Genomic DNA, 54,654 nt, shown 5'->3' with positions numbered 1-54,654 from the left:
AGGCCTTCATGACCCGTTGGGGAAGAAAGCCTTTGGACGCGCAAATGGAGCTGACCATCGAGTGCCAGACGCTCGAGCTGCGACGCGGGCCCAGGCCGCGCGCCGAGTCCAAACAAGAGTTTCTCTCCGCCAGCGACATGCAAGGGCTGGCCCTTATGCCGTTCGCGGTGACGCTTCCGTTCATGAACAGCTCGCGCGCGCGCCACCAGCGCGCGGGCGCGGCGCTTTATCAGCAACTCGCACCGGGTTACCGCGCGCCCGGCGGCCTCAAGGCCTTCCTGCGGGGGCGCTCGGGGGTGGATGTCATCAAGGGGACCTCGCCGGGCTATGTCGTGCTGAGGATAAACATGGGCGGGGGCCCGACGCGAAACCTCTCGAACTTCGAGGACTTTGCGATGGTCGGCGTCAGGAACGACCTCGTGGAATGGAGGTCGCTGGAGTACGGATCGGCGGCGCCACGCTTGCCCGTGAAGGCGCGTCAATAACACGCTTGATGGAGCCGCGGCGCGTCGCGCTCCCGCCGGCGGTCACGCCTGCTGACATATTTTGGACGGCCGGCCGTCATCAGTGGATCTTGGGACTACAAAGCTCCTCTCAAACGGACGACCGCCATGCTGACCCTTTTCCACGCCCCTCGTTCGCGTTCGACGCGGTTCATCTGGCTGCTGGAGGAGCTCGGCGCGCCCTACGAGATCCGCAAGGTCGACATCTTTCGCAGCGTCAGCAACACCGGCGCGCGCGATCCGGCCAATCCTCACCCTCACGGGCAGGTGCCGGCCCTGCTGGATGACGGCGTGCTGGTCACGGAATCCGCGGCGATCGCCCTCTACCTGACCGACAAGTTCCCCACCGCCGGGCTCGGACCGCTGGTCGGCGATCCGCTTCGGGGTCCTTACCTCTCCTGGCTGGCCTACTATGCCGGCGTGCTGGAGCCGTGCGTGACCAATCTCTGGAAGCAGCGCCAGGACGACCAGGACAAGACACAGTACCAGGCCATGGACGACCGGCTGCGCACCACGCTGGAGGTTTCGCCCTGGCTGTTGGGCGACAACTTCTCCGCCGCCGACATCATGTTCGTCAGCCTGCTGCAGTTCGCGCGCCAGATGCTGCCGCCGCACAAGGTCTATGACGACTGGCTGGCGCGGGCCAACGCCCGCCCGGCCCTCGCCCGCGCCCTGGCCAAGGACGACGCCTGAGCTCAGGTCCGGGGCTTGCTTCGTCGGCCCGTTCGGTGGATGACCGTCGAAGCACGAGAAGCTTCGAGGCAACCGCCGCCATGGCCGACGTCGTCAATCTGAACCAGGCCCGCAAGGCCAAGGCCAAGGCCGATGACAAGGCTCGCGCCGCCGAGAACCGGGCGCGCTTCGGCCGCACCAAGGCCGAGAAGACCCTCGAGGCCGCTCGCGCCGAGAAGCTCCGGCGCGAACTGGACGGCGCCAAGCGCGAGGACTGAGCGATTGGCGGGATTGAAAAAGCGCTCGGTGAATCTGGCCGGCCACGCGACGTCGCTGGCCTTGGAGCCAGAGTTCTGGGCGGTGTTGGAGCGGGCGGCCGCCAAGGATGGGGGCAGCTTGGCGGCGCTGATCCAGCGCATCGATAACGCTAGAGGCGATCGCGCCCTCGCCTCCGCATGCCGGGTGTTCGCGCTAAACGAGGCGGCCAGCCTCGCGGGTTAGCGCCGCAAGGCTGGCTCCACCGCTGGTCGCCGTTGCGTCGGCAAAGGCGGCGGCTTAGGCATCGGCGTCTTGCGCAGAGCTTCGGGTACGGCCGGCAACGCCTGACGCCAGGAAACGCCCTCGCCCGCCATCACGCCCAACCGCCAGGCGCCCCAGACGGCGCCGGCCAGAAGCGCCAGAACCAAGAGGGCCGCCCAGAGCCCGCCGCTGTCGCGACGGGCTTCGGAGCGACGATCATCACGCGCCATGGCGGTCATGAAGGGCCTCAGCCTCCAGGCGCCTTGGGCGCGGGCGCGTCAGGCAACTTGGGCGCCGAGGCCGAGATGTTCACGTCGACCTGCTTTTTGTGACCGACGCCGCCCGACCACATGAAGAAGGCGAGCACGGCGACAATCACCACTAGGCCGCCCACGATAAAGGCCAGGACGCTGTTGCCGCCGCCGCTGTTGCTGGTCTCTTCCGACATTCGAAATCTCCCCGCCGTTTGGCGATTTCCATTGTCGGATCAACGACACGACGCGGGCGGAGTTCCCCTTTAGGCGGGTTTGGGCTTAAGCCGCGCGTTCCGTGTGCTACATATGTTCCCATGCATTCCGACGCCGACTCGCCAGAATTCCAGGACGAATTCCCAGGCGACCTCCCCGCTCCGCGTATTTCCGATCTCGCCCGGGCCCGCCCGCCCGCGGGGGCCGCGCCCGGCTATCTGGACGGCCTGAATCCCGAGCAGCGCGAGGCGGTCGAGACCACCGAGGGTCCCTTGCTCGTCCTAGCCGGCGCGGGCACTGGCAAAACCCGCGTGCTGACCACGCGCCTGGCCCACATCCTCGCCACCGGCCGCGCCAAGCCGTGGGAGCTGCTGGCGGTCACCTTCACCAACAAGGCCGCGCGCGAGATGCGCGAGCGGATCACCCATATCATCGGCCCGGAAGCCGAGGGCCTGCGGTGGCTGGGCACCTTCCACTCGGTGGCCGCCCAGATCCTGCGCCGCCACGCCGAGCTGATCGGGCTCAAGTCCAATTACACGATCATCGACACCGACGATCAGGAGCGGCTGCTCAAACAGCTGATCGAGGCCGAGAACATCGACGCCAAGCGATGGACCCCGCGGATCCTGTCGCAGATCATCGACGGCTGGAAGAACCGCGGCTGGACGCCCGACCGCGTCCCGACCAGCGAAGCCGGCGAGTTCGCCAACGGCAAGGGCGTCACCCTCTACCGTCAGTACCAGGAGCGCCTGCGCATCCTGAACGCCTGCGACTTCGGCGACCTGCTGCTGCACAATATCAGCCTGTTCACCGGCCATCCCGACGTGCTGGACGAGTTCCAGCGCCGCTTCAAATACGTGATGGTCGACGAGTACCAGGACACCAACGTCGCCCAGTACCTGTGGCTGCGCCTGCTGGCCCAGGGTCGGCAGAACGTCTGCTGCGTCGGCGACGACGACCAGTCGATCTACGGCTGGCGCGGGGCCGAGGTCGACAACATTCTGCGCTTCGAACGCGACTTCCCGGGCGCCAAGGTCGTGCGGCTGGAGTGCAACTACCGCTCGACCGAACACATCCTGGCCGCCGCCTCGGGCCTGATCACCGCCAACAAGGGCCGTCTGGGCAAGACCCTGTGGACCCCATCCAAGGGCGGCGAGAAGGTCAAGGTGTCAGGCGTCTGGGATGGCGAGGCGGAGAGCCGTCTGATCGCCGACGAGATCGAGCGCGCCAGGAAGGCCGGCCGCAAGTACAGCCAGATGGCCATCCTGGTCCGCGCCAGCTTCCAGATGCGCGCGTTCGAAGAGCGCTTCGTGCTGCTGCAGATCCCCTACAAGGTGGTCGGCGGCCCGCGCTTCTTCGAGCGCGCCGAGATCCGCGACGCCCACGCCTATCTGCGCCTGATCCAGTCACCCGACGACGACCTGGCCTTCGAGCGGATCGTCAACACGCCCAAGCGCGGCATCGGCGACACCTCGGTGCAGAAGCTGCTGCAGATCGCCCGCCTGGGCGGAATCTCGACCACCGAGGCGGCCCGGCAGATCATCACCAGCGACGAGCTTCCGGCCCGCACGCGCACGGCGCTCAGCAACTTCATCCGCGACCTCGACCGCTGGCGCTCGATGGTCGGCTCTGTCCACCACCAGCGCCTGTTGGAGACGGTGCTGGAGGAGAGCGGCTATACCGACGCCCTGCGCCTCGACAAGGGTCCGACCAGCCAGACCCGGCTGGAGAACCTGAAGGAACTGGTCCAGTCGATGGGCGCGTTCGATACGCTCGAAGCCTATCTGGAGCACGTGTCGCTGGTCATGGACCTGGACCGCGAGGCCACCGGCGACGCCGTCTGGATCATGACACTGCACTCGGCCAAAGGGCTGGAGTTCCCGCTGGTCTTCCTGCCCGGCTGGGAGGAAGGCGTCTTCCCCAGCCAGCGCAGCATGGACGACAAGGGCGAGAAGGGTCTCGAGGAAGAGCGGCGCCTGGCCTATGTCGGCATTACCCGCGCCCGCGAGGAGGCCCGGATCAGCTTCGTCGCCAACCGGCAGGTCTATGGCCGCTGGACGTCGCAACTGCCCAGCCGCTTCGTCGACGAGCTGCCCATCGCCCACGTCGATGCGGCGTCCGAGACCGGCTATTACGGCGGCGGCCCCGGCATGCAGTCGACGGCCGCCTCGCGCTGGGACGATCCGGGTACGTCCGCCTTCCAGGCCGGCAGCTACGACAGCCCGGGCTGGAAACGGGCCCAGGAGCGGACCTCGGGCTTCGCCGAGCGCGGCGGATCGTGGCGCTCGGGCGGCGTGCGCGCCGGCTCGTCCGCCCGCTCGGCCCCGATCGAGGGCGAAGGCCGGCTGGTCGCCGTCTCGGCGCCGACCAACAGCGCCTATGCGCGCGGCGACCGGGTGTTCCACGTCAAGTTCGGCTACGGCAAGGTCACCGGCGTCGAGGGCAACAAGCTGACCGTCGCCTTCGACAAGGCCGGCGAGAAGAAGGTGATCGACAGCTTCGTCGAGAAGGCCTGATCAGCCTTTCTCCGGCTTCAGCCCGGGCTTGACGCCGTCATGCTCGGGCGGCTTCTCGGCCGGGCGCGGCGTCAGGCTCTCCCACGCGCCGACCGCCGCTAGGACCAGGGTCGACAGGGCCGACAGCGCCAGAGGGCTCAGGCTTAGCGACACGGGGACCAGCGCGACCAAGGCGACAAGACCGGTGATCCGCGCCCGCGACCAGCGACGGAACACCGCCAGCTTGAACAGCAGCGTTCCCAGTAGGAACAGGAACGGCCCGCCGATCACGGCCGCTGCGATCTTGAAATCGGCGTGGCCCAGCGGATGGTGGATCACCCACTCGTCGCCGACCGCCGCCACGATGATCCCGGCGACTGGCAAGAGGTGCGTATAGGTGTAGGCCACGCGGGCGATGGCGCCGGGATCCCTCGCCTCCTCGATCGCCTTGCTGGCGGCCTCGGCGGTCGATGAGAAATAGATCCACCACATCGCCAGGCTGCACAGAAAGGCGCTGGTGAACGCCGCCATCACCGGCGGGTCCCACGGCATGCCCATCACCGTGCTGCCGCTGACGATGATCGACTCGCCCAGGGCGATGATCGTGAACAGGGCGCAGCGCTCGGCCATGTGGCCGCCCTCGACCTTCCACTCCTGGCTCTTGGTGCGTCCGAGGCCCGGGGTCCAGAAGCCGACAGCCGGCGACAGGTACTCGATGCCCAGCGCCAGGCCCCAGACGGCCAGGCGAGCCTCGCCCTGCACGAACGCGCCGGCGATCCAGAAGACGGCGGCGAAGACCAGCCAGGCCAGAATGCGGGCGAAGTTGGCGCGGTGCTGCGGCGCGCGCCAGGCGCTCCACAGGAAGAAGGCCGTGCGGCCAACTTGGATGATCACGTGCCCGGCCGCGAAAGCCAGGCCCCGCTCGCCGAAGGCGTCGGGGATGGCCGCGGCCAGCACCAGGGCCGCGGCCATCATCACGAACAGCATAAGCCGGACCGGACCGCGCTCGGGGTCCAGCCAGTTGGTGGCCCAGGCCGTGTAGATCCACGACCACCACACCGCCAGCAGCAGCAGGGTCGCGTGGATCAGGCCGGGACCATCGGGATGGCGCAGCACCGCGTGCGACAGCTGGGTGACCGCGAACACGAACACCAGGTCGAAGAACAGCTCCGCATAGGTCACGCGGGCGTGTTCGGCGGCGTTGCGTTCCCGCAGGAGCGGCGTCTTGGTGTCGGCCATGTCTCTCTTGACCACAGTCAAGACGCCGAAACTAGCCTCGCAAGGGTCGCTCCCGAAACCAACAGCCGGTTCGCGCGCTCTAGCGACATGGAACGCCTGGACCTGATCCTCGATCGCCTGAAGGCCTTCGCCCTCACCCGCCCCGTGGCCTATGGCGCGCCGTCGTTCGCGGCCGCCGGCCTGCTGGCGGGTCTCTTCATGCAGACGGGCCCACAGGACGGACCCTACGTCCCCGAGATGGAGCGCGTCGAACGCCCCGTGATGGCCGAGGCCGAGCCGATCGCCTGGCCGACCGGCAAGGTCCCGGACTACGTGATCGGCACGGACTCGCTGAAGCCAGCCCGCGCCCCGCAGCCAGCGGTCCAGTACGCGGACTACGAGCCGCCGCCCGCGCCGGAGCCGCCGCCCTATGTCCCGGTCGAGCACGGCCCCGCAGCCCCGCCGCCTTCGGCCGACGAGACGCGCTGGGCCTCGGCGCAGGGCGATATTCTGGATGTCTCCCTGCCCGAGGACGCGCCCCGCGCGCCGACCCCGACGGTCCTCGCCGGCATTAATCCGTAGCGCTGAAGGCTCGCTTTTCGGCGGCTTTGCCGCTAACGGAGCGGCATGACCGACTATACGCCCCAGCAGATCGTCGCCCGCGGCGCGCGCGCCGACGCCGAGACCGCCGCCGACGCCATCGACAACCATCCCGGCCTGGAAGGCGCGACCTACTCGATCCTGGAAGAGGACGAGGACAAGAACGTCTGGCGCATCGACGCCTTCCCCACCACCCAGGAGGAAGACGATGGCCTGATGGCGCTGCTGGCCGACTACGACCTGAAGGTCACGCGCGACACCTTGGCCGACGCCGATTGGCTGGCCATGGCGCTGTCGGGCCTGCCGCCGGTGCGCGCCGGCCGCTTCTTCGTCTACGGCATGCACGACCGCGGCCGCTTGCCGGCCAGCACGGTCAACCTGCGCATCGAGGCCGGCGCGGCCTTCGGCACCGGCCATCACGGCACCACCGTCGGCTGCCTGCAGGCCTATGACCGCCTGATCAAGGCGCGCAAGTTCAACAAGGTGCTGGACGTCGGCGCCGGCACGGGCCTCCTGGCCATCGCCGCCGCGCGCACGGGCACGAAGCTCGCCGTCGGCACCGACATCGACAAGCCGTCCGTGCGCATCGCCAAGGAAAACGCCCAGGTGAACCGCGCCAACGCGCGCTTCGTCCACGCCTCGGGCCTGGGTCACCGCCTTGTCGCCGAGAACGCGCCCTACGACCTGGTCTTCGCCAACATCCTGGCCCGCCCGCTGATCAGCCTGGCCCAGGACATCAAGCGCGCCCTGGTCCCCGGCGGCACGGTCATCCTGTCGGGCCTGCTGCGCACCCAGGAACGGATGGTCAAGGCCGCCTACCTGTCGCGCGGCTTCAAGGTGAAGAGCCGCATCCACCGCGACGCCTGGGCGACGCTGGTGTTGCAGCGGCCGTAAGAGCGGAGCCCCAGCGCCGCTCTACGCAATGGGGTCAGGCGATGTCCTGCACCTTGCCGTCGAGGGACATCAGGCCCAGCTCCACCTCGAGATGCTCATGCCGACGCTTGATTTCCGCGCGCAGGGCCTGGAGCTGCTGGGTATGGGCCGCCAGTTCCTTGTCGGGCGTATCGACCGCCTCCGGGCCGAGGATCACCTTGTAGGCCCCGCAGTCGCGGTGATCGAGCACCATGACCTTGTGGATCGAATGCAGGGTGATGGCGACGTCCAGATGGCTCCAGAAGGTCGGGCCCCAGCTGGGATACCGGTCGGTCAGGGCCCCCAGCGAGGCGCCGGCCAGGACGACATGGTCGTATTTGTCGCGCAGCCCGCGCCCATCCATGTAGGCGACCGTATCGTCGGTCAGACGATAGTCCATGCAGGTCAGCAGCAGCATGTCGGTATGACCGCGCGCTCGGGCCACGCCCGGCGCCAGGGTCGACAGCAGGCTGACGCCGCCGCCCAGGGCGATCAGACCGAACGCTTCCCGGCGCGACAGGCCGGTGATCTTGGGAGAACAGCAGGTCTTCATCGTGGTCCCTCCGCGAGCTAGGCCGGCACAGTTTCACTCCCCCGCAAGCGTGACCATGTGACGTCGAGCCGCACGAAACCCCACGAACCCTCATCCTGGTCGAGCGACGACTTGGCGTTTGGGCGGCCAGACTCTAAATCCGTGGGATGCGCCAGACCTTCGACGAATCCACCGATCCCTCCTTCGGCCCCAAGCACGTCCCGCTGATCCGCCAGGCCATGGCGGCCCAGGGGCTGGACGGCTTCCTCGTGCCGCACGAGGACGAGCACCAGAACGAATACCTGCCCGCCGCCAACGACCGCCTGGCCTGGGCCAGCGGCTTCACGGGCTCGGCAGGGGCCGGCGTGATCCTGAAAGATCGCGCCGCCGTGTTCGTCGACGGCCGCTACACCTTGCAAGTCCGCGAACAGGTCGATCAGGGCGTGTTCGAGATCTGCGACCTCGTCGAGGGCGGCGTGCCCGCCTATCTCGAAACCGTCTCTAAGGGCGCGGTGATCGGCTACGACGCCCGCCTGCACAGCCCGGCCGCGCTGGAAACCCTGAAGGCCGCCGCCGCCCGCGCCGGCGCGACGCTGAAGCCCGTCGCCGCCAACCCGCTCGACCAGGCCTGGGGCGAGGCGCGTCCCGCCCAGCCGATGGCCCCGATCGTTCCGCAGCCGATCGAGTACGCCGGCGAGGAGTCCAACGCCAAGCGCGCCCGCGTCGGCGCCTCGGTGGCCGCCCTGGGCGCCGAGGCGGCGGTGATCACCGCGCCGGCCTCGATCGCCTGGCTGTTCAACGTGCGCGGCGGCGACGTCATCCGCTCGCCCCTTCCCCTGTCGCAGGCTATCCTGAACGCCGACGGCACGGCGCGCCTGTTCATCGAGCCGGCCAAGGTCACGCCCGACCTGCCCGCGTGGCTGGGCAATCAGGTCTCGCTGGAAACGCCGGACCGCCTGGCCGAGGCGCTGGGCGATCTGTCCGGCAAGAGCGTGGTCGTCGATCCGGCCCAGTCCTCGGCCTGGTATTTCGACACCCTGGCCGCCGCCGGCGCCAAGATTGTCCGGGCCATGGATCCCTGCACCCTGCCCCGCGCCTGCAAGAACGCGGTCGAGCTGGATGGCGCGCGCGAGGCGCACCGCCGCGACGGCGCGGCCCTGACGCGGTTCCTGCACTGGCTGGCGACCGAGGGCCAGGTCAATCCGCCCGACGAAAAGGAAGCGGTCGCCAAGCTGGAAGCCTTCCGCGAGGCCACGGGCGTGCTGAAGGACCTTTCGTTCGACACCATCGGCGCGGCCAACGGCCATGGCGCCCTGCCCCACTACCGTCCGACCGAGCGGTCCAACGAGCGCGCCAAGATGGGCTCGCTGCTGCTGGTCGACAGCGGCGGCCAGTACCTGGACGGCACCACCGACGTGACCCGCACCGTGGCGATCGGCGAGCCGTCGGCCGAGATGGTCCAGCGCAACACGCTCGTCCTGAAGGGGCACCTGGCCATCGCCCGCCTGCGCTTCCCGGCCGGCACCACCGGCTCGGCGATCGACGCCTTCGCCCGCGCGGCGCTGTGGGCCCACGGCCTGGACTACGACCACGGCACCGGCCACGGCGTCGGCGTCTATCTGGGCGTCCACGAGGGCCCGCAGCGAATCTCCAAGGCGCCCAACACCATCGCCCTGCAGCCCGGCATGATCGTCTCGAACGAGCCCGGCTACTACAAGGACGGCGAATACGGCATCCGCATCGAGAACCTGGAGGTCGTCATGCCGGCCGAGGACGTGCCGGGCGGCGAGCGGCCCATGCACCGCTTCGAGGCCCTGACCCTGGCGCCGATCGACCGCCGCCTGATCGACAAGTCGCTGCTGACGCCCGAGGAGATCGCCCAGTTCGACGCCTATCATGCGCGCGTGCTGCGCGAGATCGGGCCTCGGGTGGAGCCGGAGGTTCGGGCCTGGATGGAACAGGCCTGCGCGCCGCTCTAGGCGTCGAAAATCCTCTCCCTAGCGGGAGAGGTGTCGGCCCAAAGGGACGACGGAGAGGGAAGCGTCGAGCTCGGCGGCGCTTCCCCATCCGGTCCTTCGGACCACCTCCCCCGCTAGGGGGAGGATTTTGACGATCCTTACTTCAACCGCGTCCAGACCTGGGTCTTGCAGAAGGGCGCGACGATGCAGCCCTTCAGCTTCAGCTGGTTCTCGCCGATCAGCTCGATGGTCCCCGAATAGGTGCCGCCGTCGTCGGGGTTATAGACCTTGCCGTCCGTCCACTTCGTCGGACCGCCCGTGAAGTCGTACAGCATCTGCAGGTTCTTCAGCGTGCGAACCCGCTGGGACTGATCCTTGTTCTTGACGTCCTTCAGGGCGGGATTCTCGCGGATGTGGTTGGAGTTCACCAGCTTGCCGCACAGGCTGTTGCCGCAGTGGGAAATCTCGACCTGACCGCCATTGGTCGGGGTCTGCCAGAGGCCGACGACGTCGGCGGCGAAAGCCGGAGTCGCCAACAAGCCGAGGGCGGCGGCGGCGATCATCGTGGTGCGGAACATCAATTACTCCCTGGGTCGCGCTTCAAATGCGCGTTTGATCGCTTGGTTGCGCGATCTCGTCCCTCGGGACAAGGGCTGACACGAAAAGGAGGCAGGATTTCGAAAATCCGATCAGCTTCCGACCAGGGCCAGCCACTCGTCTTCGGTCATGACCTGGATGCCCAGCTCGGACGCCGTCTTCAGCTTGGAGCCCGCGCCAGGCCCGGCGACGACCAGATCGGTCTTCTTCGACACCGATGAGGCGACCTTGGCGCCCAGTCCCTCGGCCTGGGCCTTGGCCTCGTCGCGGGTCATCTTCTCCAGCGTGCCGGTGAAGACGATGGTCTTGCCGGCCACGGCGGTGTCGGTCTTCGGCTTCTCGACCGGCTGGATATCCAGCTCGGCGACCAGGTTGGCGACCTTTTGACGATTGTGGTCTTCGGCGAAGAAGCGCGCCAGCGACTGCGCCGCGACGGGGCCGACACCGTCGATGGCGGCCAGATTCAAATAGTCGTCGCCTGGAGCCCCGGCGGCGGCGGCGGCCAGGCCCTCGGCGAAGGCGTCCCAGGTCCCGTAGCGTTGGGCCAGAGCCGCGCGGGCGGGCTTGGTCAGTTTGGGGACGGCGTGGCCGATCTTGATTTCGAGGTCGTCGGTCTGCGGCCAAGGATCGGCTTTCAGGCCGCCTCGCCCCGCCTCGACCAGCGTATCCAGCGCCTTAGGTCCGACGCCGGGCGCGGTGGAGAGCTCCAGATAGGTCTCGCCCGGCAGGCCTCCGGCCGCCTTCTCCGCCGCGTGCCGCAGGTCCTCGAACCGATCGAAGTTGCGCGCCAGCACCATCGAGGTGGTCTCGCCGATGTCGCGCGCGCCCAGGCCGTAGATCATCCGATCCATGCTGATCGTGCGCCGAGCCTCGATGCCGCGCACGAGATTGGCGACCGAAGTCTCGCCATAGCCCTCCCGCTCGCGCAGGGCGGCCAGCTTTTCCTCGTCACGCGCCAGCTTGAAGATGTCGGCCGGCTCGGTGATCCAGCCCTCGTCGAAGAAGGCCTGCAGCTGCTTCTCGCCCAGGCCCTCGATGTCGAAGGCCCGGCGTGACACGAAGTGGCGCAGGTGCTCGACGCGCTGGAACGGACAGGCGAACTCGCCCGTGCAGCGGCGCACCACTGATTCCTGGCCCGAGGCGTTGACCTCGCGCGCCAACGGCGTCTCCAGCGGACACGGGCAGACATGCGGAAAGACATAGGGCGCCGGCGCGGGATCGGGCCGCGCGTCCAACGCCACCTCGACGATCTGCGGGATCACGTCGCCGGCGCGCTGCACAACGACCGTGTCGCCGATCCGCGCGTCGAGGCGCTCGATCTCATCGCCATTGTGCAGGGTGGCGTTGGTCACCACCACGCCGCCGACGGTCACCGGTTTCAGCCGCGCCACCGGCGTGATGGCGCCGGTGCGGCCGACCTGCAGGTCGATGGCCTCGAGCACCGTGCGGGCCTTCTGGGCGGGGAACTTGCGGGCGATCGCCCAGCGGGGCGAGCGCGAGACGAAGCCCAGGCGGCGCTGAAGCTCCAGATCGTCGACCTTGTAGACGACGCCGTCGATGTCGAAGTTCAGGGTCGGCCGCAGCGCCTCAAACTCGGCGTAAACGTCGAGCAGGCCTTGGGCGTTCTCGACGCGACGCGCGGGCGGCGCCGTGGTCACGAAGCCCCACGACCGCAGGGTCTCCAGCGCCTCCCACTGGCCGTCCGCGAACGGCTCCGACACCAGGCCCCAGGCATAGCCGAAGAACCGCAGCGGCCGCTGGGCGCTGATGGTCGGATCGATCTGGCGCAGCGAGCCGGCCGCGAAGTTGCGCGGATTGGCGTAGGTCCGCTGCCCGGAGGCCTCGGCGGCGGCGTTGAAGGCGGCGAAGGCCTCCAGCTCGACATAGACCTCGCCGCGCACCTCGATGACGTCCGGCCAGCCCGAGCCCTTCAGGCGGTGCGGGATGTCGGCGATGGTGCGGAGATTGGCGGTGACGTCCTCGCCGGTCTGGCCGTCGCCCCGCGTCGCGCCCCGGACCAGCACGCCTTTCTCGTAGCGCAGCGAGGCCGACAGGCCGTCGATCTTGGGCTCGGCCGTGTAGGCCAGGGTCTCGCTGGGCGACAGGCGCAGGAAGCGGCGGACGCGGGCGTCGAATTCCTCGGCTTCCTCGTTGGAGAAGGCGTTGTCGAGGCTGAGCATCGGCACGCCGTGGCGCACCGGCGCGAACTGCTCGGCCCGCGCCGCGCCGACGCGCATGGACGGGGAATTTTCGCGCACCAGATGCGGGAAGCGAGTCTCGATATCCAGGTTCCGCCGCTTCAGCGCGTCGTACTCGGCGTCGCTGATTATCGGGTTGTCCTGCTGGTGATAGGCGATGTCGTGGGCGGCCAGCGTGTCGGCCAGACGCTCCAGTTCCTCGACGGCCTGGGCTTCGGTGAGGTCGGCGACAGGGATCAGGGACACGGCGGCGAATCCGGAAGGACGGGAACGAGGCGGGACGTTAGCAACCTCCCCCTGACGGTGGGAGTCAGCGATCGGCCTAAGCCATCAACGCTCGAGCCGCCGCCCGCGCCGCCTCGGTGACCTCGGCGCCCGACAGCATGCGGGCGATCTCTTCCTCGCGCTGGGTGGGCGTCAGGGGTTCGACCTTGGTGCGGGTCGAGGTCTCGTCGCCGGACTTGGAGATCCGCCAGTGGGCGTCGGCGCGGGCCGCGACCTGGGCCGAGTGGGTGACGACCAGCACCTGGGCGTTCTGGGCCAGGCGCTTCAGGCGCAGCCCCACCGCGTCGGCCACGGCCCCGCCGACGCCCTGGTCGACCTCGTCGAAGATCATCAGCGGCTGCGGACCGCCGCCGCGTCCGGCCAACGCCGCCTTCAGCGCCAAAGCAAAGCGCGCCAGCTCGCCGCCCGAGGCGATCGCCTCCATCGGACCGAACGGCGCGCCGGGATTGGTCGAGATCTCGAAGGCGACCCGATCGAGGCCCGTGGGGCCGGCGCGGTCCTCCGCCAGCGGCTCCAGCGCCACGCGGAACTTGGCCTTCTCCAGCTTCAGCGGCGCCAGCTCGGCCTCGACCGCAACGGCAAGGGCGTCGCCGGCGGCGCGGCGCTCGGCCGACAGCGCTTCGGCGGCGTAGAGATAGGCCTCGCGGGCCTCGGCGGCCTCCTTGTCGGCGGCCTTCAGGGCGTCCTCGGAGGTCTCGATCGCCTGCAGGCGGGCCGCGAATTCGGCGCGCTTGGCTGGCAAGTCCTCGACGAGGACGTTCAGCTTGCGGGCCATGCCGCGCAGGGCGAACAGCCGCTCCTCGGCCTTTTCCAAGCGATCGGGTTCGAACTCGAAAGATTCAGCGACCGCATCGATGGCGGCGCTGGCCTCTTGCGCCTCGACGATGGCGCGATCGACGGCCTCGCAAGCGGCCGAGAGCCGGGTCATGGCGACGCCATCGGCGGGGGCGCCAGCCTGCAGAGCCCGATCGCGGGCGCGTTCGAGCGCGCGATAGGCCTGGGCCAGCTTGCCCGACAGGCTATCGCCGCCGAGGGCGTCCTGAGCGGCGGCGATGTCGGTGATGGCCTTTTCAGCCGAGCTCAGCAGCGCCCGCTCTTCCGCCAACGCCGTCTCCTCGCCCTCGCGCGGGTCAAGGCGATCCAGCTCGGACAGGCGAAGCGTCAGTTCCTCGGTCTCGGCGGCGGCGCGGCCGGCGAGGTCTCGCAAGGCCTCGGCCTTGTCCCGCGCCGCGCGCCAGGCGCTCCAGGCCGAGGCGACCGCCGAGGCGGACACCCCGCCAAACGCGTCGAGCAGACCGCGGTGGGTCTTGGGATCCAGCAGGCCCACCGTCTCGTGCTGGCCGTGGACCTCCAGCAGAAGGCCGCCCAGATCCTTGAGCACGCCGACGCTGGTGGCCTGGTCGTTGACGAAGGCGCGCGAGCGGCCGTCGGGCGACAGCTGGCGGCGCAGGACCAGGTCCTCGTCGCGGGCGTAGTCCAGGCCCTTGTCGTCGAGATAGGCGAAGGCGGGATGGTCGGCCGGCAGGGCGAAGATGGCGGTGGCCGAGGCGTGGCCGGCGGCCCCTCGCCTGACCAGGCCCGCGTCGGCGCGCGCGCCGGTCGCCAATCCGAGGGCGTCCAGAATGATCGACTTGCCCGCGCCGGTTTCACCGGTCAGCGCGGTCAGGCCCTCGCCGATGGCGAGGTCCAGGCTCTCGATGAGCACGACGTCACGGATGGATAGGCCGATCAGCATGACGCGCAGGATCGCCGGGAATCAGAGTTTTTCAAAGCGCCAAGGCGGAACGAAACGGGATCGGGCTCCGATCCCGTCGCGATCACATGCCGAGCACGCCCATCAGGCCGCCCTTCTTGGACTTCTTCGCGCCTGGCGGGGCCAGGGTCGCGTCCTTGTCCTTGGACAGCAGGCGCTCGAGCGCGTTGCGCTTGGCGCCGGCCTTCAGCGGCTCGACAGCGGGCTTCAGGCCATTGTCGTTCAGCAGCTTGTAGGCGTCGGCGTACCAGCGGTCGCCCGGGAAGTTGTAGCCGAGAACCGCGCCGTTGCGCTTGGCTTCGTCCATCAGGCCCAGGGTCAGATAGGCTTCGACCAGGCGATACAGCGCCTCGGGCGTGTGCGAGGTGGTCTGGTGGCGCTCGATCACGGTCTTGAAGCGGCCAATGGCGGCCAGGGTCTGGCCGTTCTTCAGGTAATAGCGACCGATCGCCATTTCCTTGCCGGCCAGCTGGTCGTTGACCATGTCGATCTTCAGGCGCGCGTCGGTCGCGTACTCGCTGTTCGGATAGCGCTGAACGACGTCGCGCAGCGCGGCGAGCGCCTGTTCCGTGGCGGCCTGGTCGCGGTTCACGTCGACGATCTGCTCGAAGTAGCAGATGGACTTCAGATAGTAGGCGTAGCTGGCCGACGGATTGCCCGGATACAGCGAGATGAACCGGTCGGCGTCGCCGATGGCGTCATTGTAGTTGTTGCCCATGTAGTGGGCGTAGCCGGTCATCAGAATCGAACGGCGCGACCATTCCGAATAGGGGTGCTGGCGCTCGACTTCGCGGAAATAGTCGACGGCCTCGTTCCAATTGCCGCGGTCCAGGCGGTTCGCGCCGGTGGCGTACAGCAGTTCGACGGGGCGCTCTTCGTAGGCGAGGGTCGGCTTCTTGGACTTGCCGGCGCAGCCCGCCACCGACACGGCGACGAGAACAGCGGCGATAGTGACGGCCGAACGTCCCGAGAAATTACGAAGCACGGAGTCTCTCACCCTCGAAGCAAACGTGCGCCCCTGCGCCGTGCAAGGCTTCTACACCACGCCACGGAAGGCGCAAATGCGAAGGCCGAGCCCCGACTTCCCGAGACGCTCTTAAACCGCCTGAGCCAGTTCCGACGCGAGGGCGCGCAGGCGCCAGGCGCGCGGCTGGGACAGCAACGCCCGAACCACGGCGTTATTGAGGCCATGACCGGCCAGAACGCCTTCGAAACGGCCGAGGATCGGCTTGCCCAGCACATAAAGGTCGCCGATGGCGTCCAGCGCCTTGTGGCGAACGAACTCATCCTTGCGGCGGAGGCCTTCGGGATTGAGCACGCGGTCGCCGTCAATCACGACGGCGTTTTCCATCGAGCCGCCGCGGGCCAGACCGATCGCGCGCAGGGCTTCGACGTCGCGCACGAAGCCGAAGGTGCGGCAGTTCGACAGTTCCGAGCGGAACGATTCTTCGTCGATCGCTAGGTCAACGGCCTGGCGGCCAATGGCCTTGCTGCCGAAGGCGATCTCGAACGCGACCTCGAATCGGTCGGCGGGCAGCAGCGCGGCGCGCTTGTCGCCCTCCTCGACCAGAATCGGCGCGAGAATCTCGATGTACTGGCGGACGGCTTCCTGCTTGCGGCGGCCGGCGCGGTCCAGGATCTGGACGAAGGGCTCGGACGAGCCGTCCATGATCGGCACTTCCGGGCCGTCCAGCTCGACGACGCAGTTGTCGATCGACAGGGCCGCCAGGGCCGCCATCAGGTGCTCGATGGTCGAGACGCGGACGTCGTCGGCGTTGCCGATCACCGTGCCCAGTTGCGTCTGGCACACCGCGTCGGCGGTGGCGGGGACGCGGTTGTCGCGGTCATGCACATCGGTCCGCACAAAGACGATCCCCGCGTCGGGAGCCGCCGGACGCACCACGACGCGCACGTGCGCGCCCGTGTGCAGGCCGATCCCCGCGAAGATCACCGGTCCCGCGACCGTGTGCTGAAAATAACCCGAAGCCGACACTAGAGACCCTTATTGCTAGACGGACGAACCAAGGTTCGCCGTTTTCGCCCCGGATTAGCATGTAGGAGTGATGCTGCGTCGCGGCAAAGCAAGTCCTGTTTCGGATTGTTACGCCCTAAACCTATGACTTTATTTCACTTTTATTACGAAGGCGCACGCAGCGAAACAGAACGTCGCTCGACGATCTGTGGGCGGCGATCTCTGGCCGGTACGGCCTAGCGGGACGCGAAATGCAGGACTAGGCTCCGCCGCCAAAGGCATAACCGTTTCCAGGGTTTTCGGTTTCATGATCAAGAGCTTGCGCTTCGCGGCCTCGGCCGCCGTCCTCTCCCTCGCCCTGGTCGGAACGGCCCATGCGCAGACGCCGCCCCCGAAGCCCCACGTCTTCACGGCCAAGGACATGGCCAGCCTGGATCGCCTCAGCGATCCCCGCGTGTCGCCGGACGGCCGCTACGTGCTCTATTCGGTGCGGACCATGGACTATCCGGCCAACAAGGCCGCGATGTCGCTGTGGATCGCCGATCTGAAGACCAAGACGGCGCCGCGCCGACTGAAGATCTCGGATGGTGGCGCCAGCAGCGGCCGCTGGAGCGCCGACGGCAAGTCGATCTACTTCGTCTCCGGCCGCGCGGGCGGGACCGACCAGGTGTTCCGGACGGACGCGGCCGGCGAGACCGCGACCCAGATCACGAGCACGCCTTTCGACGTCCAGGCTTTCAAGGTCGCGCCGGACGGCAAGACGATCGTCGTCGCGATGGCCGTGTTCCCCGACTGCGCCGACCTCGCCTGCACCGAGGCGCGCCTCGTCGCCAAGACGGCGACCAAGGCCACGGGCGTGGTCTATGACCGCCTGTTCGTCCGTCACTGGGACACCTGGGCCGACGGCACGCGCAACCACCTGTTCGCCTATGCCCTGGACGCCAGCGGCGCGGCGACGGGGCAGCCGATCGACCTGATGAAGGGCTTCGACGGCGACACGCCGACCAAGCCCTATGGCGGCGACGAGGACTTCACGATCAGCTTCGACAGCAAGACCGTGGTCTTCTCGGCCAAGGTCGCCGGCAAGGACGAGGCCTGGACGACCAACTATGACATGTGGGGCGTCCCGCTGGACGGCTCGGCCAAGCCGGTCAACTACACCGCCGACAACAAGGCCTGGGACACCACCGGGATCGCTTCGCCGGACGGCAAGCTGATCGCCTATCGGGCCATGAAACGCCCAGGATTCGAGGCCGACCGCTTCGCGATCATGATCTATGACGAAACGACCCAGAAGGTGCGCGAGCTGGCGCCCGCTTGGGACCGCTCGGCCGACGCGATCGCCTGGAGCCGCGACGGCAAGACGATCTACGCCACGGCGCTCGACGTCGGCCAAGGCAAGCTGTTCGCCATCGACGTGAAGACCAGCAAGGTCACAGCCCTGACCGGCGAAGGCCACGTCAGCGCCTTCGACGTCGGGCCGAACGGCATCGTCTACGCCTCCGACTCGCTGAAGAGCCCGTCGGAACTGTTCGTGCTGCCGGCCAAAGGCCCGGCGACGAAGGTCGCCAGCGTCTCGGCCGAGGCGCTCAAGGAGGTGGCCTGGGGCGAGCCCGAGCAGTTCAACTTCAAGGGCTGGAACGACGAGACCGTGCACGGCTTCGTCCTGAAGCCCGCCAACTTCGATCCGGCCAAGAAGTATCCGGTCGCCTTCCTGATCCACGGCGGCCCGCAAGGCTCGTTCAGCAACAGCTGGTCCTACCGCTGGAACCCGCAGGTCTACGCCAACGCCGGCTACGCCGTGGTGATGGTCGATTTCCACGGCTCGACCGGCTACGGCCAGGCCTTCACCGACGCGATCAGCCAGCATTGGGGCGATCGTCCGCTGGAAGACCTGCAGAAGGGCTGGGCCTTCGCGACCCAGAAGTATTCGTTCCTGGACGCCGACCGCGCCTGCGCCCTGGGCGCCTCGTACGGCGGCTACATGATCAACTGGATCGCCGGCAACTGGAACGCGCCGTGGAAGTGCCTGGTCGACCACGACGGGGTGTTCGACACTCGCGCCATGGGCTTCGCCACCGAAGAGCTGTGGTTCACCGAGTGGGAGAACGGCGGTACGCCCTGGCAGCCGAACACGACCTACGAGACCTTCAACCCGGCTCTGCACGTCGACAAGTGGGTCAAGCCGCAGCTCGTCGTCCAAGGCCAGCTGGACTACCGCATCCCGGTCGAGCAGGGCCTGGCGACCTTCACCGCCCTGCAGCGCAAGGGCGTGCCCAGCAAGCTTCTGTACTTCCCGAACGAGAATCACTGGGTGCTGAAGGCCCAGAACTCGGTGCAGTGGCACAAGGAGGTGCTGGACTGGCTGGATCAGTGGACGGGGAATACGCGGCCGGGGAAGTGATCACTGGCCAGCGCCCCTCCACCGCTTCGCGGTCCCCCTCCCCCGTTTTACGGGGGAGGATGGCGCTTCCTCCTCACCCGCATCGCGGGGGAGGTGGCGCTCTACAGCCGCCCCGTCGCCACCGCGAAGGTTAGGCGCGCCTTCTTCTCCAGCTCGCCCATCTCGCGGCCGGAAACATAGGCCCGCGCCAAGGCCGCCGGCGCCACGGCCGGGAACGCCGCGACGGGCAGCCCCCTCACCTCGCCGCGCGCGGCCTTCAGCTGAACCTCGACCCGCGACTTCACCTCGGCTTGCGTCCAGCTTTCCGGCAGGCGCGAGCGTCCCGCCAGCTTCAGCCGCCACAAGCCCGCCAGTCCCCAGGCCCGCGCCGCGCCCTTGACCGCGTGCGGGTCGGCCGTCGGATCCAGACGTCGAGCGGCCAGGACCGCCAGCGCCCCGGCCGTGCCGTCGACATAGGCCAGCACCGCCGCCTCGTCCTTCAGAGGTCTCTCGTCCAGATCGGTGAAGCGCGCGTCGGACAGGGCCGCCAGGGCGTTGGGATCGAAGCCCGACGCGGCCAGCGCCTCGACATTGGGATGCTTGCGCGGCGCCTTCCCGGCCGCGATCTCTTCCATCGCCTCGCGCCACCAGGTGATGCGGATCTCGCCCATCAAGGCGTTGGAAACCCCGCCGGCCACTCGGGCCAGCTCGTAGTTCAGACCGTACAGCGCGATGACGTCGGCGCGCGCCGCTGGGTCGGCGATGAAGCGGGTCGTCAGCCAGCGGTCCGGATCGACGCGGCGGACGAGATCGTCGAGGGTTTCGGTGTCGGCCATGAGCTCAAAAGAAAAGGGCCCGTCAAAAGAACGGGCCCTCCCCTTACAGCGTGTCGCCGTCGGCGTCAGCCGAACAGCGTCTGGTTCATCGCCATGGTCGCCAGCATCGGGATGCTGAGCAGGGTGTTGGTGCGCGAGAACAGCATGGCCGTCTTGGCCGCCTTGGCCTTGGCGTCCGCGTCGGCCTCGACCATGCCCAGGGCGATCTTCTGGTTTGGCCAGATGAAGACCCAGACGTTGAAGAACATCACCGTGGCCAGCCACATGCCGGTGCCGATGAAGGTGAAGCCCATGTCGGCGCCGGGGGTGTAGCCGCCGGCCAGGCCCAGGCTGAAAGCTTCCAGCAGATAGCCGCGGCTATAGGCCAGGATGACGCCCATGACCCAGGTCGCCAGAGCCGCCCAGCGGAACCAGAACAGCGCCTCGGGCGCGATGTACTTGCTGACCGCCGGCTTCAGCTCGGCCGGGATCTGCGGCATCACGCGGATCTGCACGAAGTTGAAATAGTACAGCAGCCCGATCCACAGGATGCCGAACAGCACGTGCAGCCAGCGGAAGATGGCCTGGAAGTAGACGAGGCCATGGCCCTGCGGGCTGTGGCCGTAGCCAATGACGATCACCAGCGCCAGCACGAAGCTGACGATGATGGTGTTGCGGAAGTTGGAAAGCAGTCCAGACATCGGTTTCCCCCTAGGATCCCTTTTGCTTGGAGGGACCATAGGGATGTTTTCGGAGTCGGGCAAAGTTTTGGGCGAACGCGGTTCTCAGGGACTCTTTCCCCGCCTCCCTAGGCCTTGTGCCTAGGGCCAGCGTTCGGCCGGCGCTGCGCTGGACGGCGGCGCGACCACGCTGGCGAATAACTCTGACTGACGCGGAGCCAAGCCGAACCCTGGGTCCTCGCCACAAGGGCGAGGAAGGCTGGGAGATTTGCTATTTAGAGAGGGTTCAGACCGCGATCAGCGCCGCGGCAAGCCGCCGGCCCTCGCTGACCAGCACGTTGTAGGTGCGGGCCGCGGCCTCGGTGCTCATGAATTCCAGGCCGATCCCCGCGGCCTTCAGGGCGTCGCGCACAGGGCGCGGCGGCAGGGCGTTCGCCAAGCCGACGCCCAGCAACACGAACTCGACCGACCCGCCAGCGGCGAAAACCTCGGCGAACGACTCCGGGGTCAGGTCCGCCAGGGCGGTCGCGGCCCAGTCGCGCGGCTGGTCGTCGAGGATCAGCAGCGAGCCAGGCCGCCAGACGCCGGCGACCCGAAAGCCGCCGCCGCCCCAGGCGTCGATGGACGGCGGTTGACGCATCAGGGCCGCGAGGCCGCGCCGAGCTTGATCGGCGTGGCGTCTTCGTCATTGCGCTTCACGCCCCAGACCAGGATCAGCGGCAGGGCGATGTAGATCGACGAATAGGTGCCGATGATGATGCCGAACACCATGGTGAAGACCAGCGGGAACAGCACCGGACCGCCGAACGCCATCGTACCGCCCAGGGCCAGCAGGGCCGTGGTGCCGGTGATGATCGTCCGCGACAGACGCTCGTTCTCGGACAGGTCGATGATGTCGCGCAGCGGGGTCGTCTTGTACTTGCGCAGGTTCTCTTTCAGACGGTCGAAGGTGATGACCTTCTCGTTCATCGAGTAGCCGATGACCGTCAACAGGGCCGCGATCTCGGTCATCGAGAACTCGATGTGGACGACCGACAGCAGGCCCAGGGTCAGGACGATGTCGTGGATCACGGCCACGACCGCGCCCGTGCCGTACGACAGGCCAAAGCGGAACCAGATGTAGCCCAGGGTCAGCAGCAGGGCGACGCCCAGCGCCTTGAAGCCGGACATCAAGAGCTCGCCAGAGACCTTGGCGCCCACTTCCGAGCGGCTGGTCACCTTCAGGTCGGGGAAGCGCTTGGTGAGCTCACGCTCGACATTGGCCGAGGCGGCGCTGGGGGCCTCGCCCTTGGCCGGCAGGAACTTGACCATGGCCGAGTTCGGCTGGCTGGCGAAGCCCTGGACCTGGGCGTCATGCGCGCCGATCTGGTTCATGGCCGCCCGGAGGTCAGCCAGGGGCACGGGCCGCGACATGGCGACTTCCAGAGCGTTGCCGCCCTTGAAGTCGATGCCCAGGTTCAGGCCTTGCAGGAACAGCGAGGCGATCGCCCCGACGATCAGGATCGCCGAGAAGACGGCCGCGACGGGCGCCCAACGCACGAAGCGGAAATGGGTCGAACGCGGGATGTAGCGAATGAGGGGCCAACGCATGGTCGGATCTCCTATGCGATCGGCAGCTTCTTCGGCTTGGTGGCCTTGAACCACCAGCCGATGAGCACTTGGGTGATGAAGATAGCGGTGAACAGCGAGGTGAACACGCCGATCACCAGGGTCCAGGCGAAGCCCTTCACCGGGCCCGAGCCGAAGCTGAACATGATCAGACCCGAGATCAGGCTGGTGATGTTGGCGTCCAGGATCGAGGTCAGGGCCAGCTTGTAGCCGTGGTCGGCCGCGGCCATGGGCGTGCGCCCGGCGTTGGCCTCGTCGCGCATGCGCTCGTAGATCAGCACGTTGGCGTCGACGGCGACGGCCAGGGTCAGGATCAGGCCGGCGATGCCCGGGAAGGTCAGGGTCGCCTGGGTCATCGACATGATGCCGACGATCAAGAGAACGTTGACCACCAGGGCGATGGCCGCGAAGCCGCCGAACAGGCCGTAGGCCAGGATCACGAAGACGAACATCGACAGCGCGCCGATCGCCAGCGAGATCGAGCCGGCCTTGACGGCGTCGGCGCCGAGCTCGGCGGTCACGGTGCGCTGGTCCTCGACGTTCAGCGGCGCGGGCAGAGCCCCCGAGCGCAGCAGCAGCGACAGCTCGTTGGCGCTTTGGACGGTGAAGTTGCCGGTGATGATGCCGCTGCCGCCGGTGATCGCGCCGTTGATCACGGGCGCGGAGATCACCTTCTTGTCGAGAACGATGGCGAAACGCTTGCCGACATTACGGGCCGTGGCGTCGCCGAACTTTCGGGCGCCGGCGCCGTTGAAGGCGAACTGGACGACCGGATTGCCACTCTGGGGATCAAAGCCTTGCGAGGCGTTGGTCAGTTCCTCGCCCGAGACCAGCGCGCGCTTCTTGACCACGTAATAGGGCGCGATGTTGTCACCCGGCAGCACTTCCGAGCCCGGCGGGATGCGGCCGGCCTGGACGTCCTCGGGCGTCACCGTCTCGTCGACCATCTGGAAGGTCAGCTTGGCGGTCTGGCCGATGATGGCCCGCAGTTTCTCGGGATCGCTCTCGCCCGGGGCCTGGATCATGATCCGGTTTTCGCCCTGGCGGTTGATCGAGGGCTCCTTGGTGCCCAGGCTGTCGATCCGGCGACGGATCGTCTCGATCGACTGGTCCACGGCCTTGACGGCGTCGGCCTTGGCGGCTTCCGGCACGAAGCGGACTTCGATGCGGTTGTCGCCCTTGCCCGAGACCGAGACGTCCTTGCCGCCGATCACGCCGGCCAGCGGCGCGCCGAGGTTCTTGCGCAGCAGGTTCAGCGCGTCGTTGTAGCGAGCCGCGTCGCCGATGCGGACGCTGATGATCTCGCCCTGCTGGTTCAGCTCGCCGAACGGGATCTGCTCGCTCCGCAGCTGGGTGCGGACGTCTTCCGTCAGGTTCGACAGCCGCTCGCGGTGCAACGCGTCGGTGTCGACCTCATACAGCAGGTACGAGCCGCCTTGCAGGTCGAGGCCGAGGTTCAGCTTCTTGTGCGGCAGCCAAGCCGGGATGGCGTCCAACGTCTTCTGCGGAAGCACATTGGGCAGGGAGAACAGAATCCCGAAGATCACCGACAGGGTGACGGCGATGATCTTCCAGCGGGAGAGGGTCAGCATGGATCAGCAGCTTTCAGGCGACGTCGCGGGCGACGCCTCGAGACAGGGTTCGGGTTCGCCTTAGTTCTTGGCGTCGTTGGCGGCGGCCGGCTCGCCCTTGGCGCGGACTTCCGTGATCATGCCCTTGACGACCTTCACGGTCACGCCCTGGGCGATCTCGACGCCCACTTCCTTGTCTTCGACGCGCACGATCTTGCCCAGCACGCCCGACGAGAGAACGACGCTGTCGCCGCGCTTCAGGTTGGCGAGCATGTTTTGATGCTCCTTGGCGCGCTTCTGCTGGGGACGGATCAGCATGAAGTAGAACAGCACCACCATCAGAAGGATGGGGGCGAGCTGCAGGATCTGGGCGTTCAGGCTGTTCATGGAGACTCCAAAAAATCCGATGCGGCGCGCCGCCTTGCATAGGGTCGCGCCAAGTCGGCGGAAGCTATGCGTTCGCCTCCCCTTTTGCAATGCGAGCGAGCGAGGGTATGGAACGGGCCATGACCGACGCGACCGTTCCCCTGCTCGCCCCCCTGCTGACGCGCATCGCCGACGCCCTGGAGCGCCTGGTGCCGCCGCCGCCCGCGTCGCCGGACTTCTCGGCCGCGCGGCTGTTCCGGCATGAGCCCGCGACGGGCGCCTTCGCCCCCGCGCCAGACTATCCGCTGTCGCTGGACCTCTTGGTCGGCATCGACCGGCAGAAGGCGCGGTTCGTCGAGAATCTGCGCCGCTTCGCCGTGGGCCTGCCCTGCAACCACGTGCTGCTGTGGGGCGTGCGCGGCACGGGCAAGAGCTCGGTGACCAAGGCCGCCTTCGTGGCCCTGGCCGACGCCTATCCGGATCTCAAGTTGATCGAGGTGGATCGCGACGAGGTCGCCGCCCTGCCCCCGCTCTTTGATCTGCTGCGCGCCCGCGCCGAGCGCTTCGTCGTCCTGTGCGACGACCTATCGTTCGAGGACGGCGCGGCCGCGGCCAAGGCGCTGAAGTCGGCGCTGGAGGGCGGCGTCTCGGGTCCGCCGGAGAACGTGCTGTTCGTGGCGACCTCGAACCGCCGCCACCTGATGCCGCGCGACCATGTCGAAAGCCAGGGCGCGATCGCCGCCGCCGAGAACGCCGAGGAGGAGATGAGCGTCTCCGACCGCTTCGGCCTGTGGATCGGCTTCCCGCCGATGGACCAGGACACCTATCTCAGCGCGATCCACGCCTATGCCGAGCGCTTCGGCCTGTCGGCGCCCGACCTCGATCGCCGCGCCCTGCAGTGGTCCACCCAGCGCGGCGGCCGCTCGGGCCGGGTGGCCTGGCAGTTCGTCCGCGACCTGGCGGGCGAGTTGGGCGTGAAGCTGCCAGCCTAGGAGGCTTCGAAGCCTCGCAGACGATTTCATAGGCCGCAGGAGACTTCAGGGTTTGCGTTGGCCGCGCCGATGCGATCAGGTCGCCGCGTCGGCGCTTGGCCGACTGTCGCAGGTAAAGCCCGCCGTGAAGTCCGCAGTCCTCGTCTTCAGCGCCCCGGTGGCGGCGCTCCTGTTGCACGGCCTGGCGGAGGCCGCTCCGGCCGCTCCCTCTCCCCTCGTCGTCCCGTTCGACTTCTCGCGCGGCGCCATCGACCTGGAGGTCAAGGTGCACGGCCAGCCGCTGCGGATGATCCTCGATACCGGGGTCGATCCCTCGGTGATCGATCTTTCCCGAGCGCAGGCGCTGGGGCTGAAGATCGATCGCGGCGACGCCGGCGAGGCGACCGGCTTTGGCGAGGGCAAGGGCGCTCAGGTGTTTCCAGGCGTCATCGATCAGCTGACGATCGACGGCCAGCCGTTCGCGGCCTTCGACACCCTGGCGTCGGACATGAGCGGCCTGTCGGCGGGCTATGGCCGTCCGCTCGACGGGGTGATCGGTTACAGCTTTCTGGCCGACAAGACGGTCCTGATCGACTATCCAGGCCAGACCGTCGCCTTCCTGAACAACGCGGGGCAGGCCAAGGGCCTGACGGCGACCTGTCGCCAGCGCTGGTCGACATCCCTCAAGACCGTGGACAGTTTCCCGATCATCCCAGGCTTCCGGTTTGGCGCGGCGCGCGCGCCGGTCAGCCTGGACACCGGCTCCAACGGCGCCGTCGGCCTGTTCAAGAGCGCCTTGGGCCTGCCTGGCGTGAAGGCCAGTCTGACCGAAAGCGGTTCGGTGACGCGCACCGGGGCCCGGGGCGAGGCCAAGGCCAAGTCTTACGTCTTCAAGGCGCCCGTCGGCTTTGGCCCCTTCACGGCGACCGACACGCCGATGAGCGTCTATTCGGAGGCCGGCTCGACCAAGACCCGTGTCGCCAACGTGGGCAACAAGCTGATGGCGCAGATGAAGCTGAAGGTGCTGTTCGATTATCGCGGCAAGCGGATGGTGTTCTACGGCGCGTGCGGCGGCTAGGGCGGCAAAGCAAAAGGCCCGCCTCTTTGGAAGCGGGCCTTCTCTAATGGCTTATCGCGGCAGGAGCAGCGCCGGGTCGACCGGCTTGGCCTTGTCCTTGACCGTCGGCGCGTAGCGCATCTCGAAGTGCAGCTGGGGTTCGTTGACCCCGCCGGTCGCCCCGACCGCGCCGATCTGCTCGCCCTGACGGACCTGCTGGCGCATCTTGACGGTGGTGCTGGACAGGTGAGCGTAGGCCGTGACCCAGCCGTCGGCGTGCTTGACCAGCACCAGGTTGCCGAAGGTCGGCACCTGATTGCCGGCATAGGCGATCTCGCCGTCGGCGGCGGCCAGCACCGGCGTGCCCTGCGGCGCGCGGATGTTCAGACCGTCGTTGCGCTGGCCCGTGCCCTTGACGCCAAAGTCGGAGATGACCTCGCCGCGCAGCGGCCAGTCGAACTTGCCCTTGCCGGAAGCGATGATCTCGGCCTCGGTCGGGGCGACGCTGCTCTCGATGATCGGGCGCGACGAGGCGGGCGGCGGCGTGACCGGCTGAGCGGCGACGGGCGCGCTGGGGCGCGGATAGCTGGGGGTGTAGGGGACCGGCGCCGACGGCGTCGGGGTCTCCACGCGATTGTAGGTGTTCGAAGGCTCCATCGCCGACGGCTTGGCGACCGTGGTCGTGGTCTTCAGCGGGCCCTTGTCCTTGAAGCCGTCCGGCAGGCGGATCTTCTGACCCTTCTTGATCGTGGCGGTCGCGCGCAGGCCATTCTCGGCGGCCAAGGCCTTGGCGGTGACGCCGAAGCGCTTGCCGATCTCGGCCAGGGTGTCGCCCGACTGGGCGACATAGGCCTTCTGATCGGTGGCCGGGCCCTTGATCTTCTGGCCCAGGCGCAGGGTCTGGCCCTTCTTGATCTTGTTGTCCTCGGCCAGGTCGCTGACGCTGACGTCGAACTTCTTGGCGATCGAGGTCAGGGTGTCGCCCGACTTGACGGTGTGGACCTGACGCTTGCCGGCGACCTCGACCACCGCGCCGGTGACGCTGAGCGACGTCGTGCTGACGGTCGTGGGTTCGGCGGCGGCCGGCTGACGCGAAGGCTTCGAAGCGCCAGCGCGGGTCGGCGCCGGCGGCGGCGCGGCCTCTTCCTCGGCGACCTCGGTCTGCGGCGCGGCGGTCCCCGGAACCACTGAGGTCGTCTTGATCGGGCCCTTGTCCTTGTAGCCGTCGGGCAGCTTGAGCTTCTGGCCCTTCTTGATCGACGCGCCGGTCGACAGGTCGTTCTCCTCGGCCAGAGCCGAGGCGGTGACGTTGAAGCGCTTGGCGATCGCGAACATCGTGTCGCCGGTCTGGACGACATAGGCCTTCTGGTCGCTGGAAGGGCCGTTGATCTTCTGGCCCAGACGCAGGGTCTGGCCCTTCTTGATGTCGTTGTCCTTGGCCAAGTCGTTGACGTTGACGCCGAACTTCTTGGCGATCGAGGTCAGGGTGTCGCCCGACTTCACCACATGGACCTGGGCCTTGCCGTCGACCTCGACGACCGGGCCGGTCACCGAGGTGGTCACGACGGTCTTGGGCGGGACAGCGCGCAGGGTGGGCTGCGGCGCGGCGCGAGCCGGCGCGGGCGGCGGCAGTTCGGACTGGGTCACCGGCGCCAGCGGTTGCGACTTCACGGGCGCGGGGGCGGGCGCGGCGGCCACCATCGGCGCGGTCGCCACGGCGTCGCTCTCGGCGCCGGATTCAGGCGCGACAGCTTGGGGCGCGGCTTGAGGCGGCGAGGACGGCGGCTGGGTGATCGGGAAGTTCGGGCTGGGCATCCGCATCGCGGTCGCCGGGGCCTGGCCCTCGCGCGTCGCATATTGCGGAGCGGTGGCACAGGCGGAGAGCGTTCCAGCCGACAGGGCGATCACCGCCGCTTGCGTCCACAACTGCCTCATGACGTCTCCTTTCCCGTCGGGCCTTCACAAGGCGCCGCCAGGGTGAATCAAGTCTTAACACCAAGGCCGCCGGACCGTGTCCGGCGCCCCAAACTCATTGGTCCTTGGCGACGCCGGCCAGCAGCGGCACGAACCGCACGTCGCAAAGGATTTCGACCCGGAAGCCCCCCTTGCCGTCGCCGGCGTAGCGGCGAAGGCTCTGGACTGGCCCCTTCCCCACCGGCGCGACCAGCACGCCGTTGGGCTTGAGCTGCGAAAGCAGCCTCTTGGGATCATCTTCGGCCGCAGCCGTGACCATAATGCGGTCGAACGGCGCCTGTTCGGCCCATCCCTCGCCGCCATCGCCGAACTTGGTGATGACGTTGGTCAGGCCAAGCTTCTGGAAGCGTCCTTCGGCCTCCTTCATCAGGGTCCGGTAGCGCTCGATCGTATAGACGAGACGCGAGACCTTGCTGAGGATCGTGGTCTGGTAGCCCGAGCCGGTGCCGATCTCCAGCACGCGGGCGCGGGGCTCGACCGTCAGGGCCTGGGTCATCAGGCCGACGATGAACGGCTGGCTGATCGTCTGGCCGCAGGCGATCGGCAAGGCCGAGTCCTCCCACGAGCGGTCCTTGAACAGGTCCGGCGTGAAGAGGTCGCGCGGCGTCGTCTCGATGGCCTTCAGCACCTGGGGATCGGTGACCCCCTGGTCGCGCAGGGCCTGCATCAGGCGCGGCAGGTCGGCCTTGGCGTTTTCGGCCGCCTTGGTCGTCCGTCCGCTCATTCCGCCACCTTGAGCTTGGGCGGCGCCCCGCCGAGCACGCTCTTCAGCTTGTGGACGCTCTCGTGGTGGGTCAGGTCGATGTGCAAGGGCGTGACCGAGATCTTGCCCTCGTAGATGGCCTTGAGGTCGGTGCCCTCGGCGGGCTCGGAGGCCTTGGCCGAGAAGCCCATCCAGTAGTAGTCGCGGCCACGCAGGTCGGTGCGCTTTTCCATGTTGCGCAGCAGACCGTCACGGAAGCCCTGGCGGGTCACCTCGACCGCCGTCACCTTCTCGATCGGAAGGGCGGGGAAGTTGACGTTCATGACCACGTCGGAGGGCCAGCCCACCTCCAGCAGGCGCTGGACGACGCCCGGCCCGAAGTGCTCGGCCGTCTCCCAGTGGGCGACGACTTCGTCATGGAAGAAGTTCATGGTCTGCGACAGGGCGATCGAGCGGATGCCGTGGGCCATGCCCTCGATCGCGCCGGCCACCGTGCCCGACAGGGTGACGTCCTCGGCCAGGTTTTGACCGCGATTGACGCCCGACAGCACCAGGTCCGGCGCGGGCCCGTCGATCAGTTGCTGAACGGCCATCATCACGCAGTCGGTGGGCGTGCCCTCGACCGCGAAGCGGCGCGCGTCCAGCTTTCGCACGCGGATCGGGTCCGACAAGGTCAGGGCGCGGCTGGCGCCCGACTGTTCGTACTCCGGCGCGCAGATCCAGACGTCGTCGCTCAGGGCCCGCGCGATCGTCTCCAGCGCCTTCAGGCCCGGCGCGTTGATGCCGTCGTCGTTGGTGAGGAGGATCCTCACGCCGCGCCCCCGATGTGCGTGACGCCGCCCATATAGGGCTGCAGCACGGCCGGGATATGGATGCGGCCGCCCTCGTCCTGATAGTTCTCGAGCACCGCCACCAGGGTGCGACCCACGGCCAGGCCCGAGCCGTTCAGGGTGTGGACGAAGTGGCCGCCCTTCTCGCCGGTCTTGCGATAGCGGGCCTCCATGCGGCGGGCCTGGAAGTCGCCGCAGTTCGAGCAAGAGCTGATCTCGCGGTACATGTCCTGCGACGGCAGCCAGACCTCGAGGTCGTAGGTCTTGCGCGCGCCAAAGCCCATGTCGCCCGTGCAGAGCAGCATGGTGCGGAACGGCAGCTCCAGCTTCTTCAGCACGGTCTCGGCGCACTCGACCATGCGCTGGTGCTCGGCCTCGGACTGGTCGGGCGTGGTGATCGAAACCAGCTCGACCTTGTAGAACTGGTGCTGGCGGATCATGCCGCGCGTGTCGCGGCCGGCCGAGCCGGCCTCGGCGCGGAACGACGGCGTCAGGGCCGTCAGGCGCATCGGCAGCTCTTCCTCGGCGACGAGCTGCTCCCGGACGATATTGGTCAGCGACACCTCGGCGGTGGGGATCAGCCAGCGCTCGTCGGTGGTGTGGAACAGATCCTCGGCGAACTTCGGCAACTGCCCCGTTCCGAACAACGCCTCGTCGCGCACCAGCAGCGGCGGGCTGACCTCGGTGTAGCCGTGTTCGACCGTCTGCAGGTCCAGCATGAACTGGCCGATCGCGCGCTCCAGGCGGGCGACCTCCTTCTTCAGGACGACGAAGCGCGCGCCGCTCATGCGGGCGGCGGCCTCGAAGTCCATGCCGCCCAGCGCCGCGCCCAGGTCGACGTGGTCCTTGGGCTTGTTCAGCTTGCCGGCCGGCAGCTTGGCGGCGTCGCCCCAGCGGCGCTGCTCGACATTGCCCGCCTCGTCCTCGCCGACCGGGACCTCGGGCGCGGGGATGTTGGGCAGCGAGGCCAGCAGGTCCTTCAGCTTGCCGCCGACAAGGGCCTCTTCTTCAGCAGCCGTCGCCATGACGCCCTTCAGCGTCTCGACCTCGGCCATCAGGCGCTGGGCTTCGGCCTCGTCCTTCTTGGCCTTGGCCATGCCGATCAGCTTGGAGCTCTCGTTGCGCTTGGCCTGGGCTTCCTGCAGGGCGGTCTGGGCGGCGCGCAGCTGCGCATCGAGCTTCACGGCCTCGGCGGCCGCGCCTGAACGCCCTTTCGCCGACCAGTGTCGATCGAAGGCTTCTGGGTTGTCGCGGATGGCCTTGATGTCGTGCATCGAACGCAAGCTCGGAAGAGGCGGTGGGAAACGCCCTCTCTAAGGCGCGTCGGCGGGGGCGCCAAGCGCCGCGACGCCCCTACGGCATCAAGATGAGGCGCTCTCCGAGAGCGGGAGGCGGCCGGAGGGTGCGACCGCACGTCGCACCTAATTCCTACTTGTTAATAGGAATTAGGCGTCCTTCCACACCCCGACTTAATCGCGATCGCCGAAAAGCCGCGACCAATTCAGTACGCGTTTTTGACCTTTACGGCCCTCCCCGGCCCTTCTCGATCATTCAGAGGATTTTGAACCATGAAGACCTTCGCCGCTTTCGCCGCCCTCGCCATCGCCGCCGCTGTCGCCGCTCCGGCCGGCGCCGCCACCAGCGAAATCCGCGTCTCGATCGCCAACAAGAACTCGGTCCAGATCGAAAACGACATCAAGGCCGCCGCGGCCACCGTCTGCGCCACGACCTCGCAAGCCTATGCCGATGACTGCGTTGAAGGCGCCGTGATGAGCGCTCACCGTCAACTGGCCTCGATCCTGCGCGCTCGCGAAGCCGGCAAGACCCAAGTCGCTCAAAGCGTCTCGGTCGTCCGCATCTCGCTGAAGGGCAAGAGCCTGGACCAAGTCCACGCCGAAATCCGCACCGCCGCCCAGACGGTGTGCAAGGCTCAGCCGAACTTCAGCGTCGTGACCTACCAAGCCTGCGTAACCGACACGGTCCGCGCGGCCAAGGCTCAGCTGCAAGCCCGCGTCGGCGCTTCGGCCTAAGACTTTCGGTTCTTCCGAAACAAGAAGGGCTCCGCCATCGGCGGAGCCCTTTTTCGTGTCGCTAGTCCGTCAGCCCCGCCTCTTCGTCCTCGCGCTTGCGGCGACGCTCGATCAGCCACACGCACCAGATCGAGATCTCGTAGAGCAGGCACAGCGGCACCGCCAAGGTGATCTGGCTGATGGGATCGGGCGGCGTGACGATGGCGGCCACGACGAAGACCGCGACGATCGCGTAACGGCGGCCGGCCCTCAGCATCTTGGAATTGACCAGTCCGGCCAGGCCCGCCAGCGACAGCACCACCGGCAACTGGAAGCTCAGGCCAAAGGCCAGCAGCAGGGTCGTGACCAGGGTCAGATATTCAGAAACCCGGGTCTGCAGCACCACCTTCACGCCATCGCCGACGATCTGCTGGCTCAGCGAGAACCACAGCACGAACGGCAGCATCACATAGTAGACCAGCGCCGAGCCCATCAGGAACAGCACCGGCGAGGCGATCAGGAACGGCAGGAACGCGTTGCGCTCTTTCTTGTAGAGCCCCGGCGCGACGAAGCGGTAGAGCTGCCAGGCGATGACCGGAAACGCCAGGATGATGGCCCCGAACGCCGACAGCTTGATGTTGGTGAAGAACTGCTCCAGCGGCGCGGTCGCCTGCAGGGTGATGCCGGCCATGGCGCTGGCCGGCACGGTCTTCAGGCCGACGAGCGCCAGCAGAAGATCGAACGAGCCATGATGGCCGCCGGCGTCTTGCACGGCCTTCAGCCCCTCGGCCACGGTAAATGGCCGGACCAGGAACAGGAAGATCGGTTTGACGAAGGCGAAGCAGACGCCGAACGCCACGGCGATCGAGGCCACGCAGATGATCAGCCGCATGCGCAGCTCGATCAGGTGATCCAGCAGAGGCGCGCGCGAGGCCTCGATCTCGTCCTCGTGGTCGTATCCGATAGCTTTGTCGTTCACGAGACGATGTCCGAAGCTTTGGAGCCGCCGGCCTTGGCGGCGCGCTTACGCGGCGCGGAAGCGGTCTTCGGCGACTCCACGGAGATGTCCTTGTTGGCCGCGCGCTTGCGCGGGGTCTTCGCGGTCTCGACGATCGTCGGCTCGACGACGGCCTTCTTGCGGGGCGCGCGCTTGGGCTTCTCGACGCTCTCGGTGGTTGGCTCGGCGGCCGGCGGCGGTAGGATGGAATTGTCGGTCGCCGGCGCCAAATCGTGGGTCTGCGCCCCCGCATAGGGATGCATCTGCGTCGCGCCGCTGCTCAGCGAGGCGTCGATCTCGGCGAAGACCTGGTCGGCGCCGGCCTCCTTCACCGCGTCGGCGGCGGCCTGGACAGGGCTGGAGAACTGGCCGGAGCGCATGGCCTGCACCTCGCGACGCAGCTCGTCCAGCTCGGACTGGCGCGCCATCTCGTCGAAGCTCGCCCGGAACTCCGAGGCCATGCCGCGCATCCGGCCAACGAACTGACCCAGCTTTCGCAGCAGCGCGGGCAGGTCCTTGGGACCGACCACGATCAGGGCGACGGCGGCGATGACGAGAAGTTCTGTGCCGCCGATATCAGGAAGCATGGACGCGCCTTAGAACGGCGGGGCCTCGAAGACCCCCCGGGGAAGAGTGGACCAAAACGCGCGGAGACCGTCCCCGCGCGCCTCAAACCTTACGACTTGCGAAGCTCTTCCGCCTCGGCTTCGGTGCGCGGCAGGGCGCCCTTGGCCTTGTTGTCGGCGACTTCGCTGCTGGTGTCGTCCTTCAGGCCATCCTTGAACGCCCGGATGCCCTTGGCCGCGTCGCCCATGATGCCCGACAGCTTGCCGCGGCCGCCGAACAGCAGCAGCACGACGACGGCGACGATGATCCAGTGGATAGGACCGAGACTTCCCATAACCTAGACTCCTTGCGACAGCGCCAGATAGCCGGTGCGCCGCGTCGTTACAACATGCCCTGGAATATAGGCGCTCGCGGGGCGACAGACCATCGTCCGACAAAAGGCGTCGGTCTTGAATAAAGCTCGGCAGGTTCTGCTCGGCCAACTTGACCGCGGCGACGCGCGAACGGGCGCGCCAATCACAGCAAGCCTTTGAAAGGCCTAGCTTCCGGTCCTTGGCGCGTTTCTTGCCAAGATGTCGCACCCCTTGAGTTCGGGAGCGCATCGCATGTCGATTTCGTCGGTTGGTCCCTCTTCGTCCTACGCCTATGCCGGCGTCAGCGCATCCACGTCCTCGCCCATCGGCGAGCCCACGGCCAAGGACGAGTTCCTGAAGTTCCAGTCCAAGTCGCCCGCCGAGAAGATGCGGGCGATGATCCTGGCCAAGCTCGGCGTCACCGAAGAGCAGGTGAAGGCGATGTCCACGGAAGATCGCAAGAAGATCGAGGACAAGATCAAGGACATGATCAAGCAGCAGGTCCAGAACGATATCGGCAAGAAGGGCCAAAAGGGCCTGGTCGCCGACATCCTCGCCTAGGGTCGCGCCTCAGCCGTCGGCCTTTTCCGGCTCACCCAGGAAATCCTGAGCGAATTCGGGCGTCTCGCCGTCGTCCAGCTCCAGCGGATCCTCCTCGTCGCCCGCCGGGCGCAGGCCCAGAGGATCCGGCACGGTGAAGCCGGGCGGCAGGTTCATCTCCAGAAGGCCCGCGGCCTTCATCTCGGCCATCCCCGGCAGGTCGGCCAGCGAGGCCAGACCGTAATGCTCCAGGAAGGCGTCGGTGGTGCCGAAGGTCACCGGACGGCCGGGCGTCCGACGCCGGCCGCGCATCCGGATCAGGCCCAACTCCAGAAGGACGTCCAGCGTGCCCCGGCTGGCCTGGACGCCTCGCACCGCTTCGATCTCGGCGCGGGTGACCGGCTGGTGGTAGGCGACGATCGCCAGGGTTTCCTGGGCGGCCTTGGACAGGCGGCGCGGCTCCTCGCGCTCCTCGGTCATCAGGAAAGCAAGGTCGTTGGCCGTCTGATAGCGCCAGCGCCCGGCCACCTCGACCAGCTCGATCCCCCTGCCCGCGTAGCGCACGCGCAGGCTGGCGATCCCGGCGGCGATGTCCGCGCCCTCGGGCAGGCGCTTGGCCAGGTCGACGTCGCTCAGCGGCTCGGCCGCCGCGAACAGCAGGGCCTCGATGCAGCGCTCGACGAATAGAGGGTCCAGCTCTGTGGTCATTCGGCGATTTGCAGCGGCTCCGACCGCGTGCGCAAGTAGATGTCCTGGAAATGCTCGAGCTGGCGAGCCTCCAGCACGCCTTCCTTGACCAGCTCCAGCGAGGCCGAGAGCGTGGAGGCCAGGTACGAGGCGGGCGTCGGCCCGTCGTCCTCCTCCAGCGCCTGCTCGATCGGCGCGACCGAGGACAGGACCGTCCAGTCCTCCATCTTGGGCAACAAGCTACGCAGGCGGTCGCGGGCGTCTTCCAGCGGATAGGCGGTTGGCGGACGCGGCGCGTAGTGGCGGCTGTGCTCGCGCTTGCGCTGCTCGATATAGGCGCTCATCAGGCCGTAGAGGTCGCCCTCCAGCCGCGTCGAGGACACGATCTTCACGGCTTCCGGATCGCCGCGCATGAAGACGTCCTGGCCCAGGATCGGCCGCTCCTTCAGCGCCTCGACGGCCTTGCGCATGACGTCCAGCTTGGCCAGGCGGAAGGCCAGCTGCGCGGCCATCTCCTCGGCCGGCGGCTCCTCGGCCTTGGGCTGCTCGGGCTTGGGCAGCAGCAGGCGGGACTTGAGGTAGGCCAGCCAGGCCGCCATCACGAGATAGTCGGCCGCCAGGGCGAAGCGCACGCGGCGGGCCTGCTGGACGAACGACAGGTACTGCTCGGCCAAGCGGGTGATCGACAGCTGCAACAGGTCGACCTTCTGACTGCGGGCCAGCGCCAGCAGCACGTGCAGCGGACCTTCGTAGCCGTCGATGTCGATGACGAGCGCGGCGCCGTCTTCGGCCGCCTCGTTGGCGGCCTCGAAGTCGAATGTGGGCTGAAAGCCCGTGCTCAAGCGTACTTTCCGTCGAACGCCGCGTCGAAGCGGGCGCGGGCCTCGGCGACGTCGAGGGGCTCGGGAACCTTGACCAGGCGGCTCATGACCGCCTGGGCCCGGCGGCGCGCCTCCTTGGACATCTTGCCGACGCCCGACATCACGGCCTTCATCTCGGCCATGTCGCCGTTGCAGTGCAGGACGACGTCGCAGCCGGCCGACAGGCTGTCCTTGGCGCGCTGCTTGAAGTCGCCGGACAGCGCCTTCATCGACAGGTCGTCGCTCATCAGAAGTCCGTCGAAACCCATGGATTCGCGGATGATTTTCTTGATGACCTTCTTCGAGGTCGTCGCCGGGTTCTTGCGGTCGATGGCCGTGTAGACAACGTGGGCGGTCATCGCCATCGGTATGTCGGACAACACCCGGAACGGCGCGAAGTCGCGGGCGTCCAGCTCGGCCAGCTTGGCCTTCACAACCGGCAGCTCCAGGTGGCTGTCGGCCATGGCGCGGCCGTGGCCGGGGATGTGCTTGATGATCGGCAGGACGCCGCCGGCCAGCAGCCCCTCGGCCGCGGCGCGACCCAGCGTCGCCACCTGCTCGGGCGTGTCGCCATAGGCGCGGTCGCCGATGATCTCGTGGCCTTGCGGATCGGGCACGTCCAGCACCGGCACGCAGTCGACATTGATCCCCAGCGCATGCAGGTCGTGGGCGATCAGGCGGGCGCCGAGGCGGGTGACTTCACGCGCGACCAGCGGATCGTTGGCGACCAGCTCGCCATAGGCGCGGCCCGGCGGATAGGTCCGCCAGTGCGGCGGCTGCAGGCGAGCGACGCGGCCGCCCTCCTGGTCGATCAGGATCGGCGCGTCGGGACGCCCGACCGTCTCGCGCAGGGCGGCCGTCAGGGCGCGCACCTGGTTCGGGTCGGCGATGTTGCGCTTGAAGAGGATGAAGCCCCAGGGCTTCACGTCCCTGAAGAAGGCGGCCTCCTCGGCCGTCAGCGTGGTCCCGGCGCAACCGAGGATGGCGGCGGAAGAGGCGCCCATCAGCAGGCTCATTTGACGAAGCAGGACTTGCCCGAGGCGGCGATCGCCTCGCAGAAGGCCTTGGCCGCTTCACGGGTCGGGAAGCCGGTGACCGAGGTGCGGTAGAGCGTGGTTCCGTTCTTGTCGACGGCCTCGACCTTCTTGCCCTTGCCGGCGGCGAGGCCGGGGGCCAGGCGCACGGCGTCGGTCCAGGCCTTGTCGGCCAGGGCGGGCGAGGACAGCGCGCCGATCTGCACCGAGGCGGGTCCCGTGGCGGTCGCGACGGGCTTCGGCGCTGCGGCGGCCGGAGCCGGCGCGGCGGCGACCGGCTTGGGCGCAGGCGGCGTGGCGGCGGCCACTTGAACCGGCTTCGGCGCGGGCTTAGGGGCCACGGCGTCGGTGGCCAGGGATTCGATGGTCGGCGCGGCGGCGGGCTTCGCCGGCGGAAGCGCGGCAGTCTGCACGGGCGCGGTCGGCAGCGGCACGGCCGGGCGCGGCTGCGGCGTCTCGGGCGGCGCGGCGAAGGTCGCCGACGGCTGCGCTTCGTCGCTGTGATAGATTTGCAGGCCGGCGGCCGGATCCTGCGGCTGGCTATTGGCCGGCGGCGGGGCCTTCATCTCGGCGACTTCCGTACCGACCGCGGGCGGCGGCGCGTTCGGGTCGCGGATGCCGCCGCGATAGACCAGCGCCACGCCGACGACCAGCGTGACCAGCACAACCGCGCTGATGATCAGGGTCATGGGCAGCGGGCGGGCGCCGCGCACGGGCTGCCGCGCGTCGAACGACAGAGGCGCGTCGGTGGGCGGCGTATAGGCCCCGCGGTGCGGATCGGACATCTTAAGCTAAGCTCCAAAAACTCGGGCGCGGATCGAAAGCCTCGAATCGGACGCGCCGGCCCTAGGTTACCCCAAGCCCGCGCCGTCTCAGAAGCATTCGCGCCGCTCAGTTGCGGGACAAGCTGCGCTCGTCCCAGCTGCTCGCCCGACGCTCAGGAAGCCTAGTTCCAGACGTCGAGATGAAACAGCTTGCGGTGCTCTTCTATCGCGAAACGGTCGGTCATGCCGGCAATGTAGTCGCACACCACCCGCGCCCTGCCCGCTTCGTCGCGGTTCTGCGACTTGGCGAACCAGTAGGTCGGAAGGACCTCCGGCTCCTTGAGGAATAGCGCGAACATTTCGCCGAGAATACGGCGAGCCTGGCTGCGCGTGCGGTTGACGCGCCAGTGGCGGTACATCCGCTCGTAGAGGAACGAGCGCAGGCGGGCCAGGTCCTCGGCCATGTCCGGCGAGAAGGCGACCAACGCATGGTCCAGGGCCCGCACGTCGTCGGCCGATTGGACGCCGGTGGCGGCGGCGCGCTGTAGGGTCTCGCCCATCACGTCGTCGATCATGGCACCGATCATTCGCCTGATCGCTTCCAGATGGGTCAGGCGCGGGTCGAGGTCGGGGCGCTCGCTCTTCACCGCGAACAGGATCGGGCCGATCAGCGGCACGTCCATCAGCTCGTCCAGGGTGAAGAGGCCAGCGGTGACGCCGTCGTCCACGTCGTGGTTGTTGTAGGCGATGTCGTCGGCCAGGGCCGCGACCTGCGCCTCGGCCGAGGCCCAGCTGTCCAGGCCCAGCTCATACTCGTTGTCGTACTTGGAGATCGCCTTCCAGGACGGCTTGCCCAGCTTGTTGGTCACCGGGCCGTTGTGCTTGATGATCCCTTCCAGGGTCTCCCAGGTCAGGTTCAAACCGAGGAAGTCCGGATAGCGATGCTCCAGCTCCGTCACAACCCGGAACGTCTGGACGTTGTGGTCGAAGCCGCCGTAGTCGCGCATCTGGATCTCGAGCTCGTCCTCGCCGGCGTGGCCGAACGGCGGATGGCCCAGGTCGTGGCCCAGCGCGATGGTCTCGGCCAGGTCGCTGTCGAGGCCCAGGGCCGTCGCCAGCGAGCGCGCCACCTGCGCCACTTCCAGCGAGTGGGTCAGGCGCGTGCGGAAGTTGTCGCCCTCGTGCGCCACGAAGACCTGGGTCTTCTCCTTCAGGCGGCGGAAGGCCGAGGTGTGGATGATGCGGTCGCGGTCGCGGGCGAACGGCGTCCGGGTGCGGCTCTCGTCTTCCTTGAACCGACGGCCCTTCGACTTGAACGGATCTTCGGCGTACGGCGCGCGCGGGACGAAGTACGGGACCTGAGACATAAACCGCCTTTATCGCGTTGGTCGATTTGGCCCCTTCCGAAGAGGCCGCGACACCCTCATATAGGGCGAAGGTGACTTTTCCACAGCCATGACCCAAACAGACTTAACGCTTTCCGAAAACGCCGCTCGTCGGATCAAGGCCATTGGCGAGAGCGAGGGCCGCCCGCTGATGCTGCGCATCGCGGTGGACGGCGGCGGTTGCTCGGGCTTCCAGTACCGCTTCGACCTGGTCGACTCCGTCGAGGAGGACGACCTGAAGATCGAGCGCGACGGGGCCGCGGCCCTTGTGGACGTCGTCTCCCTGGCCCTGCTGAAGGGCTCTGAGATCGACTTCGTCGATGAACTGGCCGGCGCGGAGTTCCGGGTCCGCAACCCCAACGCCAAGTCCAGTTGCGGCTGCGGCGTCAGCTTCTCGATCTAGTCGCCAAGCAGCGCTTGAGCCGCTCCGCCTGGAGCCCTAGCTTCCGGACTCACCTCGGAGTCCTCGATGCGCATCGCCACCTGGAACGTCAATTCGGTCAACGCCCGCCTGGAGCGCGTGCTCGGCTGGTTCGAGGCCGAAGCGCCCGACGTCGCGGTGCTGCAGGAGATCAAGTGCGTCGACGAGAAGTTCCCGGCCGAAGACTTCGAGCGCCTGGGCTACAACGTCGTCGTCCACGGTCAGAAGACCTATAACGGCGTCGCGCTGCTCTCGAAGCACCCTGTCGAGGACGTTCGCAAGGGCCTGCCCTTCCTGTCCGAGGACGAGGTCGACGAACAGGCCCGTTATGTCGAGGCGGTGATTGGCGCGCCGACGCCCTTCCGGGTCGCCGGCATCTACTTGCCCAACGGCAATCCGATCGGCACCGAGAAGTTCGACTACAAGCTGGCGTGGATGCGGCGCCTCCACGCCCACGCTCAAGGCCTTCTTGCCTTCGAGGAGCCGCTGGTGATCGCCGGCGACTACAACGTCATCCCCGAGGCGCAGGACGTCGCCAATCCCGAGGCCTGGCTAGGCGACGCCCTGTTCCGCCCCGAGAGCCGCGCCGCCTTCCGCGCCCTGAAGAACCTTGGCCTCACCGACGCCTACATGCAGGCCGACGGCGCGCCGGGCGGATACACCTTTTGGGACTACCAGGCCGGCGCCTGGCAGCGGAACCTGGGCATCCGCATCGACCACCTGCTGCTGTCGCCCCAGGCCGCCGATCGGCTGGAAAGCGTGGTCATCCACCGCGACGAGCGCGACAAGGAAAAGCCGTCCGACCACGTTCCGGTCGTGGGCCACTTCCGGATTTGACGCGACCGCTCGCCCCTCTGGGCGGGAATCGCAACCGCCGCTAGTCTGCCGCCCATGAGCGAACTCGCGCGTCTTTTGCTGTTCGTGGCCATCGCCGGCACGGCGGTGACGTTCATGGGCAGCTTCGCCATCTGGTACGGCGACGAGGACCGGCGCATCCGCCGCGCCCTGCGCAACGTGCTCAAGAGCGAGCCGGAGGGCGTGATCGTCGCGCGCGGACGCGGCCGGGGCGCGGGTTTCTCGTTCTCCACCAACCTTCTGGCCGTGGCCTGGGATCGTGGCGGCTGGTGCCTGGTCTATCGCCTGGACGAGCTGACCGGCGCCGAGCTGCTGGTCGACAACCAGGTGATGGGCCGGGTCTTCCGGGGCGAGGGCCGCCGCGCGATCGATCACATGTCGCCTCAGGCCGACACCGTCACCCTGCGCCTAGTCTTCGACGATCCGCGCCACCCGGACTTCACGCTGGACCTCTGGGCGCCGGGCGACGAGCAGCGCCGCGAAAGCCGCTCGGCCGGCGAACTTGTGCAGGAAGCCAACCGCTGGCTCGCGCGCTGTGAGGCCATCGTCCGACGCCCCCTGCCGCCTCGTCCGGAAAAGGCCGCTCCAGTCGCTGTCACGGCTCCGCCTCCGCCGCAGCAGGCCGCGCCGCCTAGGCCCGTCGCGCCGCCGCTCGAGCCGATTGACGAGCGTTACGAGGACGACCCGTACGAGAACGATGACGGCATGTTCGATCCGCCGGCGCCCGCCCCCGTAGCGTCGCCGACGTCTCGTCACTCGACCTTCGACCAGGTGGCTCGCCCAGCCGCGGCGCCGGCCCGTTCAGCCGAGCCGGACATGTTCGACGACCCGCCGTGGGACGACGACCCGCCGCCTCCGCCGCCGCCCGAGCCGACCTACAAGCCGGTCTCTAAGGCCCGTCGCGAGACGCCCAGCGATCAGAACGAGCTGCCGTTCGACCTCGACGATTGAGCCTCAGCGGCCCGTCTCCACGGCGATCCAGGCGGCGGTGGCGAGCAGCGCGACCGCGAACAGCCGCCGCGCCAACACGCTGGCGCCGACCACGGCGAACCGGCGCGCGAGGCCATCGGAAGACAGCACGATCGTCCCATGGACGGCGATGCTGACCACGATGTGCGCGCCGCCCAGGATCAGGGCCTGGTTCAGGGGCGAGGCATGGCCGGGTTGAACGAAGCCCGGCAGCAAAGTGACATAGAACAGCGCCGCCTTCGGGTTCAGCAGGTTGGTCAGCAGGCCTCTGCGGAAATGCGCCCAATCGCTCCGACCGTCTCGAAGCGTCTCGGCCTTCTCTCCGCCGCGCCAGACGTCGATCGCCAGCCAGGCGACATAGGCGACGCCCGCCCAGCGCAGCAGATCGTAGAGATGCCGGTTGACCCTCAGGATCTCTGTCAGGCCGACGACCGAGGCCAGCATGTAGACCAGCAGGCCGCAGGTGATCCCCGCGACCGTGATCAGGCCCGCGCGCCGCCCCTCCACCGCCGAGAGCCCGGCCAGATAACCCATGTTGGGACCAGGGGTCAGCTCGATGAGGGTCACCGCGGCCAGGAACGGCGCCAAGACGGACGGGTCGATCGGCCAGGCGTCGTGCGGCAAGACCGTCTCCTCTCCTGATCGCGGCGGCTAGCCCTCGACCGCCTGCTCCACCGCGAGCGCCAGGTCGAGGGCCCGCGCCGCCTCCTCCCCCGTCACGACCGGTCGGGGCGCCTCGCCGCGCACGGCGGCCAGGAAGCCGGCGACCGACAGGCCCAGCGGGTCCTTGCCGGCCGGGGTCTCGGTGAAGTTTTCGATCAGCGGATAGGGCGTGGTGTTACGGAAGGCGCGGGTCAGGAAGTCGATCTCGACCTCGCCTGACGGATAGACGACCTTCATGGTCCGCTCGCGGGCCTCGGCGACGCGCGAACTGTCGAACACGGCCGTGAAGCCGTTGTCGAAGGTCGCCTCGGTCTTCACCCAATCGAGGTGAGGATTGGCCAGCGACGTCGAACGGGTGATCGCTCCCTCGCCTTCCACCGCCACCGGCTCGCCGTCGCACAGCGCGAGGGCCAGGTCGATGTCGTGGATCATCAGGTCCAGCACCACCGAGACGTCGAGGTTGCGGTCCGAGGGCGTGCCGCGCCGCACCGCCTCCAGGCGCAGCGGCTGTTCGGGGATATCGAGCAAGCCCATGGCCTGGAACACCACGCGCTCCTGGTGACCGCAGGCCAGCGGCACGCCCGCCTTGGCGGCGGCGGCGACCATCCTGTCGGCGTCCTCCGGCGTCACGGCCAGTGGCTTCTCGGAATAGACCGGCTTGCCCGCCTTCAGCGCCGCCAAGGCCGCGCCCGCGTGGTGCACGGCCGGCGTCGCGACGGTGACCACATCGACGGCGGCAAGGAAGGCGTCCATGTCGTCAAAGGCCTGGGCGCCCAGCGGCCCGGCCAGCGCCTGGGCCCGCGCCAGATCGACATCGAACACGGCCGCCAGCGTCACGTCGGGCAGCTCCGCGTACTTCTTGGCGTGATAGCCGCCGAACACTCCGGCGCCGACGACGCCCGCTTTCAGAGTCTGGGTCATGGCGCGCTGTCTACTCCGCTTCGCGATCTCATAGAAGCACTGGAGCCTTCCCTAAGGACGCGCTAAACATCCGTTTAAATTAACAACGCTTGGCTCGGCCAAGGGAGGAAGATCATGACCACGTCGCGCGAAATCCGCCTGAAGAGCCGTCCCGTCGGCCTGCCCAAGGCTTCGGACTTCGAACTGGCCACCGTCGACCTGCCCGCGCCGGGTCCTGATGAGATCCAGGTCCGGAACCTGTGGATGTCGGTCGACCCCTATATGCGCGGCCGCATGTACGATCGCCCCAGCTACGTGCCGCCGTTCCAGCTAGGTCAGGCCCTGCAGGGCGGCGCGATCGGCGAGGTCGTCGCCTCGAACGATCCGAACTTCCAGCCGGGCGACATCGTCAACTCGATGTTCGGCTGGCGCGAAGCCTATAACGCCTCGCCCAAGGCTCTCGCGGCGGGCGGTCTGGGCGCGATCACCAAGATCGAAACGCACGGCATCCCGCCCCAGGCCTTCCTGGGCGTGGTTGGCATGCCCGGCCTGACCGCCTATGTCGGCCTGCTTCGCATCGCGGCGCTGAAGGACGGCGATGTCGTCTTCGTCTCGGCGGCCGCGGGCGCCGTGGGCTCAGTTGTCTGCCAGATCGCCAAGCTGAAGGGCCACACCGTGATCGGCTCGGCCGGCGGTCCCGAGAAGGTCGCCTTCCTGAAGTCGATCGGCGTCGATCACGTGATCGACTACAAGGCCACGCCCGACGTGGTGGCCGAGCTCGCCAAGGTCGCCCCCAAAGGCATCGACGTCTATTTCGAGAACGTCGGCGGCGTGCACCTGGAGGCGGCGATCAACTCGGCCCGTCCGTTCGCCCGCTTCGCCCTGTGCGGGATGATCTCGCAGTACAACGAGACCGGTAAGCCCGAGGGGCCGTCGAACATCATCCTGGCCGTCGGCAAGAGCCTGCGCCTGGAGGGCTTCATCGTCTCGAACCACGCCGACATGTTCCCGCAGTTCGCCAAGGACATGGCCGAGTGGATCAAGGCCGGGAAGATCACCTGGAAGGAAACCGTCGAGGAAGGCGTGGAGCGCGCGCCCGACGCCTTCCTGAAGCTGTTCTCGGGCGAGAACCTGGGCAAGATGCTCGTGAAGCTGAGCTAAGCCGCGCTTCGCCTATCCGTCGCGGGGCTCGAGCTTCGACACCTCGAGCCCCGTCGGCGCCTTCTTGAACTGGAACTTCACCCGCGCGCCGGGGGTGATCGGCGCCTCGGCCAGTACGTCGGCATAGACCTTGAACTTGTCGCGACCGGGCTTGAGTCCCGCCGCGCTCGCGCCGTCGTGATCGAGCGTGAGAATCTGGCCGTCCAGGCTGGCGATAACGCCCTGAGCGTCGTAGGCCGGCAGGGCTTCGGTCGAGGGCATGGCCTCAACCGCCGCGGGCTTCGCGGGCGAGGTCTCGGACGCATCGCCGCAGGCCGAAAGCGCCAGAACGCCGGCCAAAACCAAGAAATGCCGGCAATTCATCATCTTAGCTCAATTCCCCCAGAAGGCGAGCATCGCTCGCCCGGCGCGCGGTCGGTGTATTTTCTCGCAACTGCGAAATCGGCGTGATTTCTGGTAGCGAATTTGTGATCGAGGTTTTACTGTGTGCGTCGCCGGTGCTTCTCCACGCCGGTTTTTGCCGTCATGAATCCGTCACGCGCGCTTGCACGGTTCCCCTAGCGAACCCACGGCGATGCGGAAAGGGGCTGAGGCGGCGAAACACGCGGAGAGAGCCCGGTTCGCCGGAAAAAGTCCGAGATCTGACGATATGAGCGATCGTTCCGCCCTCTTCGACGTGCGCACCTCCACGAGCGTGTCCCTCGATCAGGTCGTGCAGCGGCGGGACACCGTCGAGATCCCCACCGAGGCGCCGCTGGCCATGCCGGTCCAGCCGCTGGGCTTCTGGCAAGGCGGTCCGCGCCGCGCCGCCGCGCTGGTCGCCAACATGACGATGCGCCGCTGGATCGTCGCCCTGGCGACCATCGTGATGGGCTGCGCCGGCTGGAAAGCCACCTTCGACACCATCGCCCTGGGCGGCGTGACCCGGCTGGAAGCCATCGTCCTGACCCTGCTGGCGCCGCTGTTCCTGGCCCTGTCGCTGTGGTTCTGCACGGCCGTGGCCGGTTTCGTGATCCTGCTGGGCAAGCCCAAGGATCCGCTGGGCATCGACAGCGAAAAGCCGATGCCCAAGCTGCACACCCGCACCGCCGTCCTGATGCCGGTGCACAACGAGGACGCCGCCGCCGTCTTCGCCCGCCTGCGCGCCATGGACGCCTCGCTGGCCGAGACCGGCATGAGCCGCCACTTCGACATCTTCGTATTGAGCGACACGCGCGACGCCCAGGTGGCGCTGGCCGAGCAGGCTTGCTTCGCCCGCTTCCGCCGCGAGGCCCACAGCAACGTCTACTATCGCGTCCGCAAGGAAAACACGGGTCGCAAGGCCGGCAACATCGCCGACTGGGTCAGCCGCTGGGGCGGCGCCTATGAGCACATGCTGGTCCTGGACGCCGACAGCCTGATGACCGGCGAGGCGATGGTTCGCCTGGCCGACGCCATGGAGCGCCACCCGGGCGCGGGCCTGATCCAGACCATGCCGATGATCATCAACGGCCAGACGATCTTCGCCCGCACCCTGCAGTTCGCCACCCGCCTGTACGGCCGCGTCGCCTGGACGGGCCTGGCCTGGTGGTCGGGCACGGAGAGCTCGTTCTGGGGCCACAACGCCATCGTCCGCACTCGCGCCTTCGCCGAGACCTGCGGCCTGCCGCATCTGGCCGGCCCCAAGCCCTTCGGCGGCGAGGTGATGAGCCACGACGCCCTGGAAAGCGCCCTGCTGCGCCGCGGCGGCTGGAGCGTCCACCTGGCGCCGTACCTGGAAGGCTCCTACGAAGAGAGCCCCTCGAACCTGCTCGACTTCGCCACCCGCGACCGTCGCTGGTGCCGGGGCAACATCCAGCACGTGCCGCTGGTCGGTCTGCCGGGCCTGCACTGGATGAGCCGCCTGCACCTCGTGATCGGCGTACTGAGCTACGCCCTGTCGCCGCTGTGGTTCATCGCCTTGACGGCCGGGATCACCTCGCGCGCCCTGATGCCCGAGCTGAAGAAGGCGGCCTTCACCATGGCCGACCTGCAGGCCGCGGCCCACGCCCTGATCGACTGGCGCGAGATCCAGGCCACCGCCTGGGCGATGATCATCACCTTCGTGCTGCTGTTCGGGCCCAAGATCCTGGGCGCGATCTTGGTTTTGAACCGCAAGGCCGAGGTCAAGGGCTTCGGCGGCAAGCGCCGCATCGCCGCGGGTCTCGCCGTCGAGATGCTGCTGTCGGCCCTGGTCGCGCCGATGCTGATGTTCACCCAGACCCGCGCCATCGTCGAGATCCTCGCCGGCAAGGTCGGCGGCTGGGCCACCCAGCGTCGCAACGCCGACAAGGTCAGCTTCAAGGAAGCCTCGGCCGCCATGGGCTGGATCAGCGTCGCCGGCCTGATCCTGGCCGGCGCCTTCTGGTTCACGCCCGACCTCTTCACCTCGACCGCGCCGATCCTGCTGGGTCTGGTCCTGGCCGTGCCGCTGACCATGCTGGGCGCCCACAAGGCCGCTGGCCTGAAGCTGAAGACCAACGGCCTGTTCATGACGCCGGAAGAGCGCCGTCCGCCGGCCATCGTTCGCGCGGCCCTGGGCCCGTCGTGCGAGCCGCCGATCCGCTGGTTCGCCCGCAACGGCCGCCCGATCGGCCCGACCGCCAAGATCCGCGACGCGGCCTGATATCGGCGCGTCAAGCGCTTTGATGATCTGGCCGCGCGGCTCCCGGAAGAGTAGAAGCGCCACTTCGTTTCTCTTTCGGAGCCGGCTGCCGTGTCGCGTCTGTTCAGCGCCTATGTGATCGTGGATTGGAGCGCCGCGGCCAAGCCGAGCACGGGCGCGGACTCCATCTGGATCGGCGTGCTCAAGCGCGACGTGCGCTTCCGCCTCAGCTTCGAGAGCTACAATCCGGCCACCCGCGCCGAGGCCGAAACGCGCCTGACCGCGATCCTCGATGACCTGAAGAAGCGCGGCGAGCGGGCCCTGGTCGGCTTCGACTTCCCGCTGGGCTTCCCGCGCGGCCTCGCCAAGGCGCTGGCCCTGCCCGGCGACAAGCCCTGGCGCGCGGTCTGGGACCAGCTGGCCAAGATGGTCAAGGACAAGGCCGACAACACCAACAACCGCTTCGGCGTCGGCTCCGAGATCAACCGGCGCCTGACCGGCGGGCCCTTCCCGTTCTGGGGCTGCCCGCCCAAGGACGCCCTGACGACGCTGCAGCCCAAGCGCGTCCGCGAGCACGGTCCCGACGACCTTCCCGAGTTCCGCCAGGCCGACAAGGCCGCGAAAGGCGCGCACTCGATCTGGAAGCTCTACTACAACGGCTCGGTCGGCGGTCAGGCGATCGTCGGCATCCCCGCCGTGCGTCGCCTGAAGGACGCGCGCGGCGAGGCGGTGCGGGTCTGGCCGTTCGAGACGGGCTTCAAGGCCCTGACCGAGGCCGACCTCGAGGGCGTCGAGGTCGTCGTGGCCGAGGTCTATCCGTCGCTGCTGAAGGCCGTGCCCGCGCCGGGCGAGGTCAAGGATCTGGCCCAGGTGCGGGAGCTGGCCGAACACTTCGCCAAGCTCGACGAGGCCGGCAAGCTGGCCGCCGTCTTCGCCGCGCCCAAGGGTCTCGACGAAGACGCCTTGGCCGTGGCGGAGACCGAGGAAGGCTGGATCCTGGGGGCTTAGGCGCCGTCGCGCGCCAGCTTCCGATCTCGCAGATCCAGGATTCTGAACCGCGCCAGCAGGAAGCCGGCCGCCAGGAAACTGGTGACGATCACCGACAGCACCACGCCGTTCAGGCCCATGCCGCGCGGGATCGCCAGCCACCAGGCGAGCGGTCCCATGACCAGGGCGTAGCTGATCAGGTGGGTGATGGTCGGGACCCACACCTCGCCCCGCGCCCGCAGCGCCTGAGCCGCCACCACCTGCACCGCGTCGGGCGCCAGGAAGAAGCAGGTCAGGACCAGGGCGGGCAGGATCAGCTCCAGCGCCGCCGGATCGGTCGTATAGGCCAAGGCCACCCAGTGGCGGGTCGGATAGAGCAGCAGGCCCGCCATGACGCCAATGACGGCGATCACGCTGAAGGCGATCCAGCCGGCGCGGGTCATGCCGGCCGGGTCGCGCGCGCCATAGGCCCGTCCCACCTGCACCGCGGTCGCTGACGCGACGCCCAGCGGGATCATGAAGATGATCGCCGCCACGTTCAGCACCACCGCCCAGGCCGCGACGGCCAGGGCGCCGATCCAGCCGGCCACCAGGTTCATGCCGGCGAAGGCCGAGACCTCGAAGAAGTTCGACGCGCCGGCGCCATAGCCGATCCGCCGCTGCTCGATCTCGGCGGGCCGATCGCGCGCGGGCTTGTCGAAGACGCCTAGCTCCCGCGAGTCCTTCATTCGCAGCACATAGATCGCCAGCGCCACGACCAGGGCCACGCGTGCGGCGAAGGTCGACCACGCCCCGCCGGTGGCGCCGAGCGCCGGAAGGCCAAAGGTCCCGGGCACCAGCAGCAGGTTGGCCGCCAGGTTCACCAGATTGGCCAGCCACATCATCACCGCGCCCGGCGTCGGCCGCGCCAGCCCTTCCAGCCAGAAGGTCAGGACGACCGACACCGAATAGATCGGCAGGGACAGCGAGAAGACGATCAGCGGCAAGGTCGCGCCGTCGGCGAGGCCGTCCTTCAGGCCCAGGCTGTGCAGGAACAATGGTCCCAGCAGCGCCTGCAGCGCCATGCCGCCGAGGCCAAGCCAAAGGCTGTAGGTCAGTCCCCGGCGCAGCACCGCGCCGGTCTCGTGCCGCCGTCCCGCGCCTATGGCGCGCGCGGTCATCACCTGCACCCCGACCAGCAGCCCGACATTCATGGTCACGAAGATCGACGACGGCGCCCAGGCCATGGCGTGGAAGCCCAGCTGCTGGGCCGAGTAGTGACCGACCACGATCGCGTCGGTCAGGCCCATGACCATGATTCCCAGGCGCGACAGCACGACCGGCCCCGCAAGGCGGAGCAGTTCGATCAGGTCGGTAAGGATGGGGCCGCGCGGCCGCTCTGGAGGGAGCGCCGTTGCGGCCGCGTCGCGTGGCATGGTGATCACCCCAAAACACTAAGAGGGGGGTCAAAGAAGGCGGGCAAGGTGGCTGAAGCCCCCCTCGCGGGCAACCGCTTTCGGTCACGGTTGGAACATCGCGCCACGCCAGTGGTTTTCCGGGCTCACCCCCAGGAGGCAGCCATGGCCGAGACCCAAACGCCCGAATTTGAAGACGCTGGCGAGCGCGCCGCCGAGGCCGAGCGCGCCGTCCAGGCGCCGCTGGACGCCCAGGAGGAACGCTCCTTCAAGCCGAAGGATGACGAGAAATCCGAGGCCATGCAGGCCGGCGCTCGCCCCTACCCCGCTCCGCCGTTCCCCGAGCAGCACCAGAGCAAGCCGGGCGACGAATACCGCCTGGATCCCGCGCCGATGTACGACGCCCCCTTCTACAAGGGCTCTGGCAAGCTGGAGGGCAAGGTCGCCCTGATCACCGGCGCCGACAGCGGCATCGGCCGCGCCGTGGCGGTGCTGTTCGCGCGCGAAGGCGCCGACGTCGCCATCGCCTATCTCAGCGAGGACCGGGACGCCGAGGAGACCCGCTTGGCGGTCGAGCTGGAAGGCCGCCGCGCCATCCTGCTGCCCGGGGACGTCGCCGATCCCGCCTACGCCCAGGCCGCCGTCGAGAAGACGGTGGCGGCGTTCGGACGATTGGACGTGCTGGTCAACAACGCCGCCTTCCAGGAGCACGTCACCGACTTCGAGGACATCACCGAAGAGCACTTCGACCGCACGCTGAAGACCAACCTCTACGGCTATTTCCACATGGCCAAGGCGGCGGTGAAGCATCTGCCCAAGGGCGGCGCGATCATCAACACCGGCTCGGTCACCGGCCTGCTGGGCAACAAGGACCTGCTGGACTATTCGATGACCAAGGGCGGCATCCATGCCTTCACCCGCTCGCTGGCGACGCATCTGGTCGACAAGGGCATCCGGGTGAACGCCGTCGCCCCCGGCCCGGTCTGGACGCCCCTGAACCCGGCCGACAAGCTGGGGCCGCAGGTCGCCAAGTTCGGTAGCCAGACGCCGATGAAGCGCCCGGCCCAGCCCGAAGAGATCGCGCCGGCCTACGTCTTCCTGGCCTCGCCCCAGACCTCCAGCTACATCACCGGCGAGATCCTGCCGATCATCGGCGGCTATAGCGGCGGCTGAGCATGCTAAGAGCGACTCCTGTTCAAGGAGTCGCCGATGGCCCGCCGTGTCGCCCTCGTTTCCCTGCTGGTCGCCGACTACGACGACGCGATCGCCTTCTATGTCGGCAAGCTGGGCTTCGACCTGGTCGAGGACACCCACATGGGCGGCGGCAAGCGCTGGGTCGTGGTCTCCCCGGGAAGCGACGGGACGAACTTCCTGCTGGCGCGGGCGACTGGCGAGCAGGCCGAGGCGATCGGACGCCAGGGCGGCGGCCGCGTCTGGCTGTTCCTGCACACCGACGACTTCGCCGGCGACCACGCCCGCATGAGCGCCGCCGGCGTGATGTTCTTGGAGAACCCGCGTCACGAAGCCTACGGTACGGTGGCGGTGTTCGAAGATCTCTACGGCAACCGCTGGGACCTGCTGCAGCCGGGGGCTTGAGACCGCCATGACGCGCCTGTTCGTTCTCGTCGCGACGTTGCTCGCCTTCGCGCTCCCCGCCACGGCCTCGCCCAAGGTCCGGGTGCTCTATCTCGACCAGTCTGTCGGCTTCGTGCACGCGCCCGTCACGCCGCCAAAGGCCAGCAACGGCCCGACCCTCTCCGAGATCGCCATGGCCGAGATCGGCGCGCGTTCGGGCGCGTTCTCGGTGCGCTCGACCCGCGACGCCAGCATGATCACGCCGGAGACGCTGAAGGACATCGACGTCCTCGTTTTCTACACGACCGGCGCCCTGCCGATCGCGCCGGCGACCTGGGCCGCCGTCCAGGACTGGATCAAGAGCGGCAAGGGCGGCTTCGTCGGCCTGCACAGCGCCACCGACACCGGCTGGACCTATGACGGTCCCGGCGAGACCTACACCGCCTTCATCAACGGCAAGTTCGCCGGCCATCCTTGGACGCAAGGCACGCCGATCACGATCCGGGCGCTCGGCGACGCCCGCGAACCGGTGAACCAGGCCTGGCCCCGCCGCTTCGCCTATGCCGAAGAAATCTACCAGTACGCGGACTACGACCCGGCGCGCGTGCGCGTGCTGCAGGCCCTGGACTTCGGCGACATGGCGCTGAAGCGACCCTGGTTCGTGCCGGTCACCTGGACGCGCCAGATCGGCAAAGGCCGGCTGTTCTACACCAACCTCGGCCACACGCCGGCGACCTGGAGCGACGCGCGCTATCGCCAGCAGATCGTCGACGCGGTGCGCTGGACCGCGGGCCAGCTGCCGGGCGGCGCCAAGCCCAATCCGGACGAGCAGGCGCTGTGGGCCCTGCGTTCGCTGCTGACCTACGGCGGTCGCCCATCCGCCGAGATCGAGCGTCGCGCCGCGCGACTGGCTAAGGCGGATCCCGCCTGGCTGCGCGACGCGGCGGCGCGGACAGCGGCGCTCCGCGCGCTTTGGCCGATTAAGCCCGACAGCGACCGCGCGCCGTTCGACGCGGCCTACTCCGCCCTGCTGGCCGAGGTGCTGGCCAAGTCCGAGGGCTGATCCGGACCGAACGCCTCGGCGGCGTAGGTCCTGAGCTGCGCGGCGATGTCGGCCGGCCAAGTCTCGATCCGCGCCTCGAACGCCGTATCGTTCCCCGCGAACAGGGCTCGCATAGCTTCCTCGAAGCCCGGCAGGTCGCCCGCCATGGCCGAGGCGAAGCGATAGGTCGCCTCGCGCGCGGCGCGGATCCGGTCCGGCCCCTCGGCGGCGCGGCTGGCCGCCTCGACCAGCTTGCGCAGCGCCACCGAAGCCCCGCCGGGCTGGCTGGCCAGCCAGTCCCAGTGACGCGGCAGCAAGGTGACTTCGCGCGCGACCACGCCCAGCTTGGGACGCCCGCGCCCGCGCGGAGCCTCGGCTGGCGCATAGCGCTTTGAGATCGCGTCCTCGCCTCCCGTCAGGTCGAAGTCGACTTCGCGACCGTCCGGGCCAAACACCAGCACGCCGGTCTGCGCCCGCTGCGCATGGGCCGCCAAGGCGGCTTCGACACGCGTTCCGGCCGCCACGCGCTGGTGGCCGCGGAAGACGACAAAACGCTCGTCCATCAGTTCAGTCCCCGGGCGCTCAGCGCGCTGATCCAGTGAGCGCGACGATCCTTCAGACGGCTCGCCCGGCCAAAGGCGTCCAGACCCTCGACGTCGATGGTCTCGATCGGCTCGAAGGCGAAGGCGTCCGCCCCGTGGGCGTTCCAAGCCGCCTGCAGCGTCGGTTCGCGATGCCCGCCCTGGCGAAGGGAAAACCACACGCCGTTCTGGCGGGTGGCGAGATCCGGCGTGGCGCCGACCCACACCTCGCCGCTCGCCCGGCAGCGGACGGCGTACACGCCCGCCTCGACCTTGCGTTCCTTATATGCGCGCAACAGCGCCTTGCGTCCCGACATGACTGCCTCCTGGACGCCCTTTTACCCGGACAATAATTTGAGTCAATATTACCCGGAGAAAATTAGGCCGGGATCGGTCGATAGGCGACGTAGCCGCGTTCGACCATGCGGCGCATAGCCTCGTAGACCGAAGTCAGCTCTTCATAGGTCGAGCGCAGGTGGTGCAGCCGAGCCACCTGGGCCTCGCTCAGCGTGGCGCCGTGGTCGGTCATGGCCACCGCCTCCGTCACCCAGCGCGCCCGCGCGGTCGAGGCCGCGACGGCGAGGCGCTGAAACTGCTCGCCCTCCACACGCGGAACGGCGACGGACAGAACCGCCTTGTTCGAGGCGAAGGCGGTGTAATCGATCTGTTCTAGATAGCCACGCATGCGACGTTGGACCTGCGGGTCCGTATCCGTAGGTTCGAAGTGGTCGCCCGCACGGCGCGTACTGGATGTCATGATGGACATGACGACCTCCGACCCGGCCGAATCGGCCGCCCAGAAACCCAGCGTGCGACAGACAGCTTAAGGACGTGTTGAGACGCCGGTCATCTGTCGTTCTTGGTCGCTACAGCAGTTTTCGGAAGCCGATACGCACCGTGCGGCCCAGCGGATCCAAGTAATCACGCTGGTAAGCCTGCGGCGTTTTGCCGTTCTGGTCTCGGACCGTCTGCTTGGCGTCGAGGATGTTATCGAAGTTCAGCGACACCTGCGCGCCCTTCAGGATCGGGAAGCGATCCACGGCCTTCTTCCGCGCCGGGACGCTGAAGTTGGCGAAGAAGTTCACGCCCACCGTGGCGAGATCAGAGAAGTACAGCGTCTGGCCGCCCGTGGCCCCGCCATTGACCCAGGTCGAGTCCTTCCAGGTCCCATTGAAGCGCATGCCCAGGCCGTCCTTGAAGTAGCCGCCCTGGATCTGCACCTCATGCCGCGCCTGGCCGGTGCGTGAGCTGATCGCCGAACCGTCCAACTGATCGAGGACCGGCAAGCCCTTTCGAATGGTCACCTCATCGGTCAGGCGCCAGGTGTGATAGACCGACAGCTGGAACATGCCCTGACCCGGCCGCATCAGGCCGGGAGGCGGGCCGCCAAAGCCGCCGCCCCCAGGGCCACCGGGACCGCCAGGACCGCCACCGCCAGCTCGCATTCCGCCACCGCCGCCTGGAGGGCCGCCGAAACGGGCGCCGCCCGGTCCGGCCGCCGCGCCGGCGGTCGGCTGGCCGATCGGCTTGAACAGGTTGAAGCCCCAGCGAATGTTCTCGCTCTCGGCGCTGGCGAAGTTCACCGGCCGCGCGTCGATCGCCAGCAGACGGCCCGTGGCGTCGCGCGTGAAACGCTCTGGGAAGGCGCGCTCCAGATCCGGCGTGATCGCCGGGAACGACGAGATCATGTTCTTGGTCTCGGCGCGCGTGTAGGTCGCGTTGAAGGTCAGCTCGGTCTTGTCGAACGGCTTGAAGTTCACGCCCAGGCGCTGGACCTGACGGTTGTCATTCCGCAGGTTGGCGTTGCCTCCATCGGTCCGGGTGATGGTCACCGTTTGGCCGGTCGTGAAGTCGAACACCGAGACGTTCGGCGTCACCAGCACCGGATCGTTGATCTGATTGGTCGTCGGCGCGCCTTCTTCATCGGTGTAGCTGGCGATGAAGCTGATCTTCTTGATCGGCGACCAGTTGAGCCCGCCGCCCAAGGTTGTCAGACCGCCCAGGTCCGACAGGTCGTCATAGCCAATGTTGAAGTTCAACGAGAGGTCGCCAGCCTTGGCCAGGAAGTCCTGGCGCGTGCTGGTCAGCGGCAGGTTGAAGCTGCTCTGGAAGCTTTCCGTGGTGCGGGTGATGTCCCGCGTCGTGGTGACGCCCGAGCGGACGGTCTTGGAGTCCAGGCCCTTGCTGTTGGCCCCGACCTTGAACGTCGTCTGCACCGGGCCGGCGGGCAGCTGGAACAGATTGCCGTTCAGCACCAGCTCCGCGCTGGCCGAGGTCGAGACCGAGTGGGCGGTGTCGTCCGCGAGCCGCTTGTACAGGGTGGACGCCAGAGGGCCGAACGGATTGACGGTGGGATCGCCGGCCGTGATCGCCGCCTGGAGCGCCGAGGCGTCCAGTCCCCGGCCCGTCGTGGTGTCGGTCGCCGTGCGGTCGAAGTCGCCGGTCAGGTTCCAGCGCCAGTCCTTGACCCGGCCGTTGGCGGCCATGCTGACCTGGGTGCGCAGCGTATCGACGTCGCGGGCCAGAGCGTCTGGCGCGTTGATGTAGCGATAGCCGGTCACCGCCTGCGAGAACGGCGAGAACGGGTTGCCGGCCGGCAGGGTGAAGGTCACGCCCGGCAGGCCCAGCAGGGCGCGACTGCTGCTGTC

57 protein-coding genes (2 of these 57 cut by a window edge) are annotated in these 54,654 nt (G+C 68.1%); 22 read left to right on the top strand and 35 right to left on the bottom strand.

Annotated features, from left to right (window positions below):
* From CSW60_RS19760 to CSW60_RS19745, 4 genes are all read left to right on the top strand, one after another.
* Positions 1–485: the 3' portion of a hypothetical protein gene (locus CSW60_RS19760; protein WP_143324224.1), read on the top strand. Its footprint begins 457 nt before the window's first position; only the last 485 of its 942 coding nucleotides appear in the window; its start codon lies off the left edge, out of view; its stop codon occupies positions 483–485.
* Between the two features lie 126 nt (positions 486–611).
* A complete protein-coding gene (locus CSW60_RS19755; protein ID WP_099538867.1) occupies positions 612–1,196 on the top strand; it encodes a glutathione S-transferase family protein in 585 nt (194 codons plus the stop codon).
* An 80-nt stretch (positions 1,197–1,276) separates the two neighbouring features.
* Positions 1,277–1,453, top strand: coding sequence for a DUF4169 family protein (locus CSW60_RS19750; RefSeq protein ID WP_099538866.1), 177 nt, complete (start codon positions 1,277–1,279; stop codon positions 1,451–1,453).
* Between the two features lie 4 nt (positions 1,454–1,457).
* Positions 1,458–1,676: a ribbon-helix-helix domain-containing protein gene (locus tag CSW60_RS19745; protein ID WP_099538865.1), complete on the top strand. Its 219-nt coding sequence runs from the start codon at positions 1,458–1,460 to the stop codon at positions 1,674–1,676.
* Here CSW60_RS19745 and CSW60_RS19740 read toward each other — a convergent pair.
* Positions 1,673–1,933: a hypothetical protein gene (locus CSW60_RS19740; RefSeq protein ID WP_236634317.1), complete on the bottom strand. Its 261-nt coding sequence runs from the start codon at positions 1,931–1,933 to the stop codon at positions 1,673–1,675. The genes CSW60_RS19745 and CSW60_RS19740 overlap by 4 nt on opposite strands.
* A gap of 8 nt (positions 1,934–1,941) precedes the next feature.
* Positions 1,942–2,142: a hypothetical protein gene (locus CSW60_RS19735; protein ID WP_099538864.1), complete on the bottom strand. Its 201-nt coding sequence runs from the start codon at positions 2,140–2,142 to the stop codon at positions 1,942–1,944.
* A gap of 120 nt (positions 2,143–2,262) precedes the next feature.
* On the opposite strand from CSW60_RS19735, the gene CSW60_RS19730 reads away from it, so the two are divergent.
* Positions 2,263–4,677 (top strand): ATP-dependent helicase, encoded by a 2,415-nt coding sequence (locus tag CSW60_RS19730; RefSeq protein WP_099538863.1) that lies wholly within the window; start codon positions 2,263–2,265, stop codon positions 4,675–4,677.
* Here the strand turns inward: CSW60_RS19730 and CSW60_RS19725 are convergent, their stop codons facing one another.
* Positions 4,678–5,895 carry a low temperature requirement protein A gene (locus CSW60_RS19725; RefSeq protein ID WP_099538862.1) on the bottom strand — a complete coding sequence of 406 codons (1,218 nt, stop codon included), beginning with the start codon at positions 5,893–5,895 and terminating at the stop codon, positions 4,678–4,680.
* 87 nt (positions 5,896–5,982) lie between these two features.
* On the opposite strand from CSW60_RS19725, the gene CSW60_RS19720 reads away from it, so the two are divergent.
* Both CSW60_RS19720 and CSW60_RS19715 read left to right on the top strand, forming a co-directional pair.
* Entirely contained in the window at positions 5,983–6,456 is a 474-nt protein-coding gene (locus tag CSW60_RS19720) for a hypothetical protein (RefSeq protein WP_099538861.1), read from the top strand.
* Positions 6,457–6,501: 45 nt separating this feature from the next.
* Positions 6,502–7,368: a 50S ribosomal protein L11 methyltransferase gene (locus CSW60_RS19715; RefSeq protein WP_099538860.1), complete on the top strand. Its 867-nt coding sequence runs from the start codon at positions 6,502–6,504 to the stop codon at positions 7,366–7,368.
* A 34-nt stretch (positions 7,369–7,402) separates the two neighbouring features.
* On the opposite strand, the gene CSW60_RS19710 is transcribed toward CSW60_RS19715, so the two are convergent.
* A complete protein-coding gene (locus CSW60_RS19710) occupies positions 7,403–7,939 on the bottom strand; it encodes a carbonic anhydrase (protein WP_099538859.1) in 537 nt (178 codons plus the stop codon).
* A 146-nt stretch (positions 7,940–8,085) separates the two neighbouring features.
* On the opposite strand from CSW60_RS19710, the gene CSW60_RS19705 reads away from it, so the two are divergent.
* On the top strand, positions 8,086–9,897 hold the full coding sequence (locus CSW60_RS19705; RefSeq protein ID WP_099538858.1) for an aminopeptidase P family protein: 1,812 nt from the start codon (positions 8,086–8,088) through the stop codon (positions 9,895–9,897).
* A 137-nt stretch (positions 9,898–10,034) separates the two neighbouring features.
* Here the strand turns inward: CSW60_RS19705 and CSW60_RS19700 are convergent, their stop codons facing one another.
* The 5 genes from CSW60_RS19700 to lpxC form a co-directional block, all read right to left on the bottom strand.
* Complete coding sequence (locus tag CSW60_RS19700; protein WP_099538857.1) at positions 10,035–10,454, bottom strand: DUF2147 domain-containing protein; 420 nt, start codon at positions 10,452–10,454, stop codon at positions 10,035–10,037.
* Positions 10,455–10,565: 111 nt separating this feature from the next.
* The gene (gene ligA, locus CSW60_RS19695; RefSeq protein WP_099538856.1) at positions 10,566–12,917 is read right to left on the bottom strand and encodes an NAD-dependent DNA ligase LigA; all 2,352 of its coding nucleotides are present in this window, start codon (positions 12,915–12,917) and stop codon (positions 10,566–10,568) included.
* 76 nt (positions 12,918–12,993) lie between these two features.
* Positions 12,994–14,691 carry a DNA repair protein RecN gene (gene recN / locus CSW60_RS19690; protein ID WP_099538855.1) on the bottom strand — a complete coding sequence of 566 codons (1,698 nt, stop codon included), beginning with the start codon at positions 14,689–14,691 and terminating at the stop codon, positions 12,994–12,996.
* A gap of 82 nt (positions 14,692–14,773) precedes the next feature.
* On the bottom strand, positions 14,774–15,706 hold the full coding sequence (locus CSW60_RS19685) for an outer membrane protein assembly factor BamD (RefSeq protein WP_099538854.1): 933 nt from the start codon (positions 15,704–15,706) through the stop codon (positions 14,774–14,776).
* Between the two features lie 99 nt (positions 15,707–15,805).
* Positions 15,806–16,702 (bottom strand): UDP-3-O-acyl-N-acetylglucosamine deacetylase, encoded by an 897-nt coding sequence (lpxC, locus tag CSW60_RS19680; protein ID WP_099538853.1) that lies wholly within the window; start codon positions 16,700–16,702, stop codon positions 15,806–15,808.
* 286 nt (positions 16,703–16,988) lie between these two features.
* Between lpxC and CSW60_RS19675 the strand changes: the two genes are divergently transcribed.
* Positions 16,989–19,085 carry a S9 family peptidase gene (locus CSW60_RS19675; RefSeq protein ID WP_099538852.1) on the top strand — a complete coding sequence of 699 codons (2,097 nt, stop codon included), beginning with the start codon at positions 16,989–16,991 and terminating at the stop codon, positions 19,083–19,085.
* A gap of 101 nt (positions 19,086–19,186) precedes the next feature.
* On the opposite strand, the gene CSW60_RS19670 is transcribed toward CSW60_RS19675, so the two are convergent.
* The 6 genes from CSW60_RS19670 to yajC form a co-directional block, all read right to left on the bottom strand.
* A complete protein-coding gene (locus tag CSW60_RS19670) occupies positions 19,187–19,900 on the bottom strand; it encodes a squalene/phytoene synthase family protein (RefSeq protein WP_099538851.1) in 714 nt (237 codons plus the stop codon).
* A 65-nt stretch (positions 19,901–19,965) separates the two neighbouring features.
* On the bottom strand, positions 19,966–20,580 hold the full coding sequence (locus CSW60_RS19665) for a urate hydroxylase PuuD (RefSeq protein WP_099538850.1): 615 nt from the start codon (positions 20,578–20,580) through the stop codon (positions 19,966–19,968).
* 265 nt (positions 20,581–20,845) lie between these two features.
* Positions 20,846–21,199 (bottom strand): Mth938-like domain-containing protein, encoded by a 354-nt coding sequence (locus CSW60_RS19660; RefSeq protein ID WP_099538849.1) that lies wholly within the window; start codon positions 21,197–21,199, stop codon positions 20,846–20,848.
* Positions 21,199–22,149 (bottom strand): protein translocase subunit SecF, encoded by a 951-nt coding sequence (gene secF / locus CSW60_RS19655; RefSeq protein ID WP_099538848.1) that lies wholly within the window; start codon positions 22,147–22,149, stop codon positions 21,199–21,201. The genes CSW60_RS19660 and secF overlap by 1 nt, the downstream gene beginning before the upstream one ends.
* Positions 22,150–22,160: 11 nt before the next feature.
* Positions 22,161–23,759 (bottom strand): protein translocase subunit SecD, encoded by a 1,599-nt coding sequence (secD, locus tag CSW60_RS19650; protein WP_099538847.1) that lies wholly within the window; start codon positions 23,757–23,759, stop codon positions 22,161–22,163.
* Between the two features lie 60 nt (positions 23,760–23,819).
* Positions 23,820–24,125, bottom strand: a complete 306-nt coding sequence (gene yajC / locus CSW60_RS19645; RefSeq protein ID WP_099538846.1) for a preprotein translocase subunit YajC — start codon at positions 24,123–24,125, stop codon at positions 23,820–23,822.
* A 119-nt stretch (positions 24,126–24,244) separates the two neighbouring features.
* Here yajC and CSW60_RS19640 point away from each other — a divergent pair, with 119 nt between their 5' ends.
* On the top strand, positions 24,245–25,096 hold the full coding sequence (locus CSW60_RS19640) for an ATP-binding protein (protein ID WP_201723094.1): 852 nt from the start codon (positions 24,245–24,247) through the stop codon (positions 25,094–25,096).
* 124 nt (positions 25,097–25,220) lie between these two features.
* Positions 25,221–26,153 carry a retropepsin-like aspartic protease gene (locus CSW60_RS19635; protein ID WP_143324223.1) on the top strand — a complete coding sequence of 311 codons (933 nt, stop codon included), beginning with the start codon at positions 25,221–25,223 and terminating at the stop codon, positions 26,151–26,153.
* A gap of 51 nt (positions 26,154–26,204) precedes the next feature.
* Here CSW60_RS19635 and CSW60_RS19630 read toward each other — a convergent pair whose 3' ends face one another.
* From CSW60_RS19630 to serS, 4 genes are all read right to left on the bottom strand, one after another.
* Positions 26,205–28,067 (bottom strand): LysM peptidoglycan-binding domain-containing protein, encoded by a 1,863-nt coding sequence (locus CSW60_RS19630; protein WP_099538843.1) that lies wholly within the window; start codon positions 28,065–28,067, stop codon positions 26,205–26,207.
* 94 nt (positions 28,068–28,161) lie between these two features.
* A complete protein-coding gene (locus CSW60_RS19625; protein ID WP_013078589.1) occupies positions 28,162–28,830 on the bottom strand; it encodes a protein-L-isoaspartate(D-aspartate) O-methyltransferase in 669 nt (222 codons plus the stop codon).
* Positions 28,827–29,621, bottom strand: coding sequence for a 5'/3'-nucleotidase SurE (surE, locus tag CSW60_RS19620; protein ID WP_099538842.1), 795 nt, complete (start codon positions 29,619–29,621; stop codon positions 28,827–28,829). The genes CSW60_RS19625 and surE overlap by 4 nt, the downstream gene beginning before the upstream one ends.
* Entirely contained in the window at positions 29,618–30,913 is a 1,296-nt protein-coding gene (serS, locus tag CSW60_RS19615; protein WP_099538841.1) for a serine--tRNA ligase, read from the bottom strand. Before serS ends, surE begins: the two co-directional genes overlap by 4 nt.
* A gap of 294 nt (positions 30,914–31,207) precedes the next feature.
* Between serS and CSW60_RS19610 the strand changes: the two genes are divergently transcribed.
* On the top strand, positions 31,208–31,669 hold the full coding sequence (locus CSW60_RS19610; RefSeq protein ID WP_099538840.1) for a hypothetical protein: 462 nt from the start codon (positions 31,208–31,210) through the stop codon (positions 31,667–31,669).
* Positions 31,670–31,730: 61 nt separating this feature from the next.
* Here the strand turns inward: CSW60_RS19610 and tatC are convergent, their stop codons facing one another.
* From tatC to tatA, 3 genes are all read right to left on the bottom strand, one after another.
* Entirely contained in the window at positions 31,731–32,627 is an 897-nt protein-coding gene (gene tatC / locus CSW60_RS19605; RefSeq protein ID WP_099538839.1) for a twin-arginine translocase subunit TatC, read from the bottom strand.
* Positions 32,624–33,232, bottom strand: coding sequence for a Sec-independent protein translocase protein TatB (gene tatB, locus CSW60_RS19600; protein WP_099538838.1), 609 nt, complete (start codon positions 33,230–33,232; stop codon positions 32,624–32,626). The genes tatC and tatB overlap by 4 nt, the downstream gene beginning before the upstream one ends.
* 89 nt (positions 33,233–33,321) lie before the next feature.
* Complete coding sequence (gene tatA, locus CSW60_RS19595; RefSeq protein WP_047404445.1) at positions 33,322–33,546, bottom strand: twin-arginine translocase TatA/TatE family subunit; 225 nt, start codon at positions 33,544–33,546, stop codon at positions 33,322–33,324.
* Between the two features lie 271 nt (positions 33,547–33,817).
* Between tatA and CSW60_RS19590 the strand changes: the two genes are divergently transcribed.
* A complete protein-coding gene (locus CSW60_RS19590) occupies positions 33,818–34,126 on the top strand; it encodes a hypothetical protein (protein ID WP_099538837.1) in 309 nt (102 codons plus the stop codon).
* Between the two features lie 9 nt (positions 34,127–34,135).
* Here CSW60_RS19590 and scpB read toward each other — a convergent pair whose 3' ends face one another.
* The 5 genes from scpB to CSW60_RS19565 form a co-directional block, all read right to left on the bottom strand.
* Positions 34,136–34,813 (bottom strand): SMC-Scp complex subunit ScpB, encoded by a 678-nt coding sequence (scpB, locus tag CSW60_RS19585; RefSeq protein ID WP_099538836.1) that lies wholly within the window; start codon positions 34,811–34,813, stop codon positions 34,136–34,138.
* Positions 34,810–35,634, bottom strand: a complete 825-nt coding sequence (locus CSW60_RS19580) for a ScpA family protein (RefSeq protein WP_099538835.1) — start codon at positions 35,632–35,634, stop codon at positions 34,810–34,812. The genes scpB and CSW60_RS19580 overlap by 4 nt, the downstream gene beginning before the upstream one ends.
* Complete coding sequence (gene nagZ / locus CSW60_RS19575; protein ID WP_201723093.1) at positions 35,631–36,668, bottom strand: beta-N-acetylhexosaminidase; 1,038 nt, start codon at positions 36,666–36,668, stop codon at positions 35,631–35,633. Before nagZ ends, CSW60_RS19580 begins: the two co-directional genes overlap by 4 nt.
* A complete protein-coding gene (locus CSW60_RS19570) occupies positions 36,665–37,471 on the bottom strand; it encodes an SPOR domain-containing protein (protein ID WP_099538834.1) in 807 nt (268 codons plus the stop codon). Before CSW60_RS19570 ends, nagZ begins: the two co-directional genes overlap by 4 nt.
* A gap of 161 nt (positions 37,472–37,632) precedes the next feature.
* Positions 37,633–38,817, bottom strand: coding sequence for a deoxyguanosinetriphosphate triphosphohydrolase (locus CSW60_RS19565; RefSeq protein ID WP_099538833.1), 1,185 nt, complete (start codon positions 38,815–38,817; stop codon positions 37,633–37,635).
* An 88-nt stretch (positions 38,818–38,905) separates the two neighbouring features.
* On the opposite strand from CSW60_RS19565, the gene erpA reads away from it, so the two are divergent.
* The 3 genes from erpA (at position 38,906) to CSW60_RS19550 (ending at position 41,062) form a co-directional block, all read left to right on the top strand.
* Positions 38,906–39,238, top strand: a complete 333-nt coding sequence (gene erpA / locus CSW60_RS19560; protein WP_099538832.1) for an iron-sulfur cluster insertion protein ErpA — start codon at positions 38,906–38,908, stop codon at positions 39,236–39,238.
* 66 nt (positions 39,239–39,304) lie between these two features.
* Positions 39,305–40,093, top strand: coding sequence for an exodeoxyribonuclease III (gene xth / locus CSW60_RS19555; protein WP_099538831.1), 789 nt, complete (start codon positions 39,305–39,307; stop codon positions 40,091–40,093).
* Between the two features lie 54 nt (positions 40,094–40,147).
* Positions 40,148–41,062, top strand: coding sequence for a hypothetical protein (locus tag CSW60_RS19550; protein ID WP_099538830.1), 915 nt, complete (start codon positions 40,148–40,150; stop codon positions 41,060–41,062).
* A 3-nt stretch (positions 41,063–41,065) separates the two neighbouring features.
* Here CSW60_RS19550 and CSW60_RS19545 read toward each other — a convergent pair whose 3' ends face one another.
* The gene (locus CSW60_RS19545) at positions 41,066–41,704 is read right to left on the bottom strand and encodes a LysE family translocator (protein WP_099538829.1); all 639 of its coding nucleotides are present in this window, start codon (positions 41,702–41,704) and stop codon (positions 41,066–41,068) included.
* Between the two features lie 27 nt (positions 41,705–41,731).
* A complete protein-coding gene (locus CSW60_RS19540) occupies positions 41,732–42,664 on the bottom strand; it encodes a Gfo/Idh/MocA family protein (protein ID WP_099538828.1) in 933 nt (310 codons plus the stop codon).
* 114 nt (positions 42,665–42,778) lie between these two features.
* Here CSW60_RS19540 and CSW60_RS19535 point away from each other — a divergent pair, with 114 nt between their 5' ends.
* Entirely contained in the window at positions 42,779–43,804 is a 1,026-nt protein-coding gene (locus CSW60_RS19535; protein ID WP_099538827.1) for an NADP-dependent oxidoreductase, read from the top strand.
* Positions 43,805–43,816: 12 nt separating this feature from the next.
* Here the strand turns inward: CSW60_RS19535 and CSW60_RS19530 are convergent, their stop codons facing one another.
* A complete protein-coding gene (locus tag CSW60_RS19530) occupies positions 43,817–44,149 on the bottom strand; it encodes a copper-binding protein (RefSeq protein WP_236634316.1) in 333 nt (110 codons plus the stop codon).
* Positions 44,150–44,453: 304 nt separating this feature from the next.
* Between CSW60_RS19530 and mdoH the strand changes: the two genes are divergently transcribed.
* Positions 44,454–46,448 carry a glucans biosynthesis glucosyltransferase MdoH gene (gene mdoH, locus CSW60_RS19525; protein ID WP_099538825.1) on the top strand — a complete coding sequence of 665 codons (1,995 nt, stop codon included), beginning with the start codon at positions 44,454–44,456 and terminating at the stop codon, positions 46,446–46,448.
* A gap of 90 nt (positions 46,449–46,538) precedes the next feature.
* Entirely contained in the window at positions 46,539–47,435 is an 897-nt protein-coding gene (locus CSW60_RS19520) for a cobalamin biosynthesis protein CbiG (RefSeq protein ID WP_099538824.1), read from the top strand.
* On the opposite strand, the gene CSW60_RS19515 is transcribed toward CSW60_RS19520, so the two are convergent.
* On the bottom strand, positions 47,432–48,829 hold the full coding sequence (locus CSW60_RS19515; RefSeq protein ID WP_099538823.1) for an MATE family efflux transporter: 1,398 nt from the start codon (positions 48,827–48,829) through the stop codon (positions 47,432–47,434). The genes CSW60_RS19520 and CSW60_RS19515 overlap by 4 nt on opposite strands.
* A 144-nt stretch (positions 48,830–48,973) precedes the next feature.
* Between CSW60_RS19515 and CSW60_RS19510 the strand changes: the two genes are divergently transcribed.
* The 3 genes from CSW60_RS19510 to CSW60_RS19500 are packed head-to-tail and all read left to right on the top strand — an operon-like array spanning position 48,974 to position 51,446.
* The gene (locus tag CSW60_RS19510; RefSeq protein ID WP_099538822.1) at positions 48,974–49,981 is read left to right on the top strand and encodes an SDR family oxidoreductase; all 1,008 of its coding nucleotides are present in this window, start codon (positions 48,974–48,976) and stop codon (positions 49,979–49,981) included.
* Between the two features lie 36 nt (positions 49,982–50,017).
* Entirely contained in the window at positions 50,018–50,404 is a 387-nt protein-coding gene (locus CSW60_RS19505; protein ID WP_099538821.1) for a VOC family protein, read from the top strand.
* Positions 50,405–50,411: 7 nt separating this feature from the next.
* Entirely contained in the window at positions 50,412–51,446 is a 1,035-nt protein-coding gene (locus CSW60_RS19500; RefSeq protein ID WP_099538820.1) for a ThuA domain-containing protein, read from the top strand.
* Here the strand turns inward: CSW60_RS19500 and CSW60_RS19495 are convergent.
* The 4 genes from CSW60_RS19495 to CSW60_RS19480 all read right to left on the bottom strand — a co-directional run.
* Positions 51,401–51,988 carry a DUF2239 family protein gene (locus tag CSW60_RS19495; RefSeq protein ID WP_099538819.1) on the bottom strand — a complete coding sequence of 196 codons (588 nt, stop codon included), beginning with the start codon at positions 51,986–51,988 and terminating at the stop codon, positions 51,401–51,403. The genes CSW60_RS19500 and CSW60_RS19495 overlap by 46 nt on opposite strands.
* On the bottom strand, positions 51,988–52,323 hold the full coding sequence (locus CSW60_RS19490) for a GIY-YIG nuclease family protein (protein ID WP_099538818.1): 336 nt from the start codon (positions 52,321–52,323) through the stop codon (positions 51,988–51,990). The genes CSW60_RS19495 and CSW60_RS19490 overlap by 1 nt, the downstream gene beginning before the upstream one ends.
* A 62-nt stretch (positions 52,324–52,385) precedes the next feature.
* Positions 52,386–52,772 (bottom strand): hypothetical protein, encoded by a 387-nt coding sequence (locus CSW60_RS19485; RefSeq protein ID WP_099538817.1) that lies wholly within the window; start codon positions 52,770–52,772, stop codon positions 52,386–52,388.
* A gap of 100 nt (positions 52,773–52,872) precedes the next feature.
* On the bottom strand, positions 52,873–54,654 hold the 3' portion of the coding sequence (locus CSW60_RS19480; RefSeq protein WP_099538816.1) for a TonB-dependent receptor. 951 nt of this gene lie beyond the right edge of the window; the window shows 1,782 of its 2,733 coding nt (coding positions 952–2,733); its start codon lies beyond the right edge, outside the window; its stop codon occupies positions 52,873–52,875.

This window comes from Caulobacter sp. X (assembly GCF_002742635.1).
Lineage (GTDB): Bacteria > Pseudomonadota > Alphaproteobacteria > Caulobacterales > Caulobacteraceae > Caulobacter.
Note: the sequence above shows the minus strand (reverse complement) of the source record. Positions and strands in the feature narration are given on the sequence as shown.

Excerpts from the sequence above, each read along its gene's own strand:
- CSW60_RS19625 (WP_013078589.1), bottom strand. The coding sequence starts at position 28,830 with ATGAGCGGACGGACGACCAAGGCGGCCGAAAACGCCAAGGCCGACCTG.
- CSW60_RS19515 (WP_099538823.1), bottom strand. The coding sequence starts at position 48,829 with ATGCCACGCGACGCGGCCGCAACGGCGCTCCCTCCAGAGCGGCCGCGC.
- CSW60_RS19640 (WP_201723094.1), top strand. The coding sequence starts at position 24,245 with ATGACCGACGCGACCGTTCCCCTGCTCGCCCCCCTGCTGACGCGCATC.
- CSW60_RS19735 (WP_099538864.1), bottom strand. The coding sequence starts at position 2,142 with ATGTCGGAAGAGACCAGCAACAGCGGCGGCGGCAACAGCGTCCTGGCC.
- CSW60_RS19490 (WP_099538818.1), bottom strand. The coding sequence starts at position 52,323 with ATGTCGGGACGCAAGGCGCTGTTGCGCGCATATAAGGAACGCAAGGTC.
- CSW60_RS19720 (WP_099538861.1), top strand. The coding sequence starts at position 5,983 with ATGGAACGCCTGGACCTGATCCTCGATCGCCTGAAGGCCTTCGCCCTC.
- CSW60_RS19670 (WP_099538851.1), bottom strand. The coding sequence starts at position 19,900 with ATGGCCGACACCGAAACCCTCGACGATCTCGTCCGCCGCGTCGATCCG.
- CSW60_RS19705 (WP_099538858.1), top strand. The coding sequence starts at position 8,086 with ATGCGCCAGACCTTCGACGAATCCACCGATCCCTCCTTCGGCCCCAAG.
- CSW60_RS19675 (WP_099538852.1), top strand. The coding sequence starts at position 16,989 with ATGATCAAGAGCTTGCGCTTCGCGGCCTCGGCCGCCGTCCTCTCCCTC.
- CSW60_RS19740 (WP_236634317.1), bottom strand. The coding sequence starts at position 1,933 with ATGACCGCCATGGCGCGTGATGATCGTCGCTCCGAAGCCCGTCGCGAC.
- CSW60_RS19495 (WP_099538819.1), bottom strand. The coding sequence starts at position 51,988 with ATGGACGAGCGTTTTGTCGTCTTCCGCGGCCACCAGCGCGTGGCGGCC.
- CSW60_RS19510 (WP_099538822.1), top strand. The coding sequence starts at position 48,974 with ATGGCCGAGACCCAAACGCCCGAATTTGAAGACGCTGGCGAGCGCGCC.
- secF (WP_099538848.1), bottom strand. The coding sequence starts at position 22,149 with ATGCGTTGGCCCCTCATTCGCTACATCCCGCGTTCGACCCATTTCCGC.
- CSW60_RS19715 (WP_099538860.1), top strand. The coding sequence starts at position 6,502 with ATGACCGACTATACGCCCCAGCAGATCGTCGCCCGCGGCGCGCGCGCC.
- CSW60_RS19590 (WP_099538837.1), top strand. The coding sequence starts at position 33,818 with ATGTCGATTTCGTCGGTTGGTCCCTCTTCGTCCTACGCCTATGCCGGC.
- tatB (WP_099538838.1), bottom strand. The coding sequence starts at position 33,232 with ATGCTTCCTGATATCGGCGGCACAGAACTTCTCGTCATCGCCGCCGTC.
- CSW60_RS19725 (WP_099538862.1), bottom strand. The coding sequence starts at position 5,895 with ATGGCCGACACCAAGACGCCGCTCCTGCGGGAACGCAACGCCGCCGAA.
- yajC (WP_099538846.1), bottom strand. The coding sequence starts at position 24,125 with ATGAACAGCCTGAACGCCCAGATCCTGCAGCTCGCCCCCATCCTTCTG.
- CSW60_RS19610 (WP_099538840.1), top strand. The coding sequence starts at position 31,208 with ATGAAGACCTTCGCCGCTTTCGCCGCCCTCGCCATCGCCGCCGCTGTC.
- CSW60_RS19660 (WP_099538849.1), bottom strand. The coding sequence starts at position 21,199 with ATGCGTCAACCGCCGTCCATCGACGCCTGGGGCGGCGGCGGCTTTCGG.
- CSW60_RS19535 (WP_099538827.1), top strand. The coding sequence starts at position 42,779 with ATGACCACGTCGCGCGAAATCCGCCTGAAGAGCCGTCCCGTCGGCCTG.
- CSW60_RS19570 (WP_099538834.1), bottom strand. The coding sequence starts at position 37,471 with ATGTCCGATCCGCACCGCGGGGCCTATACGCCGCCCACCGACGCGCCT.
- CSW60_RS19565 (WP_099538833.1), bottom strand. The coding sequence starts at position 38,817 with ATGTCTCAGGTCCCGTACTTCGTCCCGCGCGCGCCGTACGCCGAAGAT.
- CSW60_RS19505 (WP_099538821.1), top strand. The coding sequence starts at position 50,018 with ATGGCCCGCCGTGTCGCCCTCGTTTCCCTGCTGGTCGCCGACTACGAC.
- xth (WP_099538831.1), top strand. The coding sequence starts at position 39,305 with ATGCGCATCGCCACCTGGAACGTCAATTCGGTCAACGCCCGCCTGGAG.
- CSW60_RS19540 (WP_099538828.1), bottom strand. The coding sequence starts at position 42,664 with ATGACCCAGACTCTGAAAGCGGGCGTCGTCGGCGCCGGAGTGTTCGGC.
- erpA (WP_099538832.1), top strand. The coding sequence starts at position 38,906 with ATGACCCAAACAGACTTAACGCTTTCCGAAAACGCCGCTCGTCGGATC.
- CSW60_RS19755 (WP_099538867.1), top strand. The coding sequence starts at position 612 with ATGCTGACCCTTTTCCACGCCCCTCGTTCGCGTTCGACGCGGTTCATC.
- CSW60_RS19665 (WP_099538850.1), bottom strand. The coding sequence starts at position 20,580 with ATGTCTGGACTGCTTTCCAACTTCCGCAACACCATCATCGTCAGCTTC.
- CSW60_RS19485 (WP_099538817.1), bottom strand. The coding sequence starts at position 52,772 with ATGTCCATCATGACATCCAGTACGCGCCGTGCGGGCGACCACTTCGAA.
- CSW60_RS19550 (WP_099538830.1), top strand. The coding sequence starts at position 40,148 with ATGAGCGAACTCGCGCGTCTTTTGCTGTTCGTGGCCATCGCCGGCACG.
- serS (WP_099538841.1), bottom strand. The coding sequence starts at position 30,913 with ATGCACGACATCAAGGCCATCCGCGACAACCCAGAAGCCTTCGATCGA.
- CSW60_RS19750 (WP_099538866.1), top strand. The coding sequence starts at position 1,277 with ATGGCCGACGTCGTCAATCTGAACCAGGCCCGCAAGGCCAAGGCCAAG.
- mdoH (WP_099538825.1), top strand. The coding sequence starts at position 44,454 with ATGAGCGATCGTTCCGCCCTCTTCGACGTGCGCACCTCCACGAGCGTG.
- tatA (WP_047404445.1), bottom strand. The coding sequence starts at position 33,546 with ATGGGAAGTCTCGGTCCTATCCACTGGATCATCGTCGCCGTCGTCGTG.
- CSW60_RS19700 (WP_099538857.1), bottom strand. The coding sequence starts at position 10,454 with ATGTTCCGCACCACGATGATCGCCGCCGCCGCCCTCGGCTTGTTGGCG.
- CSW60_RS19500 (WP_099538820.1), top strand. The coding sequence starts at position 50,412 with ATGACGCGCCTGTTCGTTCTCGTCGCGACGTTGCTCGCCTTCGCGCTC.
- secD (WP_099538847.1), bottom strand. The coding sequence starts at position 23,759 with ATGCTGACCCTCTCCCGCTGGAAGATCATCGCCGTCACCCTGTCGGTG.
- CSW60_RS19630 (WP_099538843.1), bottom strand. The coding sequence starts at position 28,067 with ATGAGGCAGTTGTGGACGCAAGCGGCGGTGATCGCCCTGTCGGCTGGA.
- CSW60_RS19710 (WP_099538859.1), bottom strand. The coding sequence starts at position 7,939 with ATGAAGACCTGCTGTTCTCCCAAGATCACCGGCCTGTCGCGCCGGGAA.
- recN (WP_099538855.1), bottom strand. The coding sequence starts at position 14,691 with ATGCTGATCGGCCTATCCATCCGTGACGTCGTGCTCATCGAGAGCCTG.
- nagZ (WP_201723093.1), bottom strand. The coding sequence starts at position 36,668 with ATGAGCCTGCTGATGGGCGCCTCTTCCGCCGCCATCCTCGGTTGCGCC.
- CSW60_RS19730 (WP_099538863.1), top strand. The coding sequence starts at position 2,263 with ATGCATTCCGACGCCGACTCGCCAGAATTCCAGGACGAATTCCCAGGC.
- scpB (WP_099538836.1), bottom strand. The coding sequence starts at position 34,813 with ATGACCACAGAGCTGGACCCTCTATTCGTCGAGCGCTGCATCGAGGCC.